The organism is Streptomyces sp. NPDC088747, from assembly GCF_044751025.1.
GTDB lineage: Bacteria > Actinomycetota > Actinomycetes > Streptomycetales > Streptomycetaceae > Streptomyces.
This window is the reverse complement of sequence record NZ_JBIVKZ010000019.1, coordinates 115,343-172,042: the sequence shown is the minus strand read 5'-3', so window position 1 is coordinate 172,042 and position 56,700 is coordinate 115,343. Positions and strand designations below refer to the sequence as shown.

Here is a 56,700-nt window from a genome sequence, read left to right as displayed (position 1 = left end):
CACGGCGAAGCTCAAGGTCACCGGCGCGACCCATCTCCACCACCTGGTGCGCGCCGGGGCCCTCACGGAACTCGCGCAGCGCGGACTGCTCTCCGACGTCGAGGGCATCGCGACCCCTGTCGATCCCGACGCCCACACGGGTGACCTGGTCCTCGACGGCCTTCTGGAACTCATCGAGGAGTCCCGGCCACGGAAGTGGAAGGCCTGGGTGACCCTGCGGGCCCGGGTCACCCTGGACGCCGTACGCGCGCAGCTCGCGGCCGAGGGATACCTGCGGGCGGAGAAGAAGCGGGTGCTGGGGCTGTTCCCGTCCGTGGAGTACGAGCTGGAACGGGTGTCCGCTGTGGACGCCCTGCGTGAGGACGCGCGGCGGGTGCTGGTGGGCCCCGAGTCCGTGGCCGACGTCTCGGAGCGGGACGCCGCCGTCGTCGCCCTCGCCGCCGCGGCCGAGCTCCGCACCCTCGCGTCGGGCAAGGACCGCAAACTCCACAAGGACCGCATCGAACAGCTGACCGAACGCAGTGGCGCGGCGGCCCCCGCCCTGAAGAAGGTCATCCAGGAGGTCCGCACCGCGGTGATGGTGGCGGTGACCACCGGAGCGGCGACGAGCGCGACGACGGGCAGCTGACGCGACGGCCGGCAGTCCGCAAGGCGGCGGGCAGCCTGCGTGGTGGCGGGCACCTCGCGCGACGGTCGGGGCAGCCTGCGCGGTGGCTGGCACCCTGTACGACGGCCGGCAGCCTGCATGGTGGCGGGCGCCTTGCGCCACGGTGGGCACCCTGCACGACGGCCGACAGCTGGGGCGACGACGGGCAGCGGACGCGACGGCCGGGGCAGCCTGCGCGACGGCGGGCACCCTGCACGACGGCCGGCAGTCTGCACGGCGGCGGGCAGCCCGCGCGACATCGGGCAGAGTGCACGACGACCGGCAGCCCGCACGGCGCCGGTCAGCTGATGGCCCGGCAGCGGTCGCCGGCCGGCGCCTGCGGACGCGCCTCGGGGCGCCCGCGCACGCCCTCACGTACATGTCGGATTCCCGCCAGCCCCCGCCCTCCTGCGGTGGTTGGCTCGGTGCATGACGAATCCGAATCTCCCCGCCCTCCGTGAGACCGCCGACGCCTTCAGGGCCCTGCATGTACCCGGCCGTCCGCTCGTCCTCCCGAACGTCTGGGACACGGCGAGTGCCCGGATCGTCGAGGAGGCGGGGGCGGCCGCGGTGGCGACGACCAGCGCGGGAGTGGCCTGGGAGCTGGGGAGCGCGGACGGGGACACGCTCGGCCGGGCACGGGCCCTGGGCGCGGTGGAGCGGATCGCCGCGGTGGTCCACGTCCCGGTCAGCGCGGATGTCGAGAGCGGCTACGCGGAGGACGCCGCGGGCGTCGCGGACACCATCAGGGCGGTGCTCGCGGCGGGCGCCGTGGGCGTGAACATCGAGGACGCGTCGCACGCGGAGGGTGGCGGCGAGCCGCTGCGACCGATCGCCGAGCAGGCCGAGCGCATCGCGGCGGCGCGGGCGGCGGCCGACGAGGCCGGGGTGCCGCTGTTCGTCAACGCCCGCGTCGACACCTTCCTGCGGGGCGTGGGCAAGACCGAGGAGACCCTGGAGCGGGCTGGCGCCTTCCTGGCGGCCGGGGCCGACGGCGTCTTCGTACCCGGAGTCGTCGATCCGGCGACCGTCAGGGCTCTCGCCGAGGGCATCGAGGGCCCGCTGAACGTCATGGTGGGCCCCGGGGCGCCGTCCGTCGCCGAACTGGCCGCACTGGGAGTGGCCCGGATCAGCGCGGGCTCGGGCATCGCGCAGGCCGCGCACGCCGTGGTCCGCCGCGCCGCGCGGGAGCTGCTGGACACGGGAACCTACGACTCGCTGGCCGGAGGGCTCGACTACGCCGAACTCAACGCGCTGATGGGCGCCGGCCGCTGAGGGCCGACGGGCGCGGGTCGCTGAGAGCTGACGTGCGCCGGCCGCCGAGCGCGGGCGGGAAGCCGGTCAGCACGGGCCGCGCATGAGCTCCGCGAGGTCGTGGTCCAGGTCCACCTGGAGGTGTTCGAGTCCGGTGGGCACGAGGTCCGTCGTGCGCCCCAGGAACCTCCGCACCTCACCCGAACGCACGTGCACCACCGCGGTGCCCTCGGGAGCGTGGAACTCCAGAACGGTGCGGTCGTAGCCGTACGGCCGCACCCGTACGTCCCCGTAGCCCACCGAGTCCTCCAGCCCCGACACCAGCAGCTCGCGGGCGAACGTCCAGCAGACCTCCACGCCTTCCAGCGTGGCCGGGGCGGGGAAGGTCATACGGACGGCGAAGGGATCGCTCCGGTCGTAGTGCAGAGTGGCGGGAATGCTCGGCATCCGCGGCGCGGCGGCGACGAGGCGGGCCTCTACGGGCTGCTCGATGACGATGGACAACGCCTTGCTCCCTTGTGACAGCTGAACGAACTCCGGGCGGATCAGGCCGGTCGATAACAAAGACGACGGAACGAGCCAACCGGTGTACATGAAACCCAAGTGACCTGTGTCACCGCTTTCATACGTTCCGGTGATCCATCTCTCGTCCTGCCGCCCCGGGACATGGGACGCGCGGTCCCCGGACAACCGAGAGGACACTCGGTCGGGGTCCCGGGGTTCCCGGAGCAGGCCATCTGGACGTCATTGGGGGAGTGGGCTAGCTTCGCCCGCCATGAGGCGCTCGGGAAAGACGCGACGGACGATACGTACGAGTCGGATGGTGGCCGTGGGGCTGTGCGCGGGAGCGCTGGCCGCCGCGCTGACGGCGCCCGCACAGGCTCAGGGGGCGGCGCACGTGACGGGTGGGAAGCCCCACTGGGAGCTGAAGGACAGCGGCACCGACGCCCGATTCCGCGGCCTGTCGGCCGTCAGCGCGAACACCGCCTGGCTGGCCGGTTCGGCCGGCACCGTGCTGCGTACCCGTGACGGCGGCACGACCTGGCGAAACGTCTCGCCGCCCGGCGCGCAGGACCTCCAGTTCCGCGACATCGAGGCCTTCGACGCGCGGCGCGCCGTGGTCCTGGCCATCGGTGAGGGAGAGGCCTCCCGGGTGTTCAGGACCGACGACGGCGGGGCGACCTGGACCGAGTCCTTCCGCAACACCGACGCGAGGGCCTTCTACGACTGCCTCACCTTCTTCGACAGCCGGCACGGCCTGGCGATGAGCGACCCGGTGGACGGCAAGTTCCGGATCCTGTCCACCAGCGACGGCGGGCGTTCCTGGAAGGTGCTGCCCGACGCCGGCATGCCGGCGGCCCAGACCGGCGAGGCGGGCTTCGCGGCGGGGGGACAGTGTCTCGTCAGCTCGGGGCCGCGTGATGTGTGGCTGGCCACCGGCGGGGCGGCACGCGCGCGCGTGCTGCACTCCGCCGACCGGGGCCTGACCTGGACGGCCACCGACACGCCCGTCCCGGCCGGCGACCCGGCGCGCGGTGTCTTCGCCCTCGCCTTCCGCGACCGAGTCCACGGCCTGGCGGTCGGCGGCGACTACCGCCCCGACCAGGCCTCACCGCGGGCGGCGGCCCGCACCTCCGACGGCGGCCGTACCTGGACGACCGCGGCACAGCCACCGCCCGCCTACCGCTCCGGGGTCACCTGGCTGCCGTACAGTCGTACCTCGGCGCTCGCCGTCGGCCCCACCGGCACCGACCTGACGACCGACGGCGGCCGAACCTGGCGCACCCTGGACACCGGCTCGTACGACACCGTGGACTGCGCCCCCGACCTCGGCTGCTGGGCGTCGGGCGAGCAGGGCCGGGTGGCCCGCCTGGAGCGGTGACTGATGCCGGCCCCTGAGCACATCAAGGACAGCGCCCGCGACCGCGGCGAGAGCGAGAAGCGCGCCGAGGAGATCGCCGCCCGCACGGTCGACAAGGAGCTCGCCCCCTCGGGCGAGTCGAAGACGCGAGCCGGACCTCCATCGAGGACATGACGTCCGCCGAGCGCGGCGGTCAGCGCTCGCACAAGGGCGCCCCAGGGCCACGTACGACCAAGTTGTACGCGGGAGGCCGGGCGGCGGCGCGTCCACGGCCGCTCGGACATGAACAGGCAGCCCTGCGGAAGGCGCCGGAAGACAAGGGCTGACCACGGCGGGGCGGGGCGGGGCGACGGCGCGTACCCCCGTGCTCCCGGCCCGCCCCCTGGTCGTACGCTCGTGCCCACCATGACGACCGTACGGATCCCCGCGGGCTGGCCCGCCACCGAGGAGCAGGCGCGCGCCGTGCAGGACGAGTTGCGGGGCCAAGTGGTCCGCGGCGAACCGGGACCGCTGCCCGGCACCGGCCGGGTGACCGGGGTCGACGTCGCCTACGACGACGAGCGGGACGTCGTGGCGGCAGCGGCCGTGGTGCTCGACGCGGTGACGCTGGACGTCGTCGCGGAGGCCACCGCCGTCGGCCGGGTCTCCTTCCCCTACGTCCCCGGGCTGCTCGCCTTCCGCGAGATCCCGACGGTCATGGCCGCGCTCGACGCCCTGCCGTGCGCACCGGGTCTCGTCGTCTGCGACGGCTACGGCCTGGCCCACCCGCGCCGCTTCGGCCTCGCCAGCCACCTCGGCGTGCTCACCGGGCTCGCCACGATCGGGGTCGCCAAGAACCCGTTCACCTTCTCCTACGAGGAGCCGGACGCCCGGCGCGGCAGCACGTCCCCGCTTCTCGCGGACCAGGAGGAGGTGGGCCGCGCCCTGCGCACCCAGCACGGCGTGAAGCCGGTGTTCGTGTCGGTCGGACACCGCACGAGCCTCGACAACGCCTGTGCGCACACGCTCGCGCTCACCCCGAGGTACCGCCTGCCGGAATCCACCCGGCGCGCCGACTCCCTGTGCAGGAAGGCGCTGCGGGAGGCGACCCCCTGAGGGATGCGGGTCGTAGTCTGCGCCCGCGGTCTGAGTACGTGTTCTGAGTACGAGTACGGATGCGTGCGCGTGGTCATGATCGGCAGGCTGTGTCCCATGACGACGCACCGCGCACCCAAGGCCGAAGCCCACCCCACCCAGACCGTCGAGCGCACCGTGATGGCCGCGCTGTTCCTCGCGGTGGTCGCCGGAGTCGCCTGGATAGGCGGGATGATCTACACGGTCTCCGAGTGGTCGTTCTGAGTCTCCGTCGATCTGAGTTCACCACCGGCGACCCACCACCGGCGACCCACCACCGGGCTGAGGCCCTCAGGGCCGGCCCCGAGCCCTACAGGATCGCCGCCACCCGGAACGTGATCCCCGCGCCACGGAGCCGGTCCGTCAGCGCGTCGCCCATCGCCACCGCCGTCGTGACCTGCCCGGCCGTCTTCGGCAGGTGGTCGAAGGCGAGGGAGAGCGCGGACTCGGCCAGCATCTTGGCGGTCTCGCCGTAGCCGGGGTCGCCGCCCGCGACCTCCGTGAAGACGCGGCGTCCGCCGCCCTCGCCCACGAACCGCACCGAGAACCAGCTCTTGGCGCGCCGTGCGGCGCTCGGTCCCTCCCCGGGCTTGAACCGGTCGGACAACCAGCGGCGCGCCGGCGGCAGTTGGGCGGCCGTGAAGAGCGCACCCGTCGCGGCGACGCCTCCCAGCGCGACGGGCAGCCGTTCGACGGCCGCGTAGTGGCGGTAGCTGAAGTCGGGCCCGTACCGCTCCAGGGCCTGCGCCGACCGCCGCACCACCTGGGGGTCGATCGTGGGGAGCGGCAGGGCCCACGCCCCGATCTCCTTCGCGAACCGCGGAGCGCTCGGCGGCGCCGTCGCCCGCCGTCCCATCAGCCGTGGCTCGTGCCGGCGGCGTTCACGTGCCGCGGCCAGCAGCTGCGGGCCGCGGGCGAACTGCCCGAGCGCCGAGGCGAACGTGCCGCCCGAGAACATCGCGTGCGTGCGCACGAACCCGTCGACCCGCAGCGGAACGCCCTCGGGCAGCTGCCGCACGGTGAAGTACGCGCCCAGGTCGTGGGGCACCGAGTCGAAACCGCAGGCGTGCACGAGCCGGGCGCCGGTCTCCCGCGCGCGCGTGTCGTGCCTGACGTACATCAGGTCGACGAACTCCGGCTCACCGGTGAGGTCGACGTAGTCGGTACCGGCGTCGGCGCAGGCGGCCACCAGTTCCTCGCCGTGCAGGACGTAGGGCCCGACCGTCGTGGCCACCACGCACGCGTGGTGGGCGAGTTCGCGCAGCGACTCCGGGTCGGAACTGTCCGCGCGCAGGACGGCGGGCGCGTCGGGGCCGCCGTCCCGGGCGTGGGCGATGCCGGCCAGCCGTTCCCGCAGTCGCTCCAGTTTCTCCGCGCTCCGCCCCGCGATCGCCCAGCGCAGCCCTTCGGGCGCGTGCGCGGCGAGGTACTCCGCGGTGAGTACCCCGACGAACCCCGTGGCTCCGAGGAGCACGATGTCGTACGCGCGGTCCGCGCGATCCGTCCCGTTCGGCCTGCTCATGACACTCCTGCTCGTGAACCGCCCAGCCGTGCGCGAAGCGCCGTTGTCGGTGGCTGAGGCTAGCGTGAGGTACGAGTCATCGGACAGCGAGGTCGGACGACGAGGTCGGAGGCAGCCGTGGCCATGCCGGGGAACACCCTGAAAAAGTGGGGAAAAGTACGAGAGTTCGCGCTCGGCCTGCCCGGCGCCGCCGAGGAGTTCCCCTGGGGTGAGTCCGTCGTCAAGGTCAACAAGAAGGTGTTCGTCTTCCTCGGCGTGGACGACGGCAGTCATCCGCCGGCCGTCACGCTGAAGCTCAAGGACGAGGAGGCGCACGCCCACGCGCTGACCTCGCCCGGCGCCGAGCCCGCCGGTTACGGCCTCGGCAGGTCCGGCTGGGTCCGCATACCCCTGGAGGAGCCGGACGCTCCTGCCGCGGAGCTGCTGTGCGACTGGGTCGAGGAGAGCTACCGCGTGATCGCGCCGAAGAGGCTGGTCGCGGAGCTGGACGCCCGCTGAGGAGTCCCGCCGGGCCGCCCGTGGCCGCGGCGCCCGTCGCCGCGGCGCCGCTCCGGACCGACCGGAATTGAACTAAGCGCTTGCTCGCCAGGGCTTGCCCGATGTGGAACACGTTCATAACATCACTGATGTCACATCAGTAGTGTCACAGCGCTGGGGGCTTGATGGCAGTGACAGGCACGGCAGGGCACGGCCCGCTCTCCGGAGTGCGTGTCGTCGAACTGGCGGGGATCGGCCCCGGCCCGTTCGCGGCGATGCTCCTCGCCGACCTCGGCGCGGACGTGGTCCGGGTGGACCGCCCCGGCGGGGCCGGGCTCGCGATCAACCCCGAGTACGACGTCACCAACCGCAACAAGCGGTCGGTCGTGATCGACCTCAAGGCCGAGGACGGACCGGCCCGCGTCCTCGACCTGGCCGAGCGCGCCGACATCCTCGTCGAGGGCTACCGCCCCGGCGTCGCCGAGCGCCTCGGCGTGGGCCCCGAGGCCTGCCACGCCCGCAACGCCCGGCTGGTCTACGGACGGATGACCGGCTGGGGCCAGGAGGGCCCCCTCGCCCGACGGGCCGGGCACGACATCACGTACATCGCGCTCACCGGCGCGCTCGGCATGACCGGCAGGCCGGACGAGCCCCCCGTGGCCCCCGCGAACCTCCTCGGGGACTACGCGGGCGGCTCGCTCTACCTCGTCGTCGGCGTCCTCGCCGCCCTCCAGCACGCGCGCGCGACCGGCACCGGGCAGGTGGTGGACGCGGCGATCGTCGACGGCACCGCGCACCTCTCCGCGATGATCCACGGCATGCTCGCGGCCGGGGGCTGGCAGGACCGGCGCGCCGCCAACCTGCTGGACGGCGGCTGCCCGTACTACGGGACGTACGAGACGGCCGACGGGCGGTACATGGCGGTGGGCGCGCTGGAGCCGCAGTTCTACGCCGAGTTCGTGGCCCTGCTCGGGATCGAGGACCAGGCACCGGCCCGCAAGGACCTGTCGCGCTGGGACGAACTGCGCGAGACGGTCACGGCCCGCTTCAGGACCCGTACGAGGGACAAGTGGACGGCCGTCTTCGAGGGCTCCGACGCGTGCGTGGCACCCGTCCTGTCGCTGCGCGAAGCCCCGGCCCACCCGCATCTCGCCGCCCGCGGCACCTTCACCGACCACGGCGGCATCACCCAGCCCGCCCCCGCACCCCGCTTCTCCGTCACCCCCACCTCCGTCCGCGGCGGCCCCGCGCAGCCGGGCGCCGACACGGCCGACGTGGCCCGCGACTGGGACGTACCGGACCTCCTGAAGGGCATTCCAGAATGAAGCGGCAGATCTTCGCGGCCGAACACGACGCGTTCCGCGCGACGGTGCGCACCTTCCTCGCCAAGGAGGTGCTGCCCTACTACGGGCAGTGGGAGAAGGACGGCATCGTCTCGCGCGAGGCCTGGCGGGCGGCCGGGAAGCAGGGGCTGCTCGGCATCGCGGTGCCCGAGGAGTACGGGGGCGGCGGAAACCCCGACTTCCGCTACAGCGCCGTACTGGCCGAGGAGTTCACCCGCGCGGGCGCCGCCGGGATCGCCCTCGGGCTGCACAACGACATCATCGGGCCGTACCTCACGGGCCTGGCCACCGAGGAGCAGAAGCGGCGCTGGCTGCCCGGCTTCTGCGACGGCTCGTTGATCACGGCGATCGCCATGACCGAACCGGGCGCCGGATCCGACCTCCAGGGCATCACCACACACGCCGAGGACCGCGGCGACCACTGGCTGCTCAACGGCTCCAAGACCTTCATCTCCAACGGCATCCTCGCCGACCTGGTGATCGTGGTGGCGAGGACCACGCCGGAGGGCGGTGCGAAGGGCCTGTCCCTGCTCGTCGTCGAACGGGGTACGGACGGCTTCGAGCGCGGGCGCAACCTCGACAAGATCGGCCAGAAGGCGCAGGACACGGCCGAGTTGTTCTTCGACGACGTACGGGTGCCGAAGGAGAACCTGCTCGGCGAGCTGAACGGCGCCTTCGTCCACCTGATGACGAACCTCGCGCAGGAGCGCATGGGCATCGCCGTCGCCGGGATCGCCGCCGCCGAGTACGTCCTTGAGATCACCACGGAGTACGTCAAGGAGCGCGAGGCCTTCGGGCGCCCGCTCTCCAAGCTCCAGCACATCCGCTTCGAGATCGCCGAGATGGCCACCGAGTGCGCCGTCACCCGGTCCTTCCTCGACCGCTGCATAGTCGACCACTCGAACGGCGAACTCGACGCCGTGCACGCCTCGATGGCCAAGTGGTGGGCCACCGAGCTGCAGAAGCGCGTCGCCGACCGCTGTCTCCAACTGCACGGCGGCTACGGCTACATGAGCGAGTACCGCGTCGCCAAGGCCTTCACCGACGGCCGTATCCAGACCATCTACGGCGGGACCACCGAGATCATGAAGGAGATCATCGGCCGTTCCCTGCTCGGCTAACCCTCCCCGAAAGGCTTACCAGTGAGCACCGAAGCGTACGTGTACGACGCGATCCGCACCCCGCGCGGACGCGGCAAGGCGAACGGCGCCCTGCACGGCACCAAGCCCATCGACCTGGTCGTCGGCCTCATCCACGAGGTCCAGCGCCGATTCCCCGGTCTCGATCCGGCCGCGATCGACGACATCGTCCTCGGCGTCGTGGGCCCGGTCGGCGACCAGGGCTCCGACATCGCCCGGATCGCCGCGATCGCCGCCGGACTCCCCGACACGGTCGCCGGAGTCCAGGAGAACCGCTTCTGTGCCTCGGGCCTTGAAGCCGTCAACCTCGCCGCGATGAAGGTCCGTTCGGGCTGGGAGGACCTGGTCCTCGCGGGCGGGGTCGAGTCGATGTCACGGGTGCCGATGGCCTCGGACGGCGGCGCCTGGTTCGCCGACCCGATGACCAACCTCGACACGAACTTCGTCCCCCAGGGCATCGGCGCGGACCTCATCGCCACCATCGAGGGCTTCACGCGCCGCGACGTGGACGAGTACGCCGCGCTGTCCCAGGAGCGGGCCGCCGCCGCCTGGAAGGACGGCCGCTTCGAGAAGTCCGTCGTTCCCGTGAGGGACCGCAGCGGGCTCGTCGTCCTCGACCACGACGAGCACCTGCGCCCCGGCACCACCGCCGACTCGCTCGCCAGACTGAAGCCGTCGTTCGCGGACATCGGCGACCTGGGCGGCTTCGACGCGGTGGCGCTCCAGAAGTACCACTGGGTGGAGGCGATCGAGCACGTCCACCACGCGGGCAACTCCTCGGGCATCGTGGACGGCGCGTCACTCGTCGCCGTCGGCTCGAAGGAGGTCGGCGAGCGCTACGGCCTCACCCCGCGCGCCCGGATCGTCTCCGCGGCCGTCTCCGGCTCGGAGCCCACCATCATGCTCACCGGACCCGCGCCCGCGACCCGCAAGGCGCTCGCCAAGGCCTCTCTGACCATCGACGACATCGACCTCGTCGAGATCAACGAAGCCTTCGCCGCGGTCGTCCTGCGCTTCGTCAAGGACATGGGCCTGTCCCTGGACAAGGTCAACGTCAACGGCGGCGCGATCGCGCTCGGCCACCCGCTCGGCGCCACCGGCGCGATGATCCTCGGCACCCTCGTCGACGAACTGGAGCGCCAGGACAAGCGCTACGGCCTCGCCACACTGTGCGTCGGCGGCGGCATGGGTGTCGCCACGATCGTCGAGCGCGTCTGACCTTCCCCAACGGATCCCTTACGGAGCACCCCTGATGAGCACTGAGCCCACCACCATCCGCTGGGAACAGGACGAGACCGGCGTCGTCACCCTCGTCCTCGACGACCCCGACCAGTCCGCCAACACCATGAACCAGGCCTTCAGGGCGTCGATCGCCGCGATCGCCGAACGCGCCGAGGCCGAGAAGGACTCCATCCGCGGGATCATCTACACCTCCGCCAAGAAGACGTTCTTCGCGGGCGGCGACCTCAAGGACATGATGCGGGTCGGCCCGGAGAACGCCCAGCAGGCGTTCGAGACCGGCACGGCCATCAAGTCCGCCCTGCGCCGCATCGAGACCCTCGGCAAACCGGTCGTCGCCGCCATCAACGGCGCTGCCCTCGGCGGCGGTTACGAGATCGCCCTCGCCTCCCACCACCGCGTGGCGCTCGACGCCCCCGGCTCCAAGATCGGCCTGCCCGAGGTCACCCTCGGCCTGCTCCCGGCCGGCGGCGGCGTCACCCGCACCGTCCGCCTGATGGGCATCGCGGACGCCCTGCTGAAGGTGCTGCTCCAGGGCACCCAGTACTCCCCGCGGCGGGCCCTGGAGAACGGCCTCGTCCACGAAGTGGCGGCCACTCGCGAGGAGATGCTCGCCAAGGCGCGCGCCTTCATCGACGCCAACCCCGAATCGGCCCAGCCGTGGGACAGGCCGGGCTACCGCATCCCGGGCGGTACGCCCTCGAACCCGAAGTTCGCCGCCAACCTCCCGGCGTTCCCCGCCAACCTGAGGAAGCAGCTGAACGGCGCCCCCTACCCGGCGCCGCGCAACATCCTCGCGACCGCCGTCGAGGGATCGCAGGTCGACTTCGAGACCGCGCTGGTCATCGAGGCCCGCTACTTCACCGAGCTGGTCACCGGACAGACCGCCAAGAACATGATCCAGGCGTTCTTCTTCGACCTCCAGGCGGTCAACTCCGGCGCCAACCGCCCCAAGGGCGTCGAGCCGCGCCCGGTCCGCAGGGTCGCCGTCCTCGGAGCCGGGATGATGGGCGCGGGCATCGCGTACTCGTGCGCCCGCGCCGGCATCGAGGTCGTCCTCAAGGACGTCTCCGCGGAAGCCGCGGCCAAGGGCCGGGCGTACTCCGAGAAGCTCTGTGCCAAGGCCGTCTCCCGGGGACGGACGACACAGGAGAAAGCCGACGCGCTCCTCGCCCGCATCACCCCCACCGCCGACCCGAACGACCTCGCCGGCTGCGACGCCGTGATCGAGGCCGTCTTCGAGGACACCTCGCTCAAGCACAAGGTGTTCCAGGAGATCCAGCACCTCGTCGAGCCCGACGCGCTGCTCTGCTCCAACACCTCGACCCTGCCGATCACCGTGCTCGCCGAAGGAGTCGAGCGGCAGAGCGACTTCATCGGGCTGCACTTCTTCTCACCGGTCGACAAGATGCCGCTCGTCGAGATCATCAAGGGCGAGCGCAGCGGCGACGAGGCACTGGCCCGCGCCTTCGACCTCGTACGCCAGATCAGCAAGACCCCGATCGTCGTCAACGACTCGCGCGGCTTCTTCACCTCCCGCGTCATCGGCCACTTCCTCAACGAAGGTGTCGCGATGGTCGGTGAGGGCATCGAGCCCGCGTCCGTCGAGCAGGCGGCGGCCCAGGCGGGCTACCCGGCCAAGGTCCTCTCGCTGATGGACGAGCTGACCCTCACCCTGCCGCGCAAGATCCGCCAGGAGTCGAAGCAGGCCGTCGAGGAGGCGGGCGGCACCTGGGAGACGCACCCGGCGGAGGCGGTCATCGACCGCATGGTCGACGAGTTCGGCCGCACCGGCCGCAGCGGCGGCGCGGGCTTCTACGAGTACGGCGACGACGGCAGGCGCGGCAGGCTCTGGCCCGGTCTGCGTGAGCACTTCACGAAGCCGGGCACCGAGATCCCCTTCCGGGACATGCAGGAGCGCATGCTCTTCGCCGAGGCGCTGGACACCGTCCGGCTCCTGGAGGAGGGCGTCCTGACGTCCGTCGCCGACGCCAACATCGGTTCCCTGTTCGGGATCGGCTTCCCGGGCTGGACCGGCGGTGTCCTCCAATACATCAACGGATACGACGAGGGCGCGGGCCTGCCCGCCTTCGTGGCACGGGCGCGCCAACTCGCCGAGCGCTACGGGGAGCGGTTCGCACCCCCGGCGCTGCTGGTCGAGAAGGCGGAGAAGGGGGAGCGGTTCAGCGACGCGCGCTGAGACGCCCGGGGACGTATCGCTGAGCGACACGCCGCCCTTGCTCCCGGTGGTCCGGGGACCCGACGCTGACCGCGCACCGGTCCTGTCCCGTCCCCGCCCACCGAGGAGCCCCCATGGGTCGCCGTCCCGCGCTCGCCCTGCTGGACATCCTGCGCGGCGAGGGCGTGGACCGCGTCTTCGGCAACCCGGGCACCACCGAACTGCCCTTCCTCGCCGCCCTCATGGACGCCCAGGACGCGCCGGAATACGTCCTCGGCGTCCACGAGGGCGCCGTCGTCTCCATGGCGGACGGGTACGCCCGCGCCACCGGCCGCCCCGCGTTCGTCAGCCTGCACATCGCGGCCGGGCTCGCCAACGGCCTCATAGGACTGCTCAACGCCCGCCGCTCGCGCACCCCGATGGTGGTGATGGCCGGCCAGCAGGACCGCCGCCACCTCCAGCAGGACCCCATGCTGTCCGGCGACCTGACGGGTCTCGCCGCGGCCGCGGTGAAGGCCACCTTCGACGTCCAGCACGCCCGTGACCTGCCGCTCGCCGTGCGCCGTGCCTTCGCCCTCGCCGTACGGCCGCCCGCGGGACCGGTGTTCCTCTCCGTGCCCATGGACCTGCTCGCCGAGGACACCGAGATCGAGGTCCCGCCCCGCACCCCGGCACCCCGCACGGGAGCGGCCGCCGGCCTTGAACGCGCCGCCGTCCTGCTCGGCGGCGCGGCCCGCCCGGTGATCGTCGCCGGGGACGGGGTGGGCCGCGAGAACGCCCTCCCCGCGCTCGTCCGCGTCGCCGAGGCCTGCGGCGCGCCCGTCCACCACCAGCCGATGGCCGACTGCCTGGACTTCCCCACCACCCATCCCCTGTACGCCGGCATGCTGCCCCCGCGCCACGACGCGATCCGCGACGCCCTCAAGCCGTACGACACCGTCCTCATCGCCGGTGCGCACGCGTTCACGCCGCACCACTACAGCCCCGGGCCCCCGCTGCCGCCCGACCTCACGGTGGTGCAGCTCGACTCCGACCCGGACGAGATCGGCCGCAACTTCGCCGTCGGCACCGGGCTGGTCGGTGCCCTCGCCCCCTCGCTCGACCGGCTGGCCGAACTGCTGCACCAGCGGGTCCCCGCACACAGCGCGAAGGCCCGGGTGCTGCGGGCCGGTGAGCGGCACACGGCCGAACGCAAGGAGACGGACGACGCCGCCCGCGCCGCCTACTCCCCGGCGCCGCTCGCGCCCTGGGCCGCGGCACACGCCGTGGCGCGCGGGCTGCCGCCGGACGCGGTGGTCGTCGAAGAGGCCATCACCGTGGGCCTGTTGCTGCGCCGGCTCGTACGTCTGGACCGTCCCGGCAGCTACACGCACACCGTCGGCGGAGGCCTCGGCTGGGGGATCGGCGCGGCCGTCGGGCGCGCGCTCGCCGAGCCGGGGCGCCCGGTGGTCGCCGTACTCGGCGACGGCTGCGCGCTGTTCGGACTCCAGGGGCTGTGGAGCGCGGCGCGCAGCGCGGTCCCGGTGCTGTTCGTGGTGCTGGGAAACGGCGCGTACCGCACCCTTCAGGACACCTACGAGGCGATGGCCGGGCAGGGGGCCTGCCCCGGCACCGAGTTGGGCCCGCTCGACTTCACCCAGGCGGCGCGGTTCTTCGGGCTCGACGCAGTGCGCGCCGAGAGCGCGGAACACCTGGGTGAACTCGTGTCCGGGGCGGGGAAGTTGACGCGCCCGCTGCTCGTCGACGTCCCCCTTCGGTGAGTCCGGCCCGCTCAACATCGACAGGCACCTTGTCAACCGCCCCCGGGCACCCGACCATCGGTCCATGACGGACGGTCCGGCGCCCAAGTCGGTGCTCGCGCGCGGAGCGACGCTGCTGCGTGCCTGCGGGGACTCCGAGGGCGCGCTGAGCCTCGCCGAACTGGCCCTCCGCTCGGGGCTGCCCAAGCCGACAGCGCACCGTCTGCTCGGCGAGCTGGTCCGGCTGGAGCTGCTGGAGCGCGCGTCCGACGGCCGCTACCGGATCGGCCTCGCCCTCTTCGTGATCGGCCAGTCGGCGCCGTCCGCACGGGAGTTGAGGGACGCGGCGCTGCCCTACCTCGGCGACCTGCACGGGGAGACGCACGAGAACGTGCACCTCGCCGTCCCCGACGGTCCCGACACCCTCTTCCTGGAGAAGATCACCGGCCGCCGTGCCACGCCGATCGTCTCCCGGGCCGGGGGCCGTCTGCCGGCCCACTGCACCGCCACCGGCAAGGTCTTCCTCGCCCACGACCCCCGCCCACCGCACCTCGCCCTGCCCCGCCTCACCCCGCGCACCCTCGTCCTGCCGGGCCAGCTCGCCCGCGACCTCGCCGCCACCCGCGTCCGCGGCTACGGGGTCAACCTGGAGGAAGCGGAGGTCGGCATCTCCGCCGTGGCCGCCCCGGTCTACGAAAGGGGCCGGGGCCCCGGCCCGATCGCCGCGATCTCCGTGACCGCAGGCACCCGCCGCCTGGACGTCGACCGCGTAGGCGCCAGGGTGTGCGCGGCGGCACGGGCACTGACAAGAGCGCTGTCGGCATAGGAGATTCAGTCGTCCGGCGTTTGAGGACGAGCGCGAAGCGCGAAAGCGGGGGTCTGGGGGCGCGGCCCCCGGATACGGGACGGGAAGGGGCGGAGGGGGCGAAGACCCTACTCCCCGCCCGACCGCGCGACCCCCGACTGCACCGCCACGGCCAACGCGTGCTCCGTCAGCCGCTCCCCGTACACCTCACCCACCACCCGCCCCCGCACGAACACCAGCACCCGGTCGCACACCTCGGTCAGCTCCGCCAGATCGGTCGAGGTGATCAGCACAGCCGCCCCACCCGCCGCCAACTCGCCCACGATGGTGTGCATTTCAGCCCGCACCCCGACGTCCACACCCCGCGTCGGATCGTCCAGCACGACCACACGGGGCTCGGTGGCCAGCCACTTGGCGAAGACGACCTTCTGCTGGTTGCCGCCGGACAGCCGCCCCACGATGTCGTACGGACCGCCACGCAGCCGCAGCCGCTCGGTCAGGTCGGCGGTGCGCCGCACCAGTTCACCCCGGGAGGGCAGCACCCCGCCGCGCCCGAGGGCCAGCCAGCTCACCGTGGTCGTGTTCTCCCAGACCGTACGCTCGGCCATCAGCCCGAACCGCTTCCGGTCACTGGGCACGAAGGCGACGCCCGCACGCACGGCGCCCCGTAACGACCGCGGCATTCCCCGGCCACCCACGTCGACCCGCCCCGACGAGATCGTCGTACGGCCGCAGACCACCTCCAACGCGACCAGATGGCCCGCTCCTTGGAGCCCGGCCAGTCCGACCACCTCACCCGCGCGCACGGTGAAGGTGACGTCGACGAGCCGTCCGGGCACGCTCACCTCGGACAGCACCACCGGTGGCGGGCCTTCGGTGAGGGCACGCGTGCGGCGTTCGGGCTGGGCCGGCCGGCCGCCCAGCATCGCCGTCACGAGCTCCGGCACGTCGACCTCCCCGCGCCGGGCGCCGTCCAGTGCCACCCGGCCGTCCCGCAGCACGGTGACGCGCTGCGCGAAGCGCATCACCTCTTCGAGGAAGTGGGTGACGTACAGAACCGCGATGCCCTGCCCGGTGAGGGTCCGCAGGACCTGTTCCAGGCGGTCCACCGCGGCGGCGGGCAGCGCGGAGGTGGGCTCGTCCAGGACCAGCACCTTGGGGCGGCGCAGCAGCGCCCGCGCGATCTCGGTCAACTGCTGGTCGGCGAGCGGAAGTTCGGCGAGGAGCGCGCCGGGGTCGATGTCGAGTCCGAGTTCGGCGAGTACCGGCTCGGCGGCGCGGTCCATGGCGCGCCGGTCGAGCAGGCCGAAGCGGTGGGGCGGCCGATAGGGGTAGAGGTTCTCGCGGACGGTGAGGTCGGGGAAGAGGCTCAACTCCTGTGAGACGACGGCGATCGCGTCCGACGTCGTCCCCTTCGCCAGTTCCACCGTCCCCGCGTCCGCCGTCACCGTGCCGGACAGAATCCGCACCAGCGTCGACTTCCCCGCCCCGTTCTCGCCGACCAGCGCGTGCACTTCACCGCCGCGCAGCCGGATACCCGCGCCGTCGAGCGCCTTGACCCCGCCGTACGACTTGACCAGGTCCCGCGCCACGAGCATGTCGCCGTCATCCATTTCAGCGCGCGTCCTTCAGAGGCTTGAGCTGGGCGTTCTGGTCGCCGAGCAGCTTGTCGATCGTCGGCTTGTACCAGTCGTACGCCGCCTCGGCGGTCTTCTGCCGCCTGATGATGCCGTCGATGTTGCTCTTGTCGACGACCCCGCCGGGGGAGAGGAACCAGCCGTCGAGGAGCTTGCCGTCGTTGTCGCGGACCGCCTCGATCAGCATCGCCGTCGAGAGGTAGCCCTTGAGGAAGTGCTGCGGGTCGATGGTGACGAAGTTCGAGCCGTCCCTGACCGCGTCGAGGGTCTTCGGGTCGACGTCGAAGCCCGCCGTGAGCCAGGTGCCCCGCTCGGACTTCTTGATCTTCGCCAGGTTGTAGCTGTCGGCGTCCCCGACGCCCAGGAAGGCGAGCGCGTCGGGATGCGCGTTCACCTGCGCCGACCAGGAGCTGTGGTTCTGTCCGGGATCGCTGTACGTCTGGAAGGGGCCCAGGACCTTCACGTTCGGGGCCTCCTTCGCGAAGGTGTCGGAGATGCCCTTGGCCCGGTTGTCCAGCACCGGGGTTCCCGGGTTGGGCACCCCGACGACGATCTCGCCCTTCGGGTCGTCGCCGAGCCGCTTCAGGGCCTCCTTCGCCATCAGCTCGCCGAGCGCGTAATTGTCGTTACCCACATAGAAGTTCACCTTGCTGCCGTCGGTCGGCGAGGTGTCCAGAGCGACGATCGGGATGCCCTGGTCGACGGCGCGCGCGGCGGGCCTGGTGAAGATCGGCGGGTCGAGGTTCTCCAGGACGATGCCGTCCTTGGCGCGGGCGGTGAGGTTCTGGAAGAGCTGCACCTCCGCGGGCCCGTCGGTGTTGGGCGGACCGACCGCCTTGAAGTCGATGTTCCCCGCGTGGTCGGCCGCGCTCTCGGCGCCGAGGACCATCTCGTGGGCGAAGTTCAGGCTGATGTTGGCCACCGCGATGCCCATGCTCAGCCTTCCGTCCTTGCCGGAACCGCTCCCTTCGCCGCAGCCCGCGACGGCGAGGAGGGCCAGCGCGGCGGGCACGGCGAGCAACGTACGCGATCGGGGGTGCATCACGGCCTCCAAGCGGCTTCGGACGAGCTGCGGACAATCTCTGAGCGGGCGTTGATCGAGCTCCGGGAGACCTCTCGGCCGTGTCTGGGCCGGTGTCTCGGCCGGGCGAAGGTCCCGGGCGATGGTCAAGGGGGCACCTCGGCTCGGGACTTCAGCGGCGCCGCCGTCCGCTGCGGCGCAGCGCGCTGTCCGCCGCCACCGCGACGAGGATCACCCCGCCGGTCGCGAACGACGTCCAGTTGATGGGCACTTCGAAGAACACGAGCCCTGAGGCGACGACGGCCAGGATCATCGCTCCGGCCACCGCTCCGACCACCGATCCGCGCCCGCCCGCGAGCGGGGTGCCGCCGATGATGCAGGCGGCGATGGCCTGCAACTCGTAGCCCTGGCCCAGAGTCGGGTCCCCGGCGCCGTAGAAGGCGAGCGCGAGTGCCGCGGCGCAGGCGGTGGTCAGGCCGGACAGGGCGAGCGCCTGGATCCGGGTGCGGACGACGGGGATGCCGCTGAACTCGGCGGCGTCGGGGTTGGATCCGATCGCCCGCACCCGTGCGCCGAAGCGTGTCCGGGTGAGCACGACCGTCAGTACGACGACCACCGTCACCAGTACCCACAGGGCGAACGGCACGCCGCCCGCGTCGCCGCCCGCGAGCGTGAAGAACGAGTCGTCGAGCGGCAGATCGGTGATCTGCTTGCCGTCGGCGAGCGCGAGCCCGACGCCCCGGAACAGCATCAGGGTGCCCAGCGTCACGATGAACGAGGGCAGCGCGAGCAGCGTCGTGACCAGGGCGTTGAAGACGCCGAGCAGAGCTCCGGTGAGCAGGATCACCGGCACCGCCAGCCACGGTGGCGTGCCGTCCCGGATCAGCAGCGCGCCGACGACCAGACACATCGCGTACGTCCCGCCCACCGACAGGTCGACCTCGCGCATGGCCAGCGCGAACACCATCCCGCACGCCATCAGGGAGATGTAGACGGAGTTGTGGGCGGTGGTGAGCAGGTTGTCGCTGTCGAGGAAGTCCGGGTAGGGGATGCCGATCACGGCGATCAGCAGCCCGAGGACGACCAGTACGCCCAGTTCGTCGCGGATCAGCCGCCGGGACCGCGGCCAGTGCGACGTCGGCCCCCGCTTCTCACCGCCCGGTTCGCGGGCGCGCTCGGCATCGTCCACGGCACGCTCGGTCTCGGTCATCGGGCACGGCTCCCGTACGGCTGACGCTGGCTGGGCGGTCGCCCCGCAGCGTGGGCCTCACGAACGCGCGCGGCAACAGGGCCGTTCCGGCGAGTGGAATGCGCTCTTGCCGAGTGACTGACGGTTCATCACACTCGCCCCATGGAGACACGTACCGCCCTGGTGACCGGAGCGGCACAGGGCCTCGGGCAGGAGTTCGCCGTCGCGTTGGCGGGGCGCGGATACCGGGTCGCGGGGATCGATCTCGTCCCGCAGCCGGAGACCGGCGAACGGGTGCTGGACTACCTGGAGTTGATCGCCGACGTCACCGACGAGGAGCAGATCGGGCACGCGCTGGAGCAGGTCATCGACCGGTTCGGGACACTGCACGTTCTCGTCAACAACGCCGGTGTGTACCCGGAGTCGGCCTTCGAGGACATCACGCCCGAGGAGTGGCGGCGCGTCATGCGCGTCAATCTGGAGGCCCCGTTCCTGCTGACCCGCGCGGTGCTGCCGTATCTCCGGGCGGCGGGCTGGGGGCGGATCGTGAACATCGTGTCGGCCGCCGTCCTCACCGCGCCGCCGACGATGGTCGCGTACGTGTCCTCCAAGGCCGGCCTGATCGGCTTCACGCGCTCGCTGGCCTCCGCGCTGGGGCCGTCCGGCATCACCGCCAACGCGATCGCGCCGAGCATGGTCCGCACGGCCACCGCCGAGCGGACCGTCGGAGCGGACGGCGGCTTCGAGCACGTCCGTTCCCAGCAGGCCGTTCCCCGGACGCAGGAGCCGTCCGACCTCGTCTCCACGCTCCTGTACGTCGTCGACGAAGGCAGCGACTTCCTGACCGGACAGACCCTCAACGTGGCGGGCGGGTCGGCCTACTTGTAGGAACACGGCAGGGCGGCGGGTTCGCGCGGCTCAGGACTCCTTGAGCCACTCCCGCAGTTCCTCCTTCAGTGAGCGCTGGAAAGTCGTCAACAGCGCCTGCACCACCAGCGGTTGCATGTGCGCCGACAGCGACTTCACCGCAGCCACCGAAGTGACCGACTCGCCCTCGCGCACCGTGGCACGCAGCAGCTCGGACAACTCGCGGGCCGCCGCGCGCGAGTGCTCCAGCAGCACCGTGCGCGCCGCGAGGATCGCCTCTTGCGCGATGGGTACGTCGAGAAGCTGTACGCCGAGCCGCAGCAGCGCCGGGTCCACGCGGAGGGAGTCCGGGGTGCGCGAGATGACGCTCATCGCGGCGAGCCGGTCGAGTTCCTCCTCGCCGAGCGGGCGCCCGGCCCGCCGTTCCAGCTCCTCGCGCGTCACGTCCTCCGCCGCGTCGGGCGCCCAGGAGGCCACCACGGCACGGTGGATGGCGAGATCGTGCGCGCTCAGTCCCGGCGGCAGCTGCTGGAGATACCGCTCGATCGCGGACAGCGTCATGCCCTGGTGCTGCAACTCCTCGATGAGCGCGAGCCGGGCCAGATGCTCCTGGCCGTACTGGCCCACCCGCCTGGGCCCGATCACCGGCGGCGGCAGCAGACCCTTGGTGCTGTAGAAACGGACCGTACGGACGGTGACCCCCGCACGCGCGGCCAACTCATCCACCGTGAGCGCCGGCTCCTCGGTGTCCGTGGTCATATCGGGCCCCGCCTCTCCGCGACATACTCCGATCAGGTGCAACAGTATTGCTGTCTCACCATCCCTGTGACAGCACCCACCCACCACCGGCCCACGCCCGCCCCGGCCGTTCCCGCGGGGCTACCACCGCCTGCCACCGCCTACCAAGGCACCTCCCCGTTCTCGTCCTGGAAGGTTCCTGTCGGACCGTCCGTGGCGAGGGTCGCGAGGCGGACGACGACCGCGGCGCTCTCCTCCGGCGCCCGTCCGATGCCGAACGCCGCGGTCAGGTCCGTCGCCGTGGTCCCGGGCTCCACCGCGTTGAACTTGATGCCCGGGTGGGCCTTGGCGTACTGGACCGTGAGCATGGTCGCCGCGGACTTGGACGCGGAGTACAGCGCCAACGGCAGGTTGAACTCCGGCCGGTCCGGGTTGGTCACCGCCCAGAAGGACCCGGCACTGCTGGAGACGGTGACGACGGTCGGGTTCGCGGAATTGCGCAGCAGGGGCAGCGCGGCCTCGGTGACGCGCACGATTCCCACCGCGTTGGTGTCGAAGGCCCGCAAAGCCGTGGGCCCGTCGAGGACCCCGTCCCCCAGGACGCCCGCGTTGTTCACCAGGACGTCGAGCCTGCCCTCGGCCGAGCCGATCGTCGCCAGCGCGTCCCTCACCGACGCGTCGTCGGTCACGTCGAGCCGCACGAACCGCGCGCCCAGCTCCGCCGCGGCCTTCTCGCCCCGCTCGACGTCACGAGCGCCGATGTAGACGACGTGGCCCAGCGCCAGAAGCTGTTTGGCCGTCTCGAAGCCGATGCCCTTGTTGGCCCCGGTGATCAGTGTGATGGTCATGCGTGTCCTCACGAATTACGTGGCCCGAGTGGGCCGTTAGCGATGGGGTTGGGTGGGAATGGCGGGTTTATTCGGGATATCCGGTTCCTGGAGATGCCCTGGTCGGCCGTGAGCCGCCCGTGCCGGTCCCGGAGGTCAGCCGGTCAGCTGCCGGAGAAGTTCGGCGGCGTCGTGCAGGGCGGTCATGTGCACGAACCGCCCGTCGCGGACCTGGTAGATGGCGTACTCGGTGATCTCGAACGAGGCGCCGGTGGGAGTCACGCCGAGCCATTCCCTCGCGGGAGTACCGGTGTTGACCAGCCGCGCGGCCAGACGGTCACCGTCGAAGAGCAGTTCCTTGAGCTCCCAGTGGAGATCCGGAACCGCGTCCACGTCATGCTTCTGCACGGCGATGAGATCGTCCCGGGTGGCCGGCTCACCGTTCAGGGTGGTCCGCTCGGAGATGAACTCGTCCATACCGTCGAACTCGTGGGCGTTGAGCGCCTCGATATAACGCAGGTAGAACGCGCGCAGATCACTGTCGGACATGAAGACGACCCTTCTGTGGAGCAGCTCCGGGTCGGATCGGGTCGGATCAGATCGGATCGGGGCCGCAACGGATGGTGATTCGATCGACGGATATCCGCCTCGGCGAGGCCGTGGAACCCGGCAGTCACCGTCGGCCGACGGGCCGCGCTCGACCCAGATTGGCCATCAGCTCGCCGCGGGTCTGTCGAGGGGCCTCGGTCCAGGCGGGCTGACCCGGAGCGGAGCGCCAGGATTCGCTCAGCGGACTGTTGTCCACGGTGTCGAAACCGAACCGGTCGTACAGCCGCGCCACCAGTTCGACCGCTTCCGGGTGATCACTCGACACCGGCAGCGCCAGCCGGCCGGGATCGCCCGGGGGACGCCCGGCGGTGGTGATGCGGGGAGCCTGGATATGGGTGAACGCCTGGACGACCCGTGAGGTGGGAAGCTGCTCCTGGCGCAGCTCGTGCACCGTCTTCTCGCCCGAGTCGATGACGTCGATGTGACCGTCCCGCCAGATCATGTAGTTGTTCGTGTCCAGCACGATCTTGCCCGCGAGCTCCGCGACGGGCATGTCGTTGACGACTTTGAGAGGTACGGCGACGACCGCGAAGTCGCCGGCCCGCGCGGCGTCCGCGGCGTGAGCGGCCCGCGCCGACGGGCCGAGTTCGGCGACAAGGTCCGCCAGGGTCTCGGGCCCGCGCGAGTTGGCGAGGACGACGTCGTATCCGATCGCCAGCGCCGCGCGGGCGATCTGGCCGCCCACCTCGCCCGCGCCGATGATCCCGATGGTCTTCATGGGTGGTCGCGCCTCTCAGATCTGGTTCAGACCGCCGTCGACGTACAGGCTCGAACCGGTGATGAAACTGCTCTGCCCGCAGGCGAGGAAGGCCACGGCGGCGGCGATCTCCTCCGGGCGCGCGAGCCGGCCCAGCGGCACACGCGTGGACAGCTGCTGCTTGAACCCCTCCGGGTCGGGGGTGAGCCCCGACAGCGCGGGGGTGTCGGTCGGGCCGGGCGTGACGGTGTTCACCCGGATCCCGCGTCCCTTGAGTTCGTTGGCCCAGGTCCGGGAGAACGACCGGGTGGCGGCCTTGGTCGCCGCGTACACGCCGAGCGCCTCGTCGCCGACGTCCACGTTGGTGGAGCCGTTCAGAATGACCGAGGCGCCCTCGTTGAGCAGGGGCAGCGCCTTCTGGACGGTGAACAGCATGCCGCGGACATTGATGCCGAAGAGGGTGTCGAAGTGCTCCTCGGTGATCTGCTCCAGCGGCCCGAGCGAGGCGACGGAGGCGTTCGCGAACAGGACGTCCAGGCCTCGCCCCCGGTCGCGGATCGTCTCGTAGAGCCGGTCCAGGTCGGCCAGGTTCGCGATGTCGCCGGTCACCGCGGTGGCCGCCGAACCGATCGTCTCGACGGCCGCGTCGAGTTCGGCCTTGCGCCGGCCGGTGATGAAGACGTGTGCGCCCTCGGCCGCCAGCCGGACGGCACTGGCCAGGCCGATTCCGGCGCTGCCCCCGGTCACGAGAGCGGTCTTTCCCTCAAGCAGTCCCACGAGAACAGTCCCTTCGACTTCCGCAGCGATCGATGCGGAAGTCGAACGGTAGCACTTCTGAAGCGATCGCTGCAGAAGAGGTAGGCTGTCGGGGTGGAGAAGAAATTGAGCGGCCCCATGGGCCGACCGCGAGGATTCGACGTCGACGAGGCTCTCGAGTGCGCCATGCTGGTCTTCTGGAAGCACGGCTACGAGGGCACCAGTACGGCGGGCCTGACGAACGCGATGGGTATCTCCACCACCAGCATGTACGCGGCCTTCGGCAACAAGGAGAAGCTGTTCCGCAAGGTCCTGGAGCGCTACACCGAAGGCCCGAGCGCCTATCTCGCCCGAGCCCTAGAGGAGCCGACCGCCCTCGGCGTCGCCACCGCGATCCTGGCCGGCACCGTGCGGACCACCACCCGCCCGGCCAATCCCCACGGGTGCCTGGGCGTGCAGAGCGCCCTCACCGTCAGCGACGCCGGGCAGGAGGTCCGTGACCTCCTCGTCGCCTGGCGCGACGACGGCTACTCCCGCGTCCGCGAGCGGTTCCGGCGCGCCGTCGACGAGGGCGACCTGCCTCCGGAGACCGACCCGGGGCTACTGGCCCGCTACCTCACGACCTTCGCCTACGGCATCGCCGTCCAGGCGGCGAGCGGTGTCTGCCGCGACGAACTCCAGGAAACGGCCGACGCCGCCCTGCGCAGCTGGCCGATCTCCTGAGACTGAGACCCACCCGGCGGAAGGCCGGCCCCCGTACGCCGGGGGAACGCCCCCAGCGAGCAGGTCGAAGGCGCGGCCGGGGCGGCGGCTCGCCATGCCAGCGCCCCGGCCGGACAGCCCGCGGGTCACGTGAGACGCCGACCGGGCCGAGACACACGGACAGGTCCTACGGCCCTGTCCTGGACCACCTCAGTGATCGTGAACCGAGTCGGTCGCGGCGATCTTCTTCCACGACTTCGGCCGAGACGGCGAAGCCGCCCCTTCGGCCCCCGCCGACCGCGCGATCGACGCGCTCAGCGCCGCGGGCGCCGCCGGCTTCGACGGCTGGTAGAGCCAGGTGTCGAAGAGCGGGCCGAGCGCCTTTCCGGACACCTCCTCGGCGTACTCACGGAAGTCGCCGACCGTGGCGTTCCCGTACGCGTGCTCACTCGGCCACCCCTTCAGGACGGTGAAGAACGCGTCGTCCCCGATCTCGTTCCGCAGCGCCTGGATCGCCAGCGCCCCGCGGTCGTACACCGCGAGGTCGAACTGGTTCTCCGGCCCCGGGTCCCCGGGCGCGACCGTCCAGAAGGCGTCGTCCGCCGGGTGCGAGGCGTACACATAGTCCGCGAGTTCCTGCGTCGTCCCCTCGCCCTCGTGCTCCGACCACAGCCACTGCGCGTACCTGGCGAAGCCCTCGTTGATCCAGATGTCCTTCCACCCGGCGACGGACACGTCGTCCCCGTACCACTGGTGGGCCAGCTCGTGGACGACGACGGACACGTTCGAACCGTTCGCGAACTGGCGCGGGCTGTAGAACGGCCGGGTCTGGGTCTCCAGCGCGTACCCGGTGTTGGTGTTCGGGACGTATCCACCCAAAGCATTGAAGGGGTAGCGGCCGAAGTACCCGGTGAGGAAGTCCGCGACCTCACCGGTGCGTTCGATGCTCGCCCGCGCCGCCCCGTCGTTGTCGCCGAGATCCTTGCTGTACGCGTTGACGATCGGGATGCCGCTCTCCGTCGTCCCGGTCGTGATGTCGAACCTGCCGACCGCGAGCGTGGCGAGATAGGTGGCCTGCGGCTTGTTCGACCGCCAGTTGTAGCGCGTCCAGCCCAGCCGCGAACTGGTCGACTGGAGCGTGCCGTTGGAGATCGCCTGGGTGCCGTCGGGGACGTTGACCGACACGTCGTAGGTGGCTTTGTCGAGCGGGTGGTCGTTGCTGGGGAACCACCACCACGCGGCCTCGGGCTCGTTCGCGCCCACGCCGCCGTCAGGGGTGCGGTGCCAACTGGTGAACCCGTACGCCGACTTCGACGAGGGCACACCGCTGTAGCGCACCACGATCGTCACGGTCCTGCCCTTGGCCAGCGGCGTCTTCGGGGTGATCTCCAGTTCGTGCTCGCCGGAGGTGGTGAACGACGCCTTCACGCCATTGACCCGCACCTCGCTCACATCGAGGAGAAAGTCCAGATTGAAGCGTGAGAGATCCTCCTTGGCGGTCGCCAGAAGGGTCGCTGTACCCTCCAGTTCGTCGGTCCGCGGCTGGTACTGGAGCCGCAGATCGTAATGCGAGACGTCGTAGCCGCCGTTGCCGTAGGCCGGGTAGTAGGGGTCGCCGATGCCCGGTGCCCCGGGGGCGTAACCGGCCGCCGATGCCGGGACCGCCAGCAGGAGTGAGGCCGCGAGCGCGCCCGGTGCGATGAGTCTGCGGTGCACGTCAAGCTCCAAGTTGTGGGGGCGTGAAGTCTGTTCGGAGCCTATTCAGACCCTGTGCCCCCGGTCATGTCCACGGCCACCCCTGTCACACGATCGCCATTCGGCCGTCATGAGCAATCCCGCCCCACAGGCCTTTCACAGACCCTCTTTTGTACGGGAGTTGACCGGGGTACCTTCCGCCCATGCCGATACGTGCGCGCCGTATGCGCTTCACGACCTGGAGATCGCTCGCGACGGCGGCCACGGCCGCCCTGATGGCAACCCTGCTCACCCCGGTCGCCGCACACAGTGCCCCGCGGGAGAGCGCCCCGATCTACTCATACGACAACGCGATCCGCGAATCCGTGTGGGTGGACACCGGCCTCGACGGCGACAGCGACGGGAAGCGCGACCGCGTCGCCGTCGACATCGTCCGGCCCCGCGAACTCGCCGTGCCGGGCCGCAAGGTGCCCGTGATCATGGACGCCAGCCCGTACTACTCCTGCTGCGGACGAGGCAACGAGAGCCAGCGCAAGACGTACGACGCGAACGGCGACGTCGTCCAGATGCCGCTCTTCTACGACAACTACTTCGTGCCCCGGGGCTACGCGTTCGTCGGCGTCGACCTGGCCGGCACCAACCGCTCCGACGGCTGCGTCGACGTGGGAGGCCGCAGTGACATCCAGTCCGCGAAGGCGGTCGTCGACTGGCTCAACGGCCGGGCCAAGGCGTACACCTCACGCACCGGGACCGCCACGTCCAAGGCCGGCTGGACCAACGGCAGGACCGGCATGATCGGCAAGAGCTGGGACGGCACCATCGCCAACGGCGTCGCCGCCACCGGCGTCAGGGGCCTGGAGACCATCGTGCCGATCAGCGCGATCTCCTCCTGGTACGACTACTACTTCAGTGAGGGCGCCCCGCTGTACGACTCCGGCCCGGACTGGCTGTCCGACTACGTCGACAGCCCCGACGCCCGCGCCAAGTGCGCCGCGGTCCAGCAGAAGATCGTCGACGGGGCACCGCGCACCGGCGACTGGACCCCCTTCTGGAGCGAGCGCGACTATGTCAAGGACGCGGACAAGGTCACGGCGAGCGTCTTCCTGATCCACGGCGCCCAGGACCTCAACGTCCGTACCCAGCACGTCGGTCCCTGGTGGGACGCGCTCGCCGAGAACGGGGTCGACCGCAAGATCTGGATCTCGCAGACGGGCCACGTCGACCCGTTCGACTTCCGCCGCGCCGAGTGGGTCGACACCCTGCACCGCTGGTTCGACCACGAACTCCTCGGCTACGACAACGGCATCGACGACGAGCCCATGGCCGACATCGAGCGCCACCCCGACCAGTGGGTGACCTCCCGTGTCTGGCCGCCCCGCGCCACCGACACGACCACCCTGCGCCCGGCGAAGGGCTCCGCGGCGGGCGTCGGCACCCTCGGACTCGACAGGCGCTCCGGAACCGAGACCTTCACCGACGACCCGCGGCTGAGCGAGACCGACTGGGCGGCGTACGTCGACCAGCCGACTCCCGACAAGGCGGGCTTCGTCACCAAGCCGCTGACCAGGGACCTACGGCTGTCCGGCTCGTCGAAGGTGACGATCACCGCCACCCCGACGACGTCAACGGCGCACCTCTCGGCGGTACTTGTCGACCTGGGCCCGGACACCATCCGCGACTACGCCGCCGCCGGCGAGGGCATCACCACGCTCACGGACCGCACCTGCTGGGGCCCGAGCACGACCGGCGACAGCTCCTGCTTCCGGGAGACCCGCTCGAAGAACGCGGACGTCGACTACACCGTCTTCAGCCGCGGTTGGGCCGACCTCGGCAATCACGCGTCCATGACGAAGGGCGTCCCGCTCACCCCGGGCAGGGCGTACACCATCACGCTGGACCTCGCGGCCACCGACCACGTCGTCCCCGAGGGGCACCGGCTCGCCCTCATCGTCGCGGGCACCGACAGGGACCTCATCGACCCGCCGTCCACCACACCGACCCTGACGCTCGACCTGGCCCGCACCTCGGCCCGGGTCCCGCTGGTCGGCGGCGCCAAGGCCTTCGCCAAGGCCGCCACGGGGTCCGTCGCGACTCCTGACGCCTCCGTCCTCGACGGCGTACGCGACCCGCGCGCCGCCCTTCGCATCCCTGGAGAGAGCAGTTGACCGGCTTGGTGATCCGCGCCCTGGCCGTGGCGGCGACCGCCACGGCCCTGGCCGTGCCCCTGCTGACCGCACCCGCGCACGCGGCGGAGACCGCGCCGCCGCGCACCGGCTTCGAGCAGAGCGACGGCGCCCGCTGGACCAGCCAGCCCGAGGAACAGGACTTCCTGGCAGCCATCGACCGGGCGAGCGCCCAGGTCTCCGTCACCAGGATCGGCACGACCAAGCAGGACCGTCCGCTCCAGCTCGTCCGCGTCGGCGCACCCCGCGCCGCCACCACCGTGCTCCTCGTGTGCAGCCAGCACGGCGACGAGCCGTCCGGACGCGACGCCTGCCTCACCACGATCCGCGACCTGGCGTACGCGAAGGACCAGCGCACCCGGCGCTTCCTGAAGACCACCACCCTGCTCGTCGTGCCCACCGCCAACCCGGACGGCCGCGCCGCCGACACCCGCGGAAACAGCGACGGCCTCGACATCAACCGCGACCATCTCGCCCTCCGGACCGCCGAGGCCCGCGCGATGGCCGCCGTCGTCCGCGACCGCGCCCCCGACGTCGTCTACGACCTGCACGAGTACGGCGCGACGCCCCCGTACTACGACAAGGACCTCTTCGACCTCTGGCCCCGCAACCTCAACACCGACACGGCCGTGCACGACGAGGCGCGGACGCTCTCACTGGACTACGTACGGCCCGCCGCCGCCGAGGAGGGGTACTCGACGGGCACGTACGGCATCTGGACCGACCCCGTGACCGGCGATCCGGTCCAACAGGTGGCCGGAGACGGCCAGGAGCGCATCCTGCGTAACATGTCGGGCGTCAAACACTCCGCGGGACTCCTCATCGAGAGCCGCGTCGACGCCCTCACGGACGCCGAACAGGCGGACCCGGCCCTGAACCAGCGCCGCCGGGTGGACTCACAACTCGCCGCGCTCGGCGGGCTGTTCACCTTCACCGGGGAGCACCGCGCACGGGTCGAGAAAGCCACGTGGGCCGCCAGGCTCAAGGGCTACCTGGACACCGGCCCGGTCTACCTCGGCGGCGCCGACAACGACCCGGCCGAGCCGTCCGAGGTGATCCAGGACCCGCCCTGCGGTTACCGGCTCACCGCGGACCAGTACACGGACCTCAGCGACGAGCTCAGCCTGCACGGCGTCCGCGTACGGCACGAGGGCGGCGGCGTCCTCGTACCCCTCCGTCAGTCGCTGCGTGCGCTCGTCCCCCTGCTCCTCGACGAGCGGGCGCCCTACCGGCTCGCGGCGGGGGAGCCCGACACCGACTGCTGAGACGCCGAGCACGGCCGCACCTGTGATAGGGCGTATGGGGCAATAACTTCTATAAACCCCATACGCCCTATCGCGAAAGGTGCCGCCCATGACGGGGCAAGCAGAAGAGACGGCTCACGGTGGGCGGACCGACCGAGTGGTGTTCGGCGTCACGGCCGCGCTCACCCTCGCGTTCGTGATCTGGGGTTCGGTCGCGACCGACTCGCTGGAGAGCGTCTCCACCAGGATGCTCAACGGCCTGATCCACAACGGCGGTTGGGCCTTCATGCTGGCCGCCTCCTGTTTCGTGGTCTTCGCGCTCTGGCTCGCGATCAGCCGCTACGGCAGGATCCACCTCGGCGCGGAGGGCGAGGAGCCCGAGTTCCGCACCGTGTCGTGGGTCGCGATGATGTTCAGCGCCGGCATGGGAATCGGCCTGATGTTCTACGGCGTGAGCGAGCCGCTGGCGCACTACGACACACCCCCGCCGGGCACCACCCCGGCCGACTCCGGCGAACGCATGGAGACGGCGATGGCCACCACCCTCTTCCACTGGACGCTGCACCCCTGGGCGATCTACGCGGTGGTCGGTCTCGGCATCGCCTACAGCACCTTCCGCAAGCGCCGGCGCCAGACGATCAGCGCGGTCTTCACACCGCTCATCGGCGAGCGGCACGCGAACGGCGGCTGGGGCCGGGTGATCGACATCCTCGCGATCGTCGCCACCGTCTTCGGCTCCGCCGCCTCACTGGGCCTGGGCGCCCTCCAGATCGGCTCCGGATTCACGGAGTTGGAGTGGATGGACAAGGTGAGCAACGGCCTGCTCGTCGCGATCATCGCCGTGCTGACGGTGGCGTTCGTGGCCTCGGCCGTCTCCGGCGTCGAGAAGGGCATCCAGTGGCTGTCCAACACCAACATGGTGCTGGCGCTGATCCTGGCCGTCTTCGTGTTCTTCGCGGGACCGACCATCATCGTCCTGGACCTGCTGCCCACCTCGATCTTCGCCTACCTCGGCGACCTGCCGCAGCTCGCCGGCCGCACCGAGGCCAGCGGTGGCGAGGGTGTCGCCGCGTGGCTGGGCAGCTGGACCGTCTTCTACTGGGCGTGGTGGATCTCCTGGACGCCGTTCGTCGGCATGTTCATCGCCCGCATCAGCCGCGGCCGCACCATCCGGCAGTTCGTCGGCGGCGTGATCCTCGTCCCCAGCACCGTCAGCCTGGTCTGGTTCGCGGTCTTCGGCGGTACGGCGATGAAGCTGAGGGAGACCGGAGAGCTCGCGGGCGAATCCACGCCCGAGGGACAGCTCTTCGGGGTGCTGGCCGAGTTCCCCATCGCCACCGCCACCAGCCTGCTCGTGATGATCCTGGTCGGCATCTTCTTCGTCTCCGGAGCCGACGCGGCGTCCATCGTGATGGGCACGCTCTCCCAGAAGGGCGCGCTCGAACCCGGCCGGTTCGTGGTGGTGTTCTGGGGCGTCCTGACCGGCGCGGTCGCCGCCATCATGCTGCTCGTCGGCAGCGGCCAGGGCGACGCGCTCACCGGCCTCCAGAACCTCACCATCCTCGCCGCGGCACCCTTCGTCGTCGTGATGATCGGCATGTGCGTGGCACTCATGCGCGACCTGCGCGCCGACCCCGTCATCGTGCGCGGCGAGATGGGTCTGGAGGTCGTCGAACTCGCCGTGATCGAGGGGCACAAGCGGTTCGACGGCGACTTCGAGATCCGCATCGGCCCGGGCCCCGGCACGGAGACGGAGGGCGACCCGATCGGAGAGGACCACGGCTGAGTTGGCGTGCGACCCCGGCTGAGCGGGCGTACAGCTCCCGGGAGTTCACTGACGAGCGAGTGTGACCATGTGCGAGTCGGTGGCGGGTCGCCGTGACCGTGGGGCAGCCGGTCCCGGGTCGGCCGTGGCGGTGGGGCAGCCGGTCCCGGGTCGGCCCCCGACCGAGGACGGTGGTCGGCGGGAGACGGTCAGTGGGAGGCGAACGTCGCCGCCTCCCGCGCGCACCCCCACGCCACCGTGACCCCCGCCCCGCCGTGACCGTAGTTGTGCACCAACACCCGCCCGTCGGGGAGCTGTTCACGCTCCAGCCGCACACGATCGCGCACCGGCCGCAACCCGACCCGGTGACCCAGTACCCGCGCCCCGGTGACCTCGGGGCGCAGCGCGGCGCAGCGCCTGACGATCTCCGCGGCCACCGCCGGCTCGGGCGTCAGCGACCAGTCGTCCTCGTCGGTCGTGCCGCCCAGGACCAGCCGGTCCGGCTGCGGGAAGAGGTAGGTGCTCACCCCGGTCTCCGCGTCCGTCGTGACCAGCCAGGTGTGGATCCCGGGGTTCTCCACGATCACGAGCTGTCCGCGCACGGGACGCAGGCCGGGATCCGGTACGAGCCCGTGGGCGCCGAGGCCCGTGCAGTTGACCACCACCGGCGCCGTCGCCTCCGCGAGGTCCGTCACCGCGCGGACCTCGACACTCCCGCCCGCCCGCAGCAGCCGCTCGCGCAGCCACCGCAGGTGCACCGGCATGTCCAGCAGCGGAAGCCGGGCCCAGAGACCCGTCCCCGCGTACTCCTCGGCCGTCGAGGCCCGCAGCCCAGGCAGCCGCCCGGCGGCCCACTGGCCCTCTTCGTCCAGCCGGGACTCGCCCATTACGCCCTCGACCATGCGTACGCCCGCCGCCTCGGAAGACGCGGCCAACTCCTCGTACACGGAGAGTGATCGAAGAGCCCAGTCGCGGGCGAGCGCCTTCGGTTCGATGCGGTAGGGCCACCACAGCGCGCCCGCAACCGCCGAGGTGGTCCGCCCGGCGGGCTCCCGCGCCCACACCCGGACGCGCCTGCCGCTCTCCGCCAGGACTACGGCCGTCGTCAGGCCGATGACCCCGCTGCCCACCACGATCACGTCGCCGCATCCGTCGGTCTCCACCCGCGGACCGTAGCGGAATATGTCATGCCGTGCTCAGACCGCTCCCGTTCTGGGGATACTCACAGCATGTCTGCCGAGTACGCGACCTTCGGCCTGGCACCGGCGATGCGTGCCGGTGGAGTCCTCGCCAACGGTGACTACCAAGTGCACCGGGACTTCGTCGACTTCGTCGTCGACGGCCGCCCGCTGCTGTTCCAGCTCTCCGACCTCGACGCCGTCTCCCCGCTCGCCTCCGACGTGCCACCCGCGATCTTCACCGCCCAGGTCCGCAGCCTCCTGCTGGAAGCCGACGCTCCGCTCGACGGCGGCCGGTACGTCATCTACGGCTGTCCCGAGTGCGAGGGCCTGGACTGCGGAGCCGTCACCGCGGTCATCGAGAAGGCCGACGACGACTACGTGTGGCGGGACTTCGCCTGGCAGACCGACGAACAGCCCGACCTGGAGCGCAACGGCTACCACGGGATAGGGCCGTTCCGCTTCCACGGCGCCGAGTACCGCAGCGCCCTGAACTCCCTGCTGAACGGCGACTCGGGACCCCGCCGCCGCGTCCTCCTCATCGGCGCACGCGTCGCCGTCCTCGCCAAGCTCGCCGCCGCCCTGCGCACCATCGGCATCGGCGCCGACATCACCCGGGACGCCACGCGGGTCCCGCCCGACGAACTGCGCACGTACGGCGCGGTGGCCTTCGGCCGGGCCGTCGGCGAGGGGGAACGCGCCGCCGTACGAGGGACCTTCGACCGTGCGAGCGTCGAGGTGGCCTACGTCGACGGCCTGGCCCCGATCGTTCCGCTCCTCGTCGCCCAGATAGAACACGCCCTGGACCGCAGCCCGCGTGAACTGCGCCGCCTCACCCGCATGGTCGCGGCTGACGGCGAGGCGGGCATCGAGGTCACCTCGACCTGCCGCGTCCAGCTGACGGCGTACCGCCTCGACCACCTCTACCGCACCCACGCCCAGGAGGTCTTCGACGGGGTCCTGGAGACGGGCCGGCACCGGCTCGCCCTGGACGCCAGGGCCGTGAGGGGAGAGTCCTTCATCGTGGCGCGCACGGCGGGGAGTGTCCTGGTGGAGCCGATGGTGCACTGACCCCGGCCCACGGACGTGTGTGTGCCCGGAGATGGCGCCCGGCCCACGGATGTCCATGCCGGGGGCGGCACCTGTCAGACGGATATCCGTGACGGGGGACAGCGCCCCGGCCGTTAGGATCGGCCATCTGATGACTGCCACCCTCGTCGCCAAGAATCTCGCCGCCGGACACGGCGACCGCTCCCTCTTCTCCGGGCTCGACCTCGTCGTCGCACCCGGAGACGTGATCGGGCTGGTCGGTGCCAACGGCGCGGGCAAGTCCACGCTGCTCCGGCTGCTCGCCGGACTCCTCGCGCCGGAGCAGGGCGAGCTGCGGCTGTCCCCGCCGTCCGCGACCGTCGGGCACCTGCCACAGGAACCCGAGCGACGCGAGGGCGAGACCGTACGGGACTTCCTCGCCCGCCGCACCGGCGTGGCCGAGGCCCAGCGGGTGATGGACGAGGCCACCCAGGCACTGGTCGACGGCGCGCCGGGCGCGGACGACGCGTACTCCACCAGTCTGGAACGCTGGCTCGACCTGGGCGGCGCCGACCTCGACGAGCGCGCCGAGGAGATCGCCGACTCCCTCGGACTGGCCGTCGGCCTCGACCACCTCATGACCTCCCTGTCCGGCGGCCAGGCGGCCCGCGCCGGACTCGCCTCCCTGCTGCTCTCCCGCTACGACGTGTTCCTCCTCGACGAGCCGACGAACGACCTGGACCTGGACGGCCTGGAACGGCTCGAACGATTCGTGGCGGGCCTGCGCGCGGGCACCGTCGTCGTCAGCCATGACCGCGAGTTCCTGACCCGCACCGTCACCAAGGTGCTCGAACTCGACCTGGCGCAACAGGAGATCACCCTCTACGGCGGCGGCTACGAGGCGTATCTGGAGGAGCGGGACACCGCGCGCCGGCACGCACGCGAGGACTTCGAGGAGTACGCCGACAAGCGGTCCGCGCTCGAAGGGCGCGCCCAGATGCAGCGCTCCTGGATGGACAAGGGCGTGAAGAACGCCCGGCGCAAGGCGAGCAACGACAACGACAAGATCGGCCGCAAGTTCCGCAGCGAGGCCAGCGAGAAGCAGGCCTCCAAGGCCCGGCAGACGCAGCGCATGATCGAGCGGCTGGACGTCGTCGACGAGCCGCGCAAGGAGTGGGAACTGCGTATGGAGATCGCGGCGGCACCGCGATCGGGCGCGGTCGTCGCCACCCTGCGTGACGCGGAGGTTCGTCGCGGTGACTTCGCCTTCGGCCCGGCGACGCTCCAGATCGACTGGGCCGACCGCGTCGCGGTCACCGGCGCGAACGGCGCGGGCAAGTCGACGCTCCTGGGCGCCCTGCTGGGCCGGGTCCCGCTGGACGCCGGTCACGCCGCCCTCGGCCCCGGGGTGGTCGTGGGCGAGGTCGACCAGGCCCGCAAGCTCTTCCACGGCACCGAGTCGCTGCTCGACGCGTTCTGCGCGGCCGTCCCCGACACCGAGCCCGCCGAAGTCCGCACGCTCCTCGCCAAGTTCGGCCTAAAGTCCCACCACGTGCTACGCCCCGCGAGCTCCCTCTCCCCGGGCGAACGCACCCGCTCCGCCCTCGCCCTCCTCCAGGGCAGAGGCGTCAACCTCCTCGTCCTCGACGAGCCGACCAACCACCTCGACCTCCCCGCCATCGAGCAACTGGAGTCCGCCCTCGACACCTACGAGGGCACCCTCCTCCTGGTCACCCACGACCGCCGCATGCTCGACGCCGTCCACACCACGCGCCGCCTGGAGGTCATGGCGGGCAAGGTGAAGGAGCGCTAGAAATCCTTAGCCCCTCCGGCGTTTGAGGAGCGGGGGTTCGGGGGCGGAGCCCCCGAGAGACGGGACGGGAAGGGGCGGAGGGGGCGAAAAACACCCGAGCCCCACCCCGACACCGGGCTCCCCGCAAGACGGGGAACCCGGCAAGCGAACCGTCAGCCCTTCCCCCGCTTGGGATCCGCCAGCCCCGCCCGCCGCAACGCGTCCGCCATCGCACTGTTGGCAGGCGCCACCGCCTGCCGAGGAGCCCCACCCCCGCCGGAACGGCCCTGCCCCTGCCCCTGCCGAGGCTGCTGCCGCTGCTGAGGCGGCCGCCCACCACGCTGCGCACGCCCACCCCCCGAAGAAGCCTCCGCGGGAACCGCCTCGTCGTCCAACCGCAGCGTCAGCGAGATCCGCTTCCGCGGAATGTCGATCTCCAGCACCTTCACCTTGACGATGTCACCCGGCTTCACCACGTCCCGGGGGTCCTTGACGAAGGTCTTGGACATCGCCGACACATGCACGAGCCCGTCCTGGTGGACACCCACGTCCACGAACGCCCCGAAGGCGGCGACATTCGTGACGACCCCCTCCAGCACCATCCCGGACACGAGGTCGGACAGCTTCTCGACGCCGTCCTTGAAGGTCGCCGTCTTGAACGCCGGCCGGGGGTCGCGCCCCGGCTTCTCCAGCTCCCTCAGAATGTCCGTCACGGTCGGCAGACCGAACTTCTCGTCCACGAAGTCCGCCGGCTTCAGCGAACGCAGGACGCCCGAATTGCCGATCAGCGAGGCGACCTCGTTCCCCGCCGTCTTCACCATGCGACGCACCACGGGGTACGCCTCGGGGTGCACGCTGGAGGAGTCCAGCGGATCTTCCCCGCCCCGGATCCGCAGGAAGCCCGCGCACTGCTCGTAGGCCTTGGGGCCGAGCCGGGCCACGTCCTTCAGGGCCGTACGGGACCGGAACGGCCCGTTCGCGTCGCGGTGGGACACGATGTTCTCGGCGAGGCCGGAGGTGATGCCGGAGACCCGGGAGAGCAGCGGCGCCGAGGCGGTGTTGACGTCCACGCCCACGCCGTTCACACAGTCCTCGACCACCGCGTCCAGCGAACGCGACAGCTTCACCTCGGACAGGTCGTGCTGGTACTGCCCGACCCCGATGGACTTCGGGTCGATCTTCACCAGCTCGGCCAGCGGGTCCTGGAGCCGGCGCGCGATGGACACGGCGCCGCGCAGCGACACGTCCATGTCGGGCAGCTCCTGGGAGGCGAACGCGGACGCGGAGTACACCGACGCGCCCGCCTCGGAGACCATCACCTTGGTGAGGTTCAACTCCGGGTGCTTGGTGATGAGTTCACCGGCGAGCTTGTCCGTCTCGCGGGACGCGGTGCCGTTGCCGATGGCGATCAGCTCGACCGAGTGTTCCTTGGCGAGCCGGGCGAGTTTCGCGACGGCCTCGTCCCACCTGTTGGCCGGGACGTGCGGGTGGATGACGTCCGTCGCGAGGACCTTGCCGGTCGCGTCGACCACGGCGACCTTCACACCCGTACGGAAACCGGGGTCCAGGCCCAGCGTCGAGCGCGTGCCCGCGGGGGCGGCGAGCAGCAGGTCCCGCAGGTTCGACGCGAACACGTTGACCGCCTCGTCCTCGGCGGCCGTCCGCAGCCGCAGCCGCAGGTCGATGCCGAGGTGCACGAGAAGGCGGGTCCGCCAGGCCCAGCGGACCGTGTCCGTCAGCCACTTGTCGCCGGGGCGGCCGCGGTCGGCGATGTGGAAACGGTGGGCGACGATCCCCTCGTACGAGGAGGGACCGGGCTGCTCGGAGGGCTCCTCGGGCTCCAGGACGAGGTCGAGGACGTCCTCCTTCTCGCCGCGCAGCATGGCGAGCACGCGGTGCGAGGGGAGCGCCTTGAAGGGCTCGGCGAAGTCGAAGTAGTCGGCGAACTTCGCGCCCGCCTCTTCCTTGCCGTCGCGCACCTTGGCGACCAGCCGGCCGCGCACCCACATGCGCTCGCGCAGCTCGCCGATCAGGTCGGCGTCCTCGGAGAACCGCTCGGTGAGGATCGAGCGGGCGCCGTCCAGCGCGGCCTGCGCGTCGGCGACGCCCTTGTCGGCGTCGACGAAGGCAGCCGCCGCGGCGAGCGGATCGACCGACGGGTCGCCGAGCAGTCCCTCGGCCAGCGGTTCGAGCCCCGCCTCGCGGGCGATCTGCGCCTTCGTGCGCCGCTTGGGCTTGAAGGGCAGATAGATGTCCTCCAGGCGCGCCTTCGTCTCGGCGCCCCGGATCTGCGCCTCGATCTCCGGAGTGAGCTTGTCCTGCTCGCGCACCGATTCCAGGATCGCGGTGCGCCGCTCCTCCAGCTCCCGCAGATAACGCAGCCGCTCCTCGAGGGTGCGCAGCTGCGCATCGTCGAGCATCTCCGTCGCTTCCTTGCGGTAGCGGGCGATGAAGGGCACCGTCGATCCGCCGTCGAGCAAGTCGACGGCGGCCTTGACCTGCCGCTCCCGTACGCCGAGCTCCTCGGCGATCCTGCCTTCGATGGACCCTACGAGGGGTGTCGTCACGATCCCGTACCGCCTTCTCCACTGGGGTTGCGCGGCAATTGTGGCAGGTGACACCGACAACGGTGGATCAGGGCGACACCGGGACCGCGAGCGAGCCCGAAAGAGGGCACCGGCAGCGGGGATCCGTCAGGTCCTTCGGCTCCGCCCGGAGTGCGAGGCGCCCCCGAACAGTCGTGCCAGTGCCCGGAACGGCAGGGTCACGACGGTGGCGATGGCCGAACCGATCTGTCGCAGAACGTCTGCGATCGCGCGGAACATAAGTCTCCCCTTTCGTCTCCGGACCGGTCGGGCCCGGAGACTTACGGGTACCTCATTCCTTGCCGATCATGCCTTCCGGGAACGCGCCGGCGGTGAACGCCGTCAGCAGCAGGGCCTTCCCCAGTTCCATGAGCCGTTCCACGCCCGCCGCGCCCAGATGCTCGTACGGCGCCCGGTCGAGCCGGTCGGTCCGCACCTCGATGTCCTTGCGGAAGGCGACGCCCGCCTCGGTCAACTCGCCGTTCGCGTCGAGCAGCCCGCGCCCGCGCAGCCGCAGGACCGCCTCCTCCCAGTCCGTACGGGACCAGCCACGGGTGCCGAGCGCCCACCGGGGGGTCATGCCCTTACCGGTCGCCGTGTGGCTCACCAGGGCCTCGACAGGGTCGAGTTCCGAGTCGAGCAGCACCGCGAGGTGGCCGTCGCCGCGGTGCTCACGGAGCAGGGTGGCCGCGTGGTAGAGGGCGAGATGCGGCGCGTCGGGGACGGGCAGGTCCGCGTAGGCGGCGTACAGCGGGCGCGCGGTCCTGGTGCAGGCTTCGGCCGCCCGCAGCGCGAGTTCCGCGGCCTCGGCCACCTCCTTGGAGGCGCTGGCGTCCTCGCCGAGCAGCCGCCGCAGCGTGGCGTCGACGGCGCGGGAGCGGGCCGCGAGCACCGTCTCGGGGGAGGCGGTCCGCCACACCCCGGGCACGTGCCGCGCCACCAGCTCGTGGTGGAAGTTGTAGAACGTCGCCGTCACCGTGCCCGGGCCCACCGCGCCCATGGCCGCGGCCCGGGTCGCGAAGTACGCGCCTCTGCTGTCCTCGATCCCGACACCGGCCAGTTCCCGGTCCAGGTCGGGCGAGAAGTACAGCGCCGCGACGATCGAGTTCAGGACGTTGTGGCAGCGGCGCCCGGCGCGATCCGGCAGTGGAGTGGTCATGCCCGGCACATTACCGACTGGTTAGTACGGAGGGAACCGCAGGATCCGCCCGGGATCCCGAATGGCGGGAAAGGGGGCGATCCGTCATCGCGGCCATCACCGCCCACGCCAACGATCGAGGCCGTGCGAACCGTCCTGGCCGTCCTCTACGACGACAGGCAGGGCGACAGGCAGGGCGACAGGCAGGGCCACGGGTAGGGAGGGCGACGGGCAGGGCGACGTCCAGAGCCTCGATGCCATGCGGGCCCCGTGGAGGTCTTCGCGGGGGCCGAGCCCCGCCTTCCTGGTCGCCCGGTGGCGCTCCGCCCAGGCCTCAGCCCGACGCCCGCCATGTGAAGCGCGGCTCCCGGCGCTCCAGGAACGCGGCGACCCCCTCCGCGGCGTCGCCGCTGCCCCTTGCCTGCTCCGTCCAGTAGGCGTCCCGGTCCGCGTGACCGTTCGCGAACTCCTTGGCCGCCGCCTGCGTCAGCAGGGACCGGGTGGACAGCAGGCGCGTGAACTCGGCGACCCGCTTGCCGAGTTCACCTCCGGGCAGCACCTCGTCCACGAGACCCGTGCGCAGCGCCCGCTCGGCGTCGATCAACTCGCCTGAGAACAACAGGTACTTGGCGGTGGCAGGGCCCACCAGGGACACCAACCGCCGGGTGGCGGACGACGGATAGACGATTCCCAGATTCGCCGGTGTCACCCCGAACAGCGCCCCCTCCTCCGCGAACCGGAGATCGCAGGCCGCCGCGAGCTGGGAGCCGCCGCCCACGCAGTGGCCGCGGATCGCCGCGAGAGTCGGTTTCGGGAACGCCGCGAGCGCCTCCTCGGCGAGCCCGGCCAGCCCCTGTGCCTCGTCGGGGGAGTCACGCAGCGTCGAGATGTCGGCGCCGGCGCAGAACGTGTCGCCCGCCCCGGTGAGCACCAGCGCGTGTACGGCCGCGTCGTCGGTCAACTCGCCGAGCAGGGAAGGCAACGCCCGCCACATGCCGGCGGTCATGGCGTTGCGCTTGGCCCGATGGTCGATGACGACGGTGGCGACCCCGTCGGTGACGCTGTGCGACAGCTGCGGCTCCATGGCCCGGATGCTATCCGCCGCCGCAAGTGGGTGATCAAGAACGAACCGGACGAGCCCGGCGTCAAACCCGTACAACCCGAATAGATCCCGAAGTCGGCGCAACAAGGACAGGAGCAGTCCCTCAACCAGCAAGGTCATGCATTGACGATCAAAAGCTGTCGATAGTCGCTGACTTCTGTTCAGTTATGCGGTGCGCGCCGGGCCAGAACCAACACTCATTGGGTGGTGACAATCGAGCGCAAGGGTGGCGACCGGACGATGGAGAACCTCGGGCGGGGGTCCGCTTCGAGTCCTGAAGGGGGTGTGGAGATGCCCCCTGAAGGGAGACCTCCCGGCCCACTTCCCTACGAGGGAGTGTGGCGGTTCACCGCTCCCGCCATCGACGCCTCGGTGCCCCAGGCGCGGCACGCCGTAAGGGACCTGCTCGTCCGCCAAGGGGTGCCCGTCGCGGACGACATCGTCCACGGACTCCTGCTGATCGTCTCCGAGCTGGTCACCAACGCGGTGCGGCACGCGGCGCTCCTCTCGCCGGTGCTGGCCGTGGAGGTCGCCGTAGGCGCGGAGTGGGTGCGGGTCTCCGTGGAGGACAAGCACCCCTACCGTCCGACCGCCCTGGAGGCCGACCACGGGCAGACCGGCGGCCGTGGTCTGCTGCTCGTGCGGGAGATCACCAGGGAGTCCGGCGGGGTGTGCGACGTGGAGCACACGTCGAGCGGCGGCAAGGTGATCTGGGCCGCCCTGCCGCTCAGCCCGGGCTGACCCAAACGGCACCCCCTGGCCCCGCGGGGCCCTCACCAGCCGGCGGAGGGGCCCGTCAGTTCCCTGACCGCCGGCCGGGCCGCGTCCAGAACCGTCATGAACCACGAGGAGAACTTCTCCTCGGCGTGCCGCTCCGCCAGCTCGGCGGCGCTCACGAAGGCCGTCGCCTCGACCTCCTCCTGGTCGGGGCGCACCGGGGACTGCACCATCCCGACGAAGAGGTGGTTGTACTCCTGCTCCACCAGGCCCGAGTCGGGGTCCGGGTGGTTGTAACGGACGGTGCCCGCCTCGGCGAGGAGCGACGGGGAGACACCCAGCTCCTCGTACGTCCGCCGGGCCGCGGCCGCGAACGGTGCCTCGCCGGGGTAGGGATGGCCGCAGCAGGTGTTGGACCAGACACCGGGGGAGTGGTACTTGCCGAGGGCGCGCTGCTGGAGCAGCATCCGTCCGCGCTCGTCGAAGAGGAACACCGAGAACGCCCGGTGCAACTGCCCCGGCGCCTGGTGGGCGGCGAGCTTCTCCGCCGTACCGATCGTGTTGCCGTCCTCGTCGACCAGTTCCAGCAAGATCGCTTCAACGGTGCCGTTCGACGAACTGTGCGTCGCGGTGGCAGGTGTGATCGGCATACCCATCCTTCGCATCGGTCTTCGAGCCCCAAGTCTGCCGTACGAAACCGGCACTCCCGGCACTTCGCGGCTCCCCGCATGTCCCGCTCCGGGAGCCCGGAGCGGGGCGCGCGAGCCGACGTACGTCACACACCGCGAGCGCCGGACACCTGATCGTGCCCGGTGCCACGGACGAGGAACCGCTCCGGACGGGGGCTGTCAGATGTTCGGATGCCCCCTGCGTGGGGCGGTGCGGGGACCCCTCAGTGGCAGAGTTTCGCCTCGTGCTCGGCGTGCCCGCTCGGCTCCAGCTGGAACGTGCAGTGCTCGACGTCGAAGTGGTCGCCGAGGCAGACCTGGAGTTCGTGGAGCATCTTCTCGTGGCCGATGGCGTTCAGGACCTCGGAGCTGACGACCACATGGACGGAGAGGACCGGCATTCCCGAGGTGATGGTCCAGGCGTGCAGGTCGTGGATGTCCTCCACGCCGGGCAGCGCCAGTATGTGCGCCCGCACCTCCGCCATGTCGACGTCCTTGGGGGCTGCCTCCAGCAGCACGTTCAGCGTCTCCTGAAGCAGCTTCCAGGTGCGCGGGACGATCATCAGGCTGATGACGATCGAGGCGATCGGGTCGGCGGCCTGCCAGCCGGACGTGAGGATGACCACCGCGGCGATCAGCACCGCCAGCGAGCCGAGCGCGTCCGCCACGACTTCGAGGAACGCGCCCCGGACGTTAAGGCTCTCCTTCTGGCCCCGCACCAGGAGGGTGAGCGAGATCATGTTCGCGACCAGGCCGATCAGGCCGAACACGATGGTCAGACCGCCAGCGGTGTCGGCGGGCGTCAGGAAGCGCTGGATCGCCTCGTACAGCACGTATCCGCCGACGCCGAGCAGCAGCAGGCAGTTGGCGAGGGCGGCGAGGATCTCGGCGCGGGCGAACCCGAAGGTGCGGTTCTTGCTCGCCGGGAGGTTGGCGAAGTGGATGGCGAGCAGGGCCATGCCCAGGCCCAGGGCGTCCGTCGCCATGTGGGCGGCGTCGGCGATGAGCGCGAGGGAGTCGGCGAGGACGCCTCCGACGATCTCGACCACCATGACGGTGAGCGTGATCGACAGTGCGATGCGCAGCCTCCCGCGGTAGGCCGCCGCCGCGGTGCCCGTCGGGGGAGCGCCGTGCGCGTGCCCGTGGTCGTGCCCAGCCCCCATGGAAGCCGCCTCCTCTTTCTCCGCCGTTCGCCGCCCCGAATCACAGTGAACTACGGGCGGGGGGTATCGGGCAACGCGGCACTGAACACCGTTGTCATATGCTCTGACCTGCGGAAACGTTTCGCAGGTCAGAGTGACGACAAGATCACTCGGCGGGTGTCCGTGCGGCGCTTCGTCTCGCTGTACGGGCTCATCGGCGCGCACGGGGTGTCCTCCGTGATGAGATCCGCCCCGTACGAGCGGGACGTCCTCCATGTCATGGGTGCCAACCCGTGCCGGTGCCGCCGCCCGGCGGCTCGCTGGCCGTGTCCGCTGGTCCGTGTCTGCTGGTCTGTTCCTGATGCCGAAAATGAGTTGATATGACGGCGCGGTTTGTGGCGTGGACCCTGGATCCCTGATGATGATCGCGGCGGAGGCGACTAGGCAGATCTGGTTGATCGGGCCTGAACGATCGGTGAACAGCCGCTTCCATCCATCCGGTAACCTCTGCCGACACGCCGCCCGGACCAGCCCCTGGGCGCCCCAGATACGTACACGCCCGGCGCCAGGCCGCGCCGGCCACCCAGGGAGTGAGTTCGCTGTCGACCGCCATCCTCACCGGCCAGCCGGTACCCGGATCGTCGCTCGAAGGCGATCTGCGGTCCCTCGGGTTCGACGTGCGGTTCGCCCCCGACACCGGTGACGCCGAGGCACTCCTGGCCGCCGTACCGGCCGGTCAGCGGGTCGCCGTGGTCGACGCCCGCTTCGTGGGGCATGTGCACGCGCTGCGCCTGGGCCTCACGGACCCCCGCTTCCCCGTCGCCGCACTCCCCGGCGCCGTCTCGGCACAGCCCGCCGCCCGTCCCGCGCTGACCAGGGCGGTCGCCCGTGAGACCTCCGCCGCGGGCGGCGTCGCCGTCGCCACGGAGAACCTCGCCGACCGCGTCACCGCGACCCTCGACGCCGACGGCGTGACCGTCCACCGCACCGAACTCGGCACACTCGTCGCGGCCGTCCCCGCCGACCCGCAGGAGCGCAACGAAGCCCGCCAGGCCGTCGCCGCCGTGGACGACGAGGCCGTCCGGCTGCGCGGCGCCGTGAAGGCCCGCGACGGCTTCTTCACCACCTACTGCGTCAGCCCGTACTCGCGCTACCTCGCCCGCTGGTGCGCCCGCCGCGGCCTCACCCCCAACCAGGTGACGACCGCCTCACTGCTCACCGCCCTGATAGCCGCGGGCTGCGCCGCCACCGGCACCCGTGCCGGCTTCGTCGCGGCAGGACTGCTGCTCCTCTTCTCCTTCGTCCTGGACTGCACCGACGGGCAGCTCGCCCGCTACTCGCTCCAGTACTCCACACTCGGCGCCTGGCTCGACGCGACCTTCGACCGCGCCAAGGAGTACGCCTACTACGCCGGCCTCGCCCTCGGCGCGGCCCGCGGCGGCGGTGACGACGTGTGGGCCCTCGCCCTGGGCGCGATGGTCCTCCAGACCTGCCGCCACGTCGTCGACTTCTCCTTCAACGAGGCCAACGCCGACAGCACGGCCGCCGGCGGAGGCGCCGGCCCCACCGCGGCGCTCTCGGGCAGGCTCGACAGCGTCGGCTGGACCGTCTGGGCACGCCGCATGATCGTCCTGCCCATCGGCGAACGCTGGGCCATGATCGCCGTCCTCACCGCACTGACCACGCCGCGTATCACCTTCTACGCCCTCCTCATCGGCTGCGCCTTCGCCGCGACGTACACCACCGCGGGCCGCGTACTGCGCTCGCTCACCCGCAGGGCGCGTTACACGGACCGGGGAGCGCGGGCACTGGCGGACCTCACGGACTCGGGGCCGCTCGCCGAGCTGCTGGCACGCCTCACCCGCCGGGTGAACCTGCGGGCCCCCGCTTACGTCGCGCTGTTCTCGGGCGCCGTCGTGGTGGTCGCCTCCTGGACCGCCCCGTACGGAAGCTGGTGGCCTGTCCTGGGCGCCGTGGTCTACGTACTCCTGTCGCCCGTGGCCATCGTCCGCCCCCTCAAGGGCGCCCTCGCCTGGCTGGTCCCGCCGTTCTACCGCGCGGCCGAGTACGGCACCGTTCTGGTACTGGCGGCCAAAGCGGAGGTGAACGGAGCGCTTCCCGCGGCTTTCGGCCTGGTGGCCGCCGTCGCCTACCATCACTACGACACGGTGTACCGCATTCGCGGTGACGCGGGCGCCCCGCCGCACTGGCTGGTGCGGGCGGCCGGCGGACACGAAGGCAGGACACTGCTGGTCACCGTGCTGGCCGCGCTGCTCACCGCCGCGCAGTTCGAGGTCGCGCTCGTGGTCCTCGCCGTGGCCCTGGCCCTGCTGGTGCTCGCCGAGAGCATCCGCTTCTGGGTGACCGCCCATCTGGGCGGTGCGCCCGCCGTACACGACGAAGGAGAACCCGCATGATCGGCCTCGTGCTGGCGGCCGGCGCCGGAAGGCGTCTGCGCCCCTACACCGACAGCCTCCCCAAGGCTCTCGTGCCGGTCGGCCCCGCGGGCACGGAGGACGGCATCACGGTCCTGGACCTGACCCTCCGCAACTTCGCGGAGATCGGTCTGACCGAGGTCGGCATCATCGTCGGCTACCGCAAGGAAGCCGTGTACGAGCGTCAGGCGGCCCTTGAGGAGAAGTACGGCCTCAAGCTCACCCTCATCGAGAACGACAAGGCCGAGGAGTGGAACAACGCCTACTCCCTCTGGTGCGGCCGTGACGCCCTCAAGGGCGGCGTGATCCTCGCCAACGGCGACACCGTGCACCCCGTCTCGGTCGAGAGGACGCTGCTCGCGGCCCGCGGCGACGGCAAGAAGATCATCCTCGCCCTCGACACGGTGAAGAAGCTCGCCGACGAGGAGATGAAGGTCGTCGTCGACCTCGACACGGGCGTCCGGAAGATCACCAAGCTCATGGAGCCCGCCGAGGCCACCGGCGAGTACATCGGCGTCACCCTCATCGAGGGCGCCGCCGCCGACGAACTGGCCGACGCCCTGAAGACGGTGTGGGAGACGGACCCGCAGCAGTTCTACGAGCACGGCTACCAGGAACTCGTCGACCGCGGCTTCCAGATCGACGTCGCGCCGATCGGCGACATCCCCTGGGTCGAGATCGACAACCACGACGACCTTGCCAAGGGACGTGAGATCGCGTGCCGGTACTGACGAGGCTCATCCCCTCGCCGGTCGTCGTCGACATCCGCCCGGGCGCCCTGGACGACCTGGCGGGAGTGCTCTCCGACGAGCGCATCTCGCACTCGGGCAAGCTGGCCGTCGCGGTGAGCGGCGGCTCCGGCGCCAGGCTGCGCGAGCGGCTCGCCCCGGACCTGCCCGGCGCCACCTGGTACGAGGTCGGCGGCGGCACCCTCGACGACGCGATCGAACTCGCCGGCGCCATGAAGGCCGGGCACTACGACGCGGTCGTGGGCCTCGGCGGCGGCAAGATCATCGACTGCGCGAAGTTCGCCGCGGCACGCGTCGGCCTCCCCCTGGTCGCCGTACCCACGAACCTCGCGCACGACGGCCTGTGCTCGCCGGTCGCGACCCTCGACAACGACGCCGGGCGCGGCTCGTACGGCGTGCCCAACCCCATCGCGGTCGTCATCGACCTCGACGTGATCCGCGAGGCCCCCGTGCGTTTCGTGCGCGCCGGCATCGGCGACGCCGTCTCCAACATCTCCGCGATCGCGGACTGGGAACTGGCCAACCGCGTCAACGGCGAGCGCATCGACGGCCTCGCCGCCGCGATGGCGCGCCAGGCCGGTGAGGCCGTGCTGCGCCACCCCGGCGGCGTCGGCGACAACGACTTCCTCCAGGTACTCGCCGAGGCGCTGGTCCTCAGCGGCGTCGCCATGTCCGTCTCCGGCGACTCGCGTCCCTCCTCGGGCGCCTGCCACGAGATCAACCACGCCTTCGACCTCCTTCACCCCCGGCGCGCGGCGAGCCACGGCGAGCAGTGCGGCCTGGGCGCGGCCTTCGCGATGTACCTGCGCGGCGCCCACGAGGAGTCGGCGTACATGGCCGAGGTGCTCCACCGGCACGGGCTGCCGGTGACACCGGAGGAGATCGGATTCACCGTCGACGAGTTCTGCCAGGTCGTGGAGTTCGCTCCGCGCACCAGGCCGGGCCGTTACACGATCCTCGAACACCTAGACCTGAAAACCCACCAGATCAAGGACATCTACGCCGACTATGCCAAGGCCATCAGTAGCTGAACTCCGCCCCGTCGTTCATCCCGAAGGGGTGAAGGACCGGCGCAGCGGTGAGCACTGGGCGGGACGCCTGTACATGCGAGAGATCTCGCTGCGGGTGGACCCGTTCCTGGTCAACGCCAGGATCACGCCCAACCAGCTCACCTGTCTGATGGTCGTCGCGGGCGTCCTGGCCGGCGCCGCACTGCTCGTGCCCGGACTGACCGGGGCCCTGCTCGGCGCGATCCTGATCCAGCTCTACCTGCTGCTCGACTGCGTCGACGGCGAGATAGCCCGCTGGCGCAAGCAGACCTCCATAACGGGCGTCTACCTCGACCGCGTGGGCCACTACCTCTCCGAGGCGGCCCTCCTGGTCGGCTTCGGCCTGCGCGGCGCGGACCTTCTGGACGGCTCCGAGAGCCCCGAGTGGCTGTGGGCGTTCATCGGAACCCTGGCCGCCCTCGGCGCGATCCTGATCAAGGCGGAGACCGACCTGGTCGATGTGGCGCGGGCCCGCAGCGGCCTGCCGGCGGTCAAGGACGAGGCCGCCGCGCCGCGCTCCGCCGGGCTCGCTCTGGCCCGTCGGGCGGCCGCGGCCCTGAAGTTCCACCGGCTGGTGGGCGGCGTCGAAGCCAGCCTCTTCATCCTCCTCGTCGCGGTCCTCGACCTGATCGGCGGCGACCTCTTCTGGACCCGCCTCGGCATCGCGGTCCTGGCCGGCATCGCGATCCTGCAGACCCTGCTGCACCTCGTGTCCATCCTCGCCTCCAGCAGGCTGAAGTGAGTGCGCCGACGAGGGTCGGGGCGGTCATCATCACGATGGGCAACCGCCCCGACGAACTCCGGGCCCTCCTCGACTCGGTCGCCAAGCAGGACGGCGACCCGATCGAGGTCGTCGTGGTCGGCAACGGCTCGCCCGTGCCCGAGCTGCCCGAGGGCATCCGCACGGTCGAACTGCCCGAGAACCTCGGCATCCCCGGCGGCCGCAACATCGGCATAGAGGCATTCGGCCCCGGCGGCAGCGAGGTCGACATCCTCCTCTTCCTCGACGACGACGGCCACCTCGCCCGCCACGACACCGCCGAACTGTGCCGGCAGGCCTTCGCCGCCGACCCGAGGCTCGGCATCATCAGCTTCCGCATCACCGACCCGGAGACGGGCCAGACCCAGCGCCGCCACGTCCCGCGGCTGCGCGCCTCCGACCCGTTGCGCGACTCCCGGGTCACCACCTTCCTGGGCGGCGCCAACGCCATCCGTACGAAGGTCTTCGCCGAAGTCGGCGAGCTCCCGGACGAGTTCTTCTACGCGCACGAGGAAACCGACCTGGCATGGCGTGCTCTCGACGCGGGCTGGATGATCGACTACCGGTCCGACATGGTGCTGAACCACCCCACGACCGCGCCCTCGCGGCACGCGGTCTACCACCGCATGGTGGCCCGCAACCGCGTCTGGCTCGCGCGCCGCAACCTCCCGGCTCCTCTCGTCCCGGTCTACCTGGGGGTATGGATGCTCCTGACGCTCGCCCGCCGCCCCTCGAAGCCCGCCCTGCGGGCCTGGTTCGGCGGTTTCCGGGAAGGCTGGACCAGCCCGTGCGGCCCCAGGCGCCCCATGAAGTGGCGTACGGTGTGGCGCCTGACCCGACTGGGCCGACCTCCTGTCATCTGACAAGCTCGTTTCTGAGACCATTCGTGGCCGTACCCCGGTCCCTGGCTCATGCCTACGCCCGACCAGGTTGTGCGCATCTTGAAGACGAAAGTTTCCACTTGTGAGTGAGACAACGCATGACGGCGGAGTCGCGGTGAGCGATCGACCGTCGCCCGATGACGGGCTCTCCGCGGCCGAACTGGCCGCCAAGTACGGGCTCGCGGTCAGCGGCGCCCGTCCGGGGCTCGCCGACTACGTGCGTCAGCTGTGGGGCAGAAGGCACTTCATCCTGGCCTTCTCACAGGCGAGGCTGACCGCCCAGTACAGCCAGGCCAAGCTCGGCCAGCTGTGGCAGGTGGTGACGCCGCTGCTCAACGCCCTTGTGTACTTCCTGATCTTCGGACTGATCCTCCAGGCCGACCGCGGCATGACGATGACGGTGTACATCCCGTTCCTGGTGACGGGCGTCTTCACCTTCACCTTCACCCAGAGCTCGGTGATGTCGGGTGTACGCGCGATCTCCGGCAACCTCGGACTGGTCCGGGCGCTGCACTTCCCGCGCGCCTCGCTGCCCGTCTCCTTCTCGCTGCAACAGCTCCAGCAGCTGCTCTTCTCGATGGTCGTGCTGTTCATCGTGGCGGTCGGGTTCGGCAGCTACCCCACCCTGTCGTGGCTTCTGATCGTCCCGGTGCTCGCGCTCCAGTTCCTCTTCAACGTCGGCCTCGCGCTGATCATGGCCCGGCTGGGCTCCAAGACCCCGGACCTGGCGCAGCTCATGCCGTTCGTGATGCGTACGTGGATGTACGCGTCCGGCGTCATGTACTCCATCCCCGTGATGCTCGCCGACAAGCCGCAGTGGATCGCCGACGTCCTGCAGTGGAACCCCGCCGCGATCTACATGGACCTCATGCGCTTCGCCCTCATCGACGCCTACGGCTCCGAGAACCTGCCCCCGCACGTCTGGGCGGTCGCCGCCGGCTGGGCCGTCCTCGTCGCGGTCGGCGGGTTCGTGTACTTCTGGAAGGCGGAAGAGAGGTACGGCCGTGGCTGAGCAGCCCAGCACGTCCCACATCCCCACCGTCATCGCAGACGAACTGCACATCGTCTACCGCGTCAACGGCGCCAAGACGGGCAAGGGCAGCGCCACCTCGGCACTCAGCCGCATGTTCAAGCGGAGCGAGGACCGAGGGGTCCGCAAGGTGCACGCCGTCCGCGGGGTCTCCTTCACCGCCTACCGCGGCGAGGCCGTCGGCCTGATCGGCTCCAACGGCTCCGGCAAGTCCACCCTCCTGCGCGCCATCGCAGGACTGCTGCCGGCGGAGAAGGGCAAGGTCTACACCGACGGCCAGCCCTCGCTGCTCGGCGTCAACGCGGCCCTCATGAACGACCTGACGGGCGAGCGGAACGTCATTCTGGGCGGCCTCGCGATGGGCATGTCCCGCGAGCAGATCAAGGAGCGCTACGAGGAGATCGTCGACTTCTCGGGCATCAACGAGAAGGGTGACTTCATCACCCTCCCCATGCGCACCTACTCGTCCGGCATGGCGGCCCGCCTGCGCTTCTCCATCGCCGCCGCCAAGGACCACGACGTACTGATGATCGACGAGGCACTGGCCACCGGTGACCGCAAGTTCCAGAAGCGCTCCGAGGAGCGCATCCGGGAGTTGCGCAAGAGCGCGGGCACGGTGTTTCTGGTCAGTCACAACAACAAGTCGATCCGCGACACCTGTGACCGTGTGCTCTGGCTGGAGCGCGGTGAGCTGCGCCTGGACGGCCCGACCGACGAGGTCCTCAAGGAGTACGAGAAGTTCACGGGCAAGTAGCCCATTTCGCCCAGGGCCCCGCCGGAACTCTTCGGCGGGGCCCTGCGTCTGCAAAGGAAACGCCAACTCCTGGCGACCTTAGGAATCTTGACGCCAATCGGTGTGTTGTTGTGATGCGCAGTACACCCTGACGGAGTGCGCCGCGTTGTACAACGTAAGCTGTACCGGTGCTGATTCGCGGCAAGTAGGGCGATAATGCGCGCACCCGGCACGGCTGCGCCGCGCGGAGGTCCGGGCGGCGTGTCCGAAATGGGCACTATTGGGTGAGCAGTGTAGAACGGGAGGTGTGACGGCAATGGCTACGGAAGATCTCCAGCTCCGCGAGGCGTGTGCCGTCCCCGCGCCGGGTGACGAGCGGTGAGCGAAGCCGGGACGGCCCGCGCCGGAGAGCCGGGACGCGGCACCCTCGACAAGGCGGCGGACGAGAACTTCCCCGTGGCGCCCTTCTTCCTGCCCAAGGCCTGGCGCGACGACCTGATGGCCGTGTACGGCTTCGCCCGCCTCGTCGACGACATCGGGGACGGTGACCTGGCCCCCGGCGGTGAGGACGCCCGCCTCCTGGGCGTGCCGCCGGAGTCGGCCGAGGACCGCCTCGCCCTCCTCGACGCCTTCGAGGCCGACCTGCACCGGGTGTTCGACTCGACCCCGCGCCACCCCCTGCTGCGCGGCCTCCAGCCCACGGTCCGGCGCACCGGTCTCACTCCCGAGCCCTTCCTCGGCCTGATCGCGGCGAACCGCCAGGACCAGGTCGTCACGCGGTACGAGACCTACGACGACCTCCTCGCCTACTGCGAGCTCTCCGCCAACCCCGTCGGCCGCCTCGTGCTGGCCGTCACGGGCACCGAGACCCCCGAGCGGGTCCGGCTCTCCGACGCGGTGTGCACCGCGTTGCAGATCGTCGAACACCTCCAGGACGTCGCCGAGGATCTCGGCCGCGACCGTGTCTATCTCCCCGCCGAGGACATGAAGCGCTTTCATGTCCAGGAGGCGGATCTCGCCCTGCCCACGGCAGGCGCGTCGGTGCGCGCACTGGTTGCATACGAAGCAGAACGCGCCCTGAACCTCCTGAATGAAGGCACCCCCCTCGTGGGTAGCGTCCACGGCAGGCTGAAGCTGCTGCTCGCGGGGTTCGTTGCGGGGGGAAGGGCGGCAATCCGTGCGATTGTCGCCGCCGAGTACGACGTACTTCCCGGCCCGCCCAAGCCCGGCAAGCTCCAGTTGCTGCGCGAGGTGGGAGTGACCCTGCGAGGAAAGGGGTGATCCGGACCGTGGAGTCAGAGCAGCACGTGCCCGCACCGGTACTCGCCGCCTACAGCTACTGCGAGGCAGTGACCAGTCAGCAAGCCCGTAATTTCGCGTACGGCATCAGACTTCTGCCGACATCCAAGCGACGTGCGATGTCGGCGCTCTACGCGTTCTCACGGCGGGTCGACGACATCGGCGACGGTGCTCTCGCACCGGACGTCAAGGCGTCCAGGCTGGAGGAGACCCGGGCGTTGCTCGCCCGGGTCCGTGAAGGATCCGTCGAGGAGGACGACACCGACCCGGTCGCCGTCGCCCTCAGCCACACCGCCGGGTCCTTCCCGGTACCCCTCAGCGGCCTCGACGAACTCATCGACGGCGTCCTCATGGACGTACGCGGTGAGACCTACGAGACGTGGGACGACCTGAAGGTCTACTGCCGGTGCGTGGCCGGGGCGATCGGGCGGCTCTCGCTCGGCGTGTTCGGCACCGAACCGGGGGCGCGCGGAGCTGAGCGCGCGCCGGAGTACGCCGACACGCTCGGGCTCGCGCTGCAACTCACCAACATCCTGCGGGACGTACGTGAGGACGCCGAGGGCGGGCGCACCTATCTGCCCGCCGACGACCTGGCCAAGTTCGGCTGCTCGGCCGGGTTCGACGGGCCGACTCCACCGCCCGGCTCCGACTTCGCGGGCCTCGTGCACTTCGAAGTGCGTCGGGCCCGCGCTCTTTTCGCCGAGGGCTACCGACTGCTGCCCATGCTGGACCGGCGCAGCGGCGCCTGCGTCGCGGCCATGGCCGGCATCTACCGCCGCCTCCTCGACCGCATCGAGCGCGAGCCGGAGGCCGTGCTGCGCGGCCGGGTCTCGCTGCCGGGCCGCGAGAAGGCGTACGTCGCCGTGCGCGGGCTCTCCGGCCTGGACACCCGGTATGTGTCCCGCCGGACCGTCAGGAGGCGCACCTGATGGACAAACTGGGCCAAGGTGATTCCACTGGCGAAAAGTGGCACGCAACCCTCCGGAGCCGCGCGGCGTCCCTGACTTCAATGGTCTGCCGCACACCGCTCGATCGCCGCGGCACGGCCGAGGGGGAGGACGCACGATGAGCGATGTCACGCGGCCCGCGGAGTCCGCGGGCCACCCGGGCACGGCAGCCGCCGTGGTGGTCGGCGGCGGGCTCGCCGGGATCACCGCCGCGCTGGCGCTCGCCGACGCCGGGGTGCGCGTGACGCTGCTGGAGGGCCGGCCGAGGCTCGGCGGGCTCGCCTTCTCCTTCCAGCGCGGCGACCTCACCGTGGACAACGGACAGCACGTGTATCTGCGCTGCTGCACCGCCTACCGGTGGTTCCTCGACCGCGTCGACGGAGCCTCGCTGGCGCCGTTGCAGGATCGTCTCGACGTGCCCGTTCTCGACGCGGAGGGCAAACCGGGACGGCGGCTCGGCAGAATCGGCCGCACCGCTCTGCCGGTCCCGCTGCATCTGGCGAAAAGCCTCGCGACGTATCCCCATCTGTCGCTCGCCGAGCGCGCCAAGGTCGGACGTGCCGCCCTGGCGCTCAGGGGGCTCGACCTCGCCGATCCGGCGCTCGACGCGCAGAACTTCGGCAGCTGGCTGACCGCGCACGGTCAGTCCGAGCGTGCCGTCGAGGCACTGTGGGACCTGGTGGGGGTCGCCACCCTCAACGCGGTTGCCGGCGATTCCTCGCTCGGGCTCGCCGCGATGGTGTTCAAGACCGGTCTGCTGTCCGACCCGGGCGCGGCCGACATCGGCTGGGCGCGCGTCCCGCTGGGCGAACTGCACGACACCCTGGCCCGCAAGGCGCTCGACTCCGCGGGCGTGCGTACCGAAGTCCGTACACGCGTCACCTCCATCTCCCCCAACGGGAACGGTCGTTGGAGGGTTCAGGTTCCCGGCGAGACGCTCGACGCCGACACGGTGGTCCTCGCCGTACCGCACCGTGAGGCACACGATCTGCTGCCCGTGGGTGCGCTCGACGCCCCGGAGCGGCTGCTGGAGATCGGCACGGCTCCGATCCTCAACGTGCACGTCGTCTACGACCGCAAAGTGCTCACGCGGCCGTTCTTCGCGGCGCTCGGCTCCCCGGTGCAGTGGGTCTTCGACCGCACCGAGGCCTCCGGGCTGCGGGAGGGGCAGTACCTGGCCCTGTCGCAGTCGGCCGCGCAGGACGAGATCGACGAGCCGGTGTCCGCGCTGCGTGAGCGCTATCTGCCGGAGCTGGAGCGGCTGTTGCCCGAGGCGCGCGGTGCGCGAGTGAACGACTTCTTCGTGACCCGGGAGCGTACGGCGACGTTCGCCCCCACCCCAGGCGTCGGGCGGCTGCGGCCCGGCGCTCGCACCAAGGCTCCCGGTCTCTATCTGGCCGGGGCGTGGACCGCCACAGGGTGGCCCGCGACCATGGAGAGTGCGGTCCGCAGTGGTGTCGGCGCGGCGGGAGCCGCGCTGGGCGCCCTGGGCCGGCCCCGCGACCATCTCCTCGAAGTCTTCGAGGGGGCGGCCCGCTCCATCATCCCGGAGGACGACCTCCTGACCCCGGGCCACGAGCCCGAGGGAACCGGCGCCGCCCCGCGAGGTGGCGTCCGATGAAGGTGGAGCAGCGCGCGGAGGCCCCCCGCACCTCCGGTACCGCAACAAGAGGAGAGACTGTGCCCACTGTGCCCCCGGCCGAAACGGCTGCCGACGCGGTGGACGTGACCGCGCTCCTGGAGCGCGGCCGGACCCTGGCCACACCGGTGCTGCGGGCGGCCGTCGACCGCCTGGCACCCCCCATGGACACTGTCGCCGCTTATCACTTCGGCTGGATCGACGCCGACGGAAAGCCCGCCGACGGCGACGGCGGCAAGGCCGTACGCCCCGCACTCGCCGTCCTCTCCGCGCAGGCCGCCGGCGCCGCCCCCGAGGTGGGCGTGCCCGGTGCGGTGGCCGTCGAACTGGTGCACAACTTCTCGCTGCTGCACGACGACCTGATGGACGGCGACGAACAGCGCCGCCACCGCGACACCGTGTGGAAGGTGCACGGCCCCGCCCAGGCGATCCTCGTCGGCGACGCCCTGTTCGCGCTGGCCAACGAACTGCTGCTGGAACTCGGCACCGTCGAGGCAGGCCGCGCCACCCGGCGCCTGACCGCCGCCACCCGCGCACTCATCGACGGCCAGGCCCAGGACATCTCCTACGAACACCGCGAGCGGGTCACCGTCGAGGAGTGCCTGGAGATGGAGGGCAACAAGACCGGCGCCCTGCTCGCCTGCGCCTCCTCCATCGGCGCGGTGCTCGGCGGCGCCGACGACCACATGGCCGACACGCTGGAGAAGTACGGCTACCACCTCGGCCTCGCCTTCCAGGCCGTCGACGACCTCCTCGGCATCTGGGGCGACCCGGAGTCCACCGGGAAGCAGACCTGGAGCGATCTGCGCCAGCGCAAGAAGTCCCTGCCGGTGGTGGCCGCGCTCGCCGCGGGCGGCCCCGCCTCCGAGCGGCTCGGCGAACTGCTCGCCGCCGACGCCAAGGCCAGCGACTTCGAGAACTTCTCCGAGGAGGAGTTCGCCGTGCGCGCCGCGCTCATCGAGGAGGCGGGCGGCCGTGACTGGACCGCCCAGGAGGCGCGTCGCCAGCACACGATCGCCGTCGAGGCCCTCGACACGATCCACATGCCGGAACAGGTGCGGGCCCAGTTCGTGGAGCTCGCCGACTTCGTCGTCGTACGAAAGAGATGATCAGTATCGGTCGAATAAACCTCGCGTAGTCGCCGGCCGGTGCCGCGGGAGAACGCGCACCGGCCGACGGCGGACCCACAGCAGAGACATGCCACTGCACGAAGGGGAAGCCATGACAGCGACGACCGACGGAAGTACCGGGGCCATGCCGCCCCACACTGCCTCGGCCCGCGAAACCGCAGAAACGACAACTCCCGGGGCGGCCGGGACAGTCGAGACCCGAGACGCCGCCACGCGCGCGATAGAGCGCGCCACCGACTTCCTGCTCTCGCGGCAGGACGCCCAGGGCTGGTGGAAGGGCGACCTCGAGACGAACGTCACGATGGACGCCGAGGACCTGCTCCTGCGCCAGTTCCTGGGCATCCGCGACGAGACGACCACCCGCGCCGCCGGGCTCTTCATCCGCGGCGAGCAACGCGACGACGGCACCTGGGCCACGTTCTACGGCGGACCGGGCGACCTCTCCACCACCATCGAGGCGTACGTCGCCCTGCGGCTGGCCGGGGACGGCCCGGACGAGCCGCACATGGCGAGGGCGTCCGCGTGGATCCGGGAACGGGGCGGTATCGCCTCGGCCCGTGTCTTCACCCGGATCTGGCTCGCCCTGTTCGGCTGGTGGAAGTGGGACGACCTGCCCGAACTCCCGCCCGAGCTGATCTACTTCCCGAAGTGGATGCCGCTCAACATCTATGACTTCGGGTGCTGGGCACGGCAGACGATCGTGCCGCTCACCATCGTCTCGGCGAAGCGACCGGTGCGGCCCGCGCCGTTCCCGCTCGACGAGCTGCACACCGACGCCGGCAATCCCAACCCGGTCAAGTCCCTTGCCTCCGTGGTGAGTTGGGACGGCGTCTTCGAGAGACTCGACAAGGTGCTGCACCAGTACCGCAAGGTGGCCCCCCGGCGGCTGCGCCGGGCCGCGGTGAACACGGCCGGGCGCTGGATCATCGAGCGGCAGGAGAACGACGGCTGCTGGGGAGGCATCCAGCCGCCCGCCGTCTACTCGGTCATCGCCCTCCATCTGCTCGGCTACGACCTCGAACACCCGGTGATGCGCGCCGGGCTGGAGTCGCTGGACCGTTTCGCCATCTGGCGGGAGGACGGGTCCCGGATGATCGAGGCCTGTCAGTCACCGGTGTGGGACACCTGCCTGGCCACGATCGCCCTCGCCGACGCGGGCGTGCCCGCCGACCATCCGCAGCTCGTGAAGGCCGCGGACTGGATGCTGGGGGAGGAGATCGTCCGGCCCGGCGACTGGTCGGTCAAGCGGCCCCAACTCCCGCCGGGTGGCTGGGCGTTCGAGTTCCACAACGACAACTACCCCGACATCGACGACACCGCGGAGGTCGTCCTCGCGCTGCGCCGGGTCAAGCACCACGATCCGCAGCGGCTGGAGAACGCCATCGGGCGCGGGGTGCGCTGGAACCTCGGCATGCAGTCCAAGAACGGCGGCTGGGGCGCCTTCGACGTC

The 56,700-nt window shown here is 71.0% G+C and carries 51 protein-coding genes and 2 pseudogenes (2 of these 53 only partly in view); 34 read left to right on the top strand and 19 right to left on the bottom strand.

Annotated features, from left to right (window positions below; all coding sequences use genetic code 11):
• A protein-coding gene (locus ACIP79_RS34955; RefSeq protein WP_401229989.1) for a GPP34 family phosphoprotein crosses the window boundary here: on the top strand, positions 1 to 628 show its 3' portion. 53 nt of this gene lie to the left of the window's left edge; 628 of the gene's 681 nt are visible here — the last part of the coding sequence; its start codon lies off the left edge, out of view; the stop codon is at positions 626 to 628.
• A gap of 447 nt (positions 629 to 1,075) precedes the next feature.
• Entirely contained in the window at positions 1,076 to 1,921 is an 846-nt protein-coding gene (locus ACIP79_RS34950; RefSeq protein ID WP_401229986.1) for an isocitrate lyase/phosphoenolpyruvate mutase family protein, read from the top strand.
• A 66-nt stretch (positions 1,922 to 1,987) separates the two neighbouring features.
• Here the strand turns inward: ACIP79_RS34950 and ACIP79_RS34945 are convergent, their stop codons facing one another.
• A complete protein-coding gene (locus ACIP79_RS34945; RefSeq protein ID WP_383689580.1) occupies positions 1,988 to 2,404 on the bottom strand; it encodes an SsgA family sporulation/cell division regulator in 417 nt (138 codons plus the stop codon).
• Between the two features lie 316 nt (positions 2,405 to 2,720).
• On the opposite strand from ACIP79_RS34945, the gene ACIP79_RS34940 reads away from it, so the two are divergent.
• The 4 genes and pseudogenes from ACIP79_RS34940 to mmpA all read left to right on the top strand — a co-directional run bounded on the left by ACIP79_RS34940 (position 2,721) and on the right by mmpA (position 5,099).
• On the top strand, positions 2,721 to 3,782 hold the full coding sequence (locus ACIP79_RS34940; protein ID WP_401229984.1) for a WD40/YVTN/BNR-like repeat-containing protein: 1,062 nt from the start codon (positions 2,721 to 2,723) through the stop codon (positions 3,780 to 3,782).
• A 3-nt stretch (positions 3,783 to 3,785) separates the two neighbouring features.
• Positions 3,786 to 4,055 (top strand): annotated as a pseudogene (locus ACIP79_RS34935) (plasmid stabilization protein); the annotation flags it as partial.
• 111 nt (positions 4,056 to 4,166) lie between these two features.
• Entirely contained in the window at positions 4,167 to 4,856 is a 690-nt protein-coding gene (locus tag ACIP79_RS34930) for an endonuclease V (RefSeq protein WP_401230094.1), read from the top strand.
• Positions 4,857 to 4,952: 96 nt separating this feature from the next.
• On the top strand, positions 4,953 to 5,099 hold the full coding sequence (mmpA, locus tag ACIP79_RS34925; protein ID WP_387187242.1) for a morphogenic membrane protein MmpA: 147 nt from the start codon (positions 4,953 to 4,955) through the stop codon (positions 5,097 to 5,099).
• An 85-nt stretch (positions 5,100 to 5,184) separates the two neighbouring features.
• Here the strand turns inward: mmpA and ACIP79_RS34920 are convergent, their stop codons facing one another.
• Positions 5,185 to 6,396, bottom strand: a complete 1,212-nt coding sequence (locus tag ACIP79_RS34920; protein WP_401229981.1) for a saccharopine dehydrogenase family protein — start codon at positions 6,394 to 6,396, stop codon at positions 5,185 to 5,187.
• A gap of 123 nt (positions 6,397 to 6,519) precedes the next feature.
• Between ACIP79_RS34920 and ACIP79_RS34915 the strand changes: the two genes are divergently transcribed.
• The 7 genes from ACIP79_RS34915 to ACIP79_RS34885 all read left to right on the top strand — a co-directional run bounded on the left by ACIP79_RS34915 (position 6,520) and on the right by ACIP79_RS34885 (position 15,338).
• A complete protein-coding gene (locus ACIP79_RS34915; protein WP_401230092.1) occupies positions 6,520 to 6,894 on the top strand; it encodes an MmcQ/YjbR family DNA-binding protein in 375 nt (124 codons plus the stop codon).
• Positions 6,895 to 7,058: 164 nt separating this feature from the next.
• The gene (locus tag ACIP79_RS34910; protein ID WP_401229978.1) at positions 7,059 to 8,198 is read left to right on the top strand and encodes a CaiB/BaiF CoA transferase family protein; all 1,140 of its coding nucleotides are present in this window, start codon (positions 7,059 to 7,061) and stop codon (positions 8,196 to 8,198) included.
• Positions 8,195 to 9,337: an acyl-CoA dehydrogenase family protein gene (locus tag ACIP79_RS34905; RefSeq protein WP_401229975.1), complete on the top strand. Its 1,143-nt coding sequence runs from the start codon at positions 8,195 to 8,197 to the stop codon at positions 9,335 to 9,337. Before ACIP79_RS34910 ends, ACIP79_RS34905 begins: the two co-directional genes overlap by 4 nt.
• 21 nt (positions 9,338 to 9,358) lie before the next feature.
• On the top strand, positions 9,359 to 10,573 hold the full coding sequence (locus tag ACIP79_RS34900; RefSeq protein ID WP_401229972.1) for an acetyl-CoA C-acetyltransferase: 1,215 nt from the start codon (positions 9,359 to 9,361) through the stop codon (positions 10,571 to 10,573).
• Between the two features lie 34 nt (positions 10,574 to 10,607).
• Positions 10,608 to 12,794 carry a 3-hydroxyacyl-CoA dehydrogenase NAD-binding domain-containing protein gene (locus ACIP79_RS34895; RefSeq protein WP_401229970.1) on the top strand — a complete coding sequence of 729 codons (2,187 nt, stop codon included), beginning with the start codon at positions 10,608 to 10,610 and terminating at the stop codon, positions 12,792 to 12,794.
• 113 nt (positions 12,795 to 12,907) lie between these two features.
• Entirely contained in the window at positions 12,908 to 14,533 is a 1,626-nt protein-coding gene (locus tag ACIP79_RS34890; protein ID WP_401229967.1) for a thiamine pyrophosphate-binding protein, read from the top strand.
• 64 nt (positions 14,534 to 14,597) lie between these two features.
• Positions 14,598 to 15,338, top strand: a complete 741-nt coding sequence (locus tag ACIP79_RS34885; protein WP_383685802.1) for an IclR family transcriptional regulator — start codon at positions 14,598 to 14,600, stop codon at positions 15,336 to 15,338.
• An 11-nt stretch (positions 15,339 to 15,349) separates the two neighbouring features.
• Here ACIP79_RS34885 and ACIP79_RS34880 read toward each other — a convergent pair.
• The 4 genes and pseudogenes from ACIP79_RS34880 to ACIP79_RS34865 all read right to left on the bottom strand — a co-directional run.
• Positions 15,350 to 15,512: pseudogene (locus ACIP79_RS34880) on the bottom strand (cobyrinic acid a,c-diamide synthase); the annotation flags it as partial.
• Complete coding sequence (locus tag ACIP79_RS34875; protein WP_401229963.1) at positions 15,446 to 16,930, bottom strand: sugar ABC transporter ATP-binding protein; 1,485 nt, start codon at positions 16,928 to 16,930, stop codon at positions 15,446 to 15,448. The pseudogene ACIP79_RS34880 and the gene ACIP79_RS34875, both read right to left, overlap by 67 nt.
• A 1-nt stretch (position 16,931) precedes the next feature.
• The gene (locus ACIP79_RS34870; protein ID WP_401229961.1) at positions 16,932 to 17,996 is read right to left on the bottom strand and encodes a sugar ABC transporter substrate-binding protein; all 1,065 of its coding nucleotides are present in this window, start codon (positions 17,994 to 17,996) and stop codon (positions 16,932 to 16,934) included.
• 151 nt (positions 17,997 to 18,147) lie between these two features.
• Positions 18,148 to 19,185, bottom strand: a complete 1,038-nt coding sequence (locus tag ACIP79_RS34865; RefSeq protein ID WP_401229958.1) for an ABC transporter permease — start codon at positions 19,183 to 19,185, stop codon at positions 18,148 to 18,150.
• 141 nt (positions 19,186 to 19,326) lie between these two features.
• On the opposite strand from ACIP79_RS34865, the gene ACIP79_RS34860 reads away from it, so the two are divergent.
• On the top strand, positions 19,327 to 20,052 hold the full coding sequence (locus tag ACIP79_RS34860; protein WP_401229957.1) for an SDR family NAD(P)-dependent oxidoreductase: 726 nt from the start codon (positions 19,327 to 19,329) through the stop codon (positions 20,050 to 20,052).
• Positions 20,053 to 20,082: 30 nt separating this feature from the next.
• Here the strand turns inward: ACIP79_RS34860 and ACIP79_RS34855 are convergent, their stop codons facing one another.
• The 5 genes from ACIP79_RS34855 to ACIP79_RS34835 all read right to left on the bottom strand — a co-directional run bounded on the left by ACIP79_RS34855 (position 20,083) and on the right by ACIP79_RS34835 (position 23,679).
• Entirely contained in the window at positions 20,083 to 20,790 is a 708-nt protein-coding gene (locus ACIP79_RS34855) for a MerR family transcriptional regulator (RefSeq protein WP_401229954.1), read from the bottom strand.
• Positions 20,791 to 20,930: 140 nt separating this feature from the next.
• Positions 20,931 to 21,617, bottom strand: a complete 687-nt coding sequence (locus ACIP79_RS34850; protein ID WP_401229952.1) for an SDR family NAD(P)-dependent oxidoreductase — start codon at positions 21,615 to 21,617, stop codon at positions 20,931 to 20,933.
• A 135-nt stretch (positions 21,618 to 21,752) separates the two neighbouring features.
• A complete protein-coding gene (locus tag ACIP79_RS34845) occupies positions 21,753 to 22,145 on the bottom strand; it encodes an ester cyclase (protein ID WP_401229949.1) in 393 nt (130 codons plus the stop codon).
• Positions 22,146 to 22,269: 124 nt separating this feature from the next.
• The gene (locus tag ACIP79_RS34840) at positions 22,270 to 22,923 is read right to left on the bottom strand and encodes an NADPH-dependent F420 reductase (RefSeq protein ID WP_401229946.1); all 654 of its coding nucleotides are present in this window, start codon (positions 22,921 to 22,923) and stop codon (positions 22,270 to 22,272) included.
• A 15-nt stretch (positions 22,924 to 22,938) separates the two neighbouring features.
• Positions 22,939 to 23,679 carry an SDR family NAD(P)-dependent oxidoreductase gene (locus tag ACIP79_RS34835; protein ID WP_401229944.1) on the bottom strand — a complete coding sequence of 247 codons (741 nt, stop codon included), beginning with the start codon at positions 23,677 to 23,679 and terminating at the stop codon, positions 22,939 to 22,941.
• 117 nt (positions 23,680 to 23,796) lie between these two features.
• Between ACIP79_RS34835 and ACIP79_RS34830 the strand changes: the two genes are divergently transcribed.
• The gene (locus ACIP79_RS34830; RefSeq protein WP_401230090.1) at positions 23,797 to 24,381 is read left to right on the top strand and encodes a TetR/AcrR family transcriptional regulator; all 585 of its coding nucleotides are present in this window, start codon (positions 23,797 to 23,799) and stop codon (positions 24,379 to 24,381) included.
• Between the two features lie 189 nt (positions 24,382 to 24,570).
• On the opposite strand, the gene ACIP79_RS34825 is transcribed toward ACIP79_RS34830, so the two are convergent.
• The gene (locus ACIP79_RS34825; RefSeq protein WP_401229941.1) at positions 24,571 to 26,076 is read right to left on the bottom strand and encodes a M1 family metallopeptidase; all 1,506 of its coding nucleotides are present in this window, start codon (positions 26,074 to 26,076) and stop codon (positions 24,571 to 24,573) included.
• A gap of 182 nt (positions 26,077 to 26,258) precedes the next feature.
• Here ACIP79_RS34825 and ACIP79_RS34820 point away from each other — a divergent pair, with 182 nt between their 5' ends.
• From ACIP79_RS34820 to ACIP79_RS34810, 3 genes are all read left to right on the top strand, one after another.
• Complete coding sequence (locus ACIP79_RS34820; protein WP_401229938.1) at positions 26,259 to 28,220, top strand: Xaa-Pro dipeptidyl-peptidase; 1,962 nt, start codon at positions 26,259 to 26,261, stop codon at positions 28,218 to 28,220.
• Complete coding sequence (locus ACIP79_RS34815; RefSeq protein ID WP_401229936.1) at positions 28,217 to 29,503, top strand: M14 family metallocarboxypeptidase; 1,287 nt, start codon at positions 28,217 to 28,219, stop codon at positions 29,501 to 29,503. Before ACIP79_RS34820 ends, ACIP79_RS34815 begins: the two co-directional genes overlap by 4 nt.
• Before the next feature lie 88 nt (positions 29,504 to 29,591).
• On the top strand, positions 29,592 to 31,268 hold the full coding sequence (locus tag ACIP79_RS34810; RefSeq protein WP_401229934.1) for a BCCT family transporter: 1,677 nt from the start codon (positions 29,592 to 29,594) through the stop codon (positions 31,266 to 31,268).
• Positions 31,269 to 31,456: 188 nt separating this feature from the next.
• Here ACIP79_RS34810 and ACIP79_RS34805 read toward each other — a convergent pair whose 3' ends face one another.
• A complete protein-coding gene (locus ACIP79_RS34805) occupies positions 31,457 to 32,410 on the bottom strand; it encodes an FAD-dependent oxidoreductase (RefSeq protein ID WP_401229931.1) in 954 nt (317 codons plus the stop codon).
• Positions 32,411 to 32,476: 66 nt separating this feature from the next.
• Between ACIP79_RS34805 and ACIP79_RS34800 the strand changes: the two genes are divergently transcribed.
• Together ACIP79_RS34800 and ACIP79_RS34795 are read left to right on the top strand one after the other, a co-directional pair.
• Positions 32,477 to 33,496 (top strand): oxidoreductase, encoded by a 1,020-nt coding sequence (locus ACIP79_RS34800; RefSeq protein WP_401229928.1) that lies wholly within the window; start codon positions 32,477 to 32,479, stop codon positions 33,494 to 33,496.
• A gap of 130 nt (positions 33,497 to 33,626) precedes the next feature.
• A complete protein-coding gene (locus tag ACIP79_RS34795; protein WP_401229925.1) occupies positions 33,627 to 35,267 on the top strand; it encodes an ABC-F family ATP-binding cassette domain-containing protein in 1,641 nt (546 codons plus the stop codon).
• A 152-nt stretch (positions 35,268 to 35,419) separates the two neighbouring features.
• Here the strand turns inward: ACIP79_RS34795 and ACIP79_RS34790 are convergent, their stop codons facing one another.
• The 4 genes from ACIP79_RS34790 to ACIP79_RS34775 form a co-directional block, all read right to left on the bottom strand.
• The gene (locus tag ACIP79_RS34790) at positions 35,420 to 37,813 is read right to left on the bottom strand and encodes a Tex family protein (RefSeq protein ID WP_401229923.1); all 2,394 of its coding nucleotides are present in this window, start codon (positions 37,811 to 37,813) and stop codon (positions 35,420 to 35,422) included.
• Between the two features lie 126 nt (positions 37,814 to 37,939).
• Complete coding sequence (locus ACIP79_RS34785) at positions 37,940 to 38,071, bottom strand: LPFR motif small protein (RefSeq protein WP_365431326.1); 132 nt, start codon at positions 38,069 to 38,071, stop codon at positions 37,940 to 37,942.
• 52 nt (positions 38,072 to 38,123) lie between these two features.
• The gene (locus ACIP79_RS34780) at positions 38,124 to 38,990 is read right to left on the bottom strand and encodes a hypothetical protein (RefSeq protein ID WP_401229920.1); all 867 of its coding nucleotides are present in this window, start codon (positions 38,988 to 38,990) and stop codon (positions 38,124 to 38,126) included.
• Positions 38,991 to 39,303: 313 nt separating this feature from the next.
• The gene (locus ACIP79_RS34775) at positions 39,304 to 40,053 is read right to left on the bottom strand and encodes an enoyl-CoA hydratase/isomerase family protein (RefSeq protein WP_401229917.1); all 750 of its coding nucleotides are present in this window, start codon (positions 40,051 to 40,053) and stop codon (positions 39,304 to 39,306) included.
• 258 nt (positions 40,054 to 40,311) lie between these two features.
• Here ACIP79_RS34775 and ACIP79_RS34770 point away from each other — a divergent pair, with 258 nt between their 5' ends.
• Entirely contained in the window at positions 40,312 to 40,812 is a 501-nt protein-coding gene (locus ACIP79_RS34770) for an ATP-binding protein (RefSeq protein ID WP_401230087.1), read from the top strand.
• 32 nt (positions 40,813 to 40,844) lie between these two features.
• Here ACIP79_RS34770 and idi read toward each other — a convergent pair whose 3' ends face one another.
• Both idi and ACIP79_RS34760 read right to left on the bottom strand, forming a co-directional pair.
• Positions 40,845 to 41,438 (bottom strand): isopentenyl-diphosphate Delta-isomerase, encoded by a 594-nt coding sequence (gene idi, locus ACIP79_RS34765; RefSeq protein WP_387187690.1) that lies wholly within the window; start codon positions 41,436 to 41,438, stop codon positions 40,845 to 40,847.
• A gap of 242 nt (positions 41,439 to 41,680) precedes the next feature.
• Positions 41,681 to 42,619: a cation diffusion facilitator family transporter gene (locus tag ACIP79_RS34760; RefSeq protein WP_401229914.1), complete on the bottom strand. Its 939-nt coding sequence runs from the start codon at positions 42,617 to 42,619 to the stop codon at positions 41,681 to 41,683.
• A 578-nt stretch (positions 42,620 to 43,197) separates the two neighbouring features.
• Here ACIP79_RS34760 and ACIP79_RS34755 point away from each other — a divergent pair.
• From ACIP79_RS34755 to shc, 13 genes are all read left to right on the top strand, one after another.
• Positions 43,198 to 45,015 (top strand): DUF5941 domain-containing protein, encoded by a 1,818-nt coding sequence (locus ACIP79_RS34755; RefSeq protein WP_401230085.1) that lies wholly within the window; start codon positions 43,198 to 43,200, stop codon positions 45,013 to 45,015.
• A complete protein-coding gene (locus ACIP79_RS34750) occupies positions 45,012 to 45,764 on the top strand; it encodes a sugar phosphate nucleotidyltransferase (RefSeq protein ID WP_401229912.1) in 753 nt (250 codons plus the stop codon). The genes ACIP79_RS34755 and ACIP79_RS34750 overlap by 4 nt, the downstream gene beginning before the upstream one ends.
• On the top strand, positions 45,752 to 46,813 hold the full coding sequence (locus tag ACIP79_RS34745) for an iron-containing alcohol dehydrogenase family protein (RefSeq protein WP_383688505.1): 1,062 nt from the start codon (positions 45,752 to 45,754) through the stop codon (positions 46,811 to 46,813). Before ACIP79_RS34750 ends, ACIP79_RS34745 begins: the two co-directional genes overlap by 13 nt.
• Complete coding sequence (locus tag ACIP79_RS34740) at positions 46,791 to 47,573, top strand: CDP-alcohol phosphatidyltransferase family protein (protein ID WP_401229908.1); 783 nt, start codon at positions 46,791 to 46,793, stop codon at positions 47,571 to 47,573. Before ACIP79_RS34745 ends, ACIP79_RS34740 begins: the two co-directional genes overlap by 23 nt.
• Entirely contained in the window at positions 47,570 to 48,454 is an 885-nt protein-coding gene (locus ACIP79_RS34735) for a glycosyltransferase family 2 protein (RefSeq protein WP_401229905.1), read from the top strand. The genes ACIP79_RS34740 and ACIP79_RS34735 overlap by 4 nt, the downstream gene beginning before the upstream one ends.
• Positions 48,455 to 48,554: 100 nt before the next feature.
• Positions 48,555 to 49,484, top strand: coding sequence for an ABC transporter permease (locus ACIP79_RS34730; protein ID WP_383688508.1), 930 nt, complete (start codon positions 48,555 to 48,557; stop codon positions 49,482 to 49,484).
• Positions 49,477 to 50,256, top strand: coding sequence for an ABC transporter ATP-binding protein (locus ACIP79_RS34725; RefSeq protein ID WP_401229903.1), 780 nt, complete (start codon positions 49,477 to 49,479; stop codon positions 50,254 to 50,256). The genes ACIP79_RS34730 and ACIP79_RS34725 overlap by 8 nt, the downstream gene beginning before the upstream one ends.
• Positions 50,257 to 50,613: 357 nt before the next feature.
• Positions 50,614 to 51,516: a squalene synthase HpnC gene (hpnC, locus tag ACIP79_RS34720; RefSeq protein WP_401229901.1), complete on the top strand. Its 903-nt coding sequence runs from the start codon at positions 50,614 to 50,616 to the stop codon at positions 51,514 to 51,516.
• Positions 51,513 to 52,463, top strand: coding sequence for a presqualene diphosphate synthase HpnD (gene hpnD / locus ACIP79_RS34715; protein ID WP_401229899.1), 951 nt, complete (start codon positions 51,513 to 51,515; stop codon positions 52,461 to 52,463). Before hpnC ends, hpnD begins: the two co-directional genes overlap by 4 nt.
• A complete protein-coding gene (locus ACIP79_RS34710) occupies positions 52,463 to 52,603 on the top strand; it encodes a DUF6380 family protein (protein ID WP_383687483.1) in 141 nt (46 codons plus the stop codon). The genes hpnD and ACIP79_RS34710 overlap by 1 nt, the downstream gene beginning before the upstream one ends.
• Complete coding sequence (hpnE, locus tag ACIP79_RS34705; RefSeq protein WP_401229896.1) at positions 52,600 to 54,102, top strand: hydroxysqualene dehydroxylase HpnE; 1,503 nt, start codon at positions 52,600 to 52,602, stop codon at positions 54,100 to 54,102. Before ACIP79_RS34710 ends, hpnE begins: the two co-directional genes overlap by 4 nt.
• Positions 54,099 to 55,229, top strand: coding sequence for a polyprenyl synthetase family protein (locus ACIP79_RS34700; protein WP_401229893.1), 1,131 nt, complete (start codon positions 54,099 to 54,101; stop codon positions 55,227 to 55,229). Before hpnE ends, ACIP79_RS34700 begins: the two co-directional genes overlap by 4 nt.
• A 112-nt stretch (positions 55,230 to 55,341) precedes the next feature.
• Positions 55,342 to 56,700: the 5' portion of a squalene--hopene cyclase gene (gene shc / locus ACIP79_RS34695; protein WP_401229890.1), read on the top strand. The gene runs 648 nt beyond the window's last position; only the first 1,359 of its 2,007 coding nucleotides appear in the window; the start codon lies at positions 55,342 to 55,344; its stop codon lies beyond the right edge, outside the window.

Bases quoted from the DNA above. Each gene is read 5' to 3' on its own strand.
- ACIP79_RS34950 (WP_401229986.1), top strand. From the start codon at position 1,076: ATGACGAATCCGAATCTCCCCGCCCTCCGTGAGACCGCCGACGCCTTC.
- ACIP79_RS34940 (WP_401229984.1), top strand. From the start codon at position 2,721: ATGGTGGCCGTGGGGCTGTGCGCGGGAGCGCTGGCCGCCGCGCTGACG.
- ACIP79_RS34930 (WP_401230094.1), top strand. From the start codon at position 4,167: ATGACGACCGTACGGATCCCCGCGGGCTGGCCCGCCACCGAGGAGCAG.
- mmpA (WP_387187242.1), top strand. From the start codon at position 4,953: ATGACGACGCACCGCGCACCCAAGGCCGAAGCCCACCCCACCCAGACC.
- ACIP79_RS34920 (WP_401229981.1), bottom strand. From the start codon at position 6,396: ATGAGCAGGCCGAACGGGACGGATCGCGCGGACCGCGCGTACGACATC.
- ACIP79_RS34915 (WP_401230092.1), top strand. From the start codon at position 6,520: ATGCCGGGGAACACCCTGAAAAAGTGGGGAAAAGTACGAGAGTTCGCG.
- ACIP79_RS34910 (WP_401229978.1), top strand. From the start codon at position 7,059: ATGGCAGTGACAGGCACGGCAGGGCACGGCCCGCTCTCCGGAGTGCGT.
- ACIP79_RS34905 (WP_401229975.1), top strand. From the start codon at position 8,195: ATGAAGCGGCAGATCTTCGCGGCCGAACACGACGCGTTCCGCGCGACG.
- ACIP79_RS34895 (WP_401229970.1), top strand. From the start codon at position 10,608: ATGAGCACTGAGCCCACCACCATCCGCTGGGAACAGGACGAGACCGGC.
- ACIP79_RS34890 (WP_401229967.1), top strand. From the start codon at position 12,908: ATGGGTCGCCGTCCCGCGCTCGCCCTGCTGGACATCCTGCGCGGCGAG.
- ACIP79_RS34885 (WP_383685802.1), top strand. From the start codon at position 14,598: ATGACGGACGGTCCGGCGCCCAAGTCGGTGCTCGCGCGCGGAGCGACG.
- ACIP79_RS34875 (WP_401229963.1), bottom strand. From the start codon at position 16,930: ATGGATGACGGCGACATGCTCGTGGCGCGGGACCTGGTCAAGTCGTAC.
- ACIP79_RS34870 (WP_401229961.1), bottom strand. From the start codon at position 17,996: ATGCACCCCCGATCGCGTACGTTGCTCGCCGTGCCCGCCGCGCTGGCC.
- ACIP79_RS34865 (WP_401229958.1), bottom strand. From the start codon at position 19,185: ATGACCGAGACCGAGCGTGCCGTGGACGATGCCGAGCGCGCCCGCGAA.
- ACIP79_RS34860 (WP_401229957.1), top strand. From the start codon at position 19,327: ATGGAGACACGTACCGCCCTGGTGACCGGAGCGGCACAGGGCCTCGGG.
- ACIP79_RS34855 (WP_401229954.1), bottom strand. From the start codon at position 20,790: ATGACCACGGACACCGAGGAGCCGGCGCTCACGGTGGATGAGTTGGCC.
- ACIP79_RS34850 (WP_401229952.1), bottom strand. From the start codon at position 21,617: ATGACCATCACACTGATCACCGGGGCCAACAAGGGCATCGGCTTCGAG.
- ACIP79_RS34845 (WP_401229949.1), bottom strand. From the start codon at position 22,145: ATGTCCGACAGTGATCTGCGCGCGTTCTACCTGCGTTATATCGAGGCG.
- ACIP79_RS34840 (WP_401229946.1), bottom strand. From the start codon at position 22,923: ATGAAGACCATCGGGATCATCGGCGCGGGCGAGGTGGGCGGCCAGATC.
- ACIP79_RS34830 (WP_401230090.1), top strand. From the start codon at position 23,797: ATGGGCCGACCGCGAGGATTCGACGTCGACGAGGCTCTCGAGTGCGCC.
- ACIP79_RS34820 (WP_401229938.1), top strand. From the start codon at position 26,259: ATGCCGATACGTGCGCGCCGTATGCGCTTCACGACCTGGAGATCGCTC.
- ACIP79_RS34810 (WP_401229934.1), top strand. From the start codon at position 29,592: ATGACGGGGCAAGCAGAAGAGACGGCTCACGGTGGGCGGACCGACCGA.
- ACIP79_RS34800 (WP_401229928.1), top strand. From the start codon at position 32,477: ATGTCTGCCGAGTACGCGACCTTCGGCCTGGCACCGGCGATGCGTGCC.
- ACIP79_RS34795 (WP_401229925.1), top strand. From the start codon at position 33,627: ATGACTGCCACCCTCGTCGCCAAGAATCTCGCCGCCGGACACGGCGAC.
- ACIP79_RS34785 (WP_365431326.1), bottom strand. From the start codon at position 38,071: ATGTTCCGCGCGATCGCAGACGTTCTGCGACAGATCGGTTCGGCCATC.
- ACIP79_RS34780 (WP_401229920.1), bottom strand. From the start codon at position 38,990: ATGACCACTCCACTGCCGGATCGCGCCGGGCGCCGCTGCCACAACGTC.
- ACIP79_RS34775 (WP_401229917.1), bottom strand. From the start codon at position 40,053: ATGGAGCCGCAGCTGTCGCACAGCGTCACCGACGGGGTCGCCACCGTC.
- ACIP79_RS34770 (WP_401230087.1), top strand. From the start codon at position 40,312: ATGGAGAACCTCGGGCGGGGGTCCGCTTCGAGTCCTGAAGGGGGTGTG.
- idi (WP_387187690.1), bottom strand. From the start codon at position 41,438: ATGCCGATCACACCTGCCACCGCGACGCACAGTTCGTCGAACGGCACC.
- ACIP79_RS34760 (WP_401229914.1), bottom strand. From the start codon at position 42,619: ATGGGGGCTGGGCACGACCACGGGCACGCGCACGGCGCTCCCCCGACG.
- ACIP79_RS34750 (WP_401229912.1), top strand. From the start codon at position 45,012: ATGATCGGCCTCGTGCTGGCGGCCGGCGCCGGAAGGCGTCTGCGCCCC.
- ACIP79_RS34740 (WP_401229908.1), top strand. From the start codon at position 46,791: ATGCCAAGGCCATCAGTAGCTGAACTCCGCCCCGTCGTTCATCCCGAA.
- ACIP79_RS34710 (WP_383687483.1), top strand. From the start codon at position 52,463: ATGGACAAACTGGGCCAAGGTGATTCCACTGGCGAAAAGTGGCACGCA.
- hpnE (WP_401229896.1), top strand. From the start codon at position 52,600: ATGAGCGATGTCACGCGGCCCGCGGAGTCCGCGGGCCACCCGGGCACG.
- ACIP79_RS34700 (WP_401229893.1), top strand. From the start codon at position 54,099: ATGAAGGTGGAGCAGCGCGCGGAGGCCCCCCGCACCTCCGGTACCGCA.